The 56465-nt window shown below is 72.3% G+C and carries 57 protein-coding genes, 3 tRNA genes and 1 pseudogene (1 of these 61 running past the window's edge); 40 read left to right on the top strand and 21 right to left on the bottom strand.

The annotated features are described in order from the left end of the window. Positions 1–302: 302 nt before the first annotated feature. Entirely contained in the window at positions 303–1334 is a 1032-nt protein-coding gene (locus ABZS42_RS20500; protein ID WP_355147520.1) for a 3-isopropylmalate dehydrogenase, read from the top strand. Between the two features lie 276 nt (positions 1335–1610). Continuing rightward, the gene (locus ABZS42_RS20505; protein ID WP_355147522.1) at positions 1611–2708 is read left to right on the top strand and encodes a branched-chain amino acid aminotransferase; all 1098 of its coding nucleotides are present in this window, start codon (positions 1611–1613) and stop codon (positions 2706–2708) included. A gap of 75 nt (positions 2709–2783) precedes the next feature. Here ABZS42_RS20505 and ABZS42_RS20510 read toward each other — a convergent pair whose 3' ends face one another. The 3 genes from ABZS42_RS20510 to ABZS42_RS20520 form a co-directional block, all read right to left on the bottom strand. Then, complete coding sequence (locus tag ABZS42_RS20510) at positions 2784–3524, bottom strand: tyrosine-protein phosphatase (RefSeq protein WP_355147524.1); 741 nt, start codon at positions 3522–3524, stop codon at positions 2784–2786. A gap of 61 nt (positions 3525–3585) precedes the next feature. Next, positions 3586–4044 (bottom strand): PRC-barrel domain containing protein, encoded by a 459-nt coding sequence (locus ABZS42_RS20515; RefSeq protein ID WP_355147526.1) that lies wholly within the window; start codon positions 4042–4044, stop codon positions 3586–3588. A gap of 123 nt (positions 4045–4167) precedes the next feature. Then, the gene (locus tag ABZS42_RS20520) at positions 4168–4698 is read right to left on the bottom strand and encodes a carboxymuconolactone decarboxylase family protein (RefSeq protein WP_355147528.1); all 531 of its coding nucleotides are present in this window, start codon (positions 4696–4698) and stop codon (positions 4168–4170) included. A gap of 493 nt (positions 4699–5191) precedes the next feature. On the opposite strand from ABZS42_RS20520, the gene cimA reads away from it, so the two are divergent. Further along, positions 5192–6775 (top strand): citramalate synthase, encoded by a 1584-nt coding sequence (gene cimA, locus ABZS42_RS20525; RefSeq protein ID WP_355147530.1) that lies wholly within the window; start codon positions 5192–5194, stop codon positions 6773–6775. Positions 6776–6846: 71 nt separating this feature from the next. Here cimA and ABZS42_RS20530 read toward each other — a convergent pair. Further along, positions 6847–7815, bottom strand: a pseudogene (locus ABZS42_RS20530) (endonuclease/exonuclease/phosphatase family protein); the annotation flags it as partial. 366 nt (positions 7816–8181) lie between these two features. Here ABZS42_RS20530 and ABZS42_RS20535 point away from each other — a divergent pair. From ABZS42_RS20535 to ABZS42_RS20575, 9 genes are all read left to right on the top strand, one after another. Continuing rightward, positions 8182–8679: a hypothetical protein gene (locus ABZS42_RS20535; RefSeq protein ID WP_355147532.1), complete on the top strand. Its 498-nt coding sequence runs from the start codon at positions 8182–8184 to the stop codon at positions 8677–8679. 194 nt (positions 8680–8873) lie between these two features. Continuing rightward, on the top strand, positions 8874–9920 hold the full coding sequence (locus tag ABZS42_RS20540; protein WP_355147534.1) for a MoxR family ATPase: 1047 nt from the start codon (positions 8874–8876) through the stop codon (positions 9918–9920). Continuing rightward, positions 9917–10927 (top strand): DUF58 domain-containing protein, encoded by a 1011-nt coding sequence (locus ABZS42_RS20545; protein ID WP_355147536.1) that lies wholly within the window; start codon positions 9917–9919, stop codon positions 10925–10927. The genes ABZS42_RS20540 and ABZS42_RS20545 overlap by 4 nt, the downstream gene beginning before the upstream one ends. Then, entirely contained in the window at positions 10924–11883 is a 960-nt protein-coding gene (locus ABZS42_RS20550) for a VWA domain-containing protein (RefSeq protein WP_355147538.1), read from the top strand. The genes ABZS42_RS20545 and ABZS42_RS20550 overlap by 4 nt, the downstream gene beginning before the upstream one ends. A 45-nt stretch (positions 11884–11928) precedes the next feature. Then, entirely contained in the window at positions 11929–12795 is an 867-nt protein-coding gene (locus ABZS42_RS20555; RefSeq protein ID WP_355147539.1) for a trypsin-like peptidase domain-containing protein, read from the top strand. Between the two features lie 136 nt (positions 12796–12931). Further along, entirely contained in the window at positions 12932–13231 is a 300-nt protein-coding gene (locus ABZS42_RS20560) for a hypothetical protein (RefSeq protein ID WP_355147541.1), read from the top strand. A gap of 9 nt (positions 13232–13240) precedes the next feature. Further along, positions 13241–13666, top strand: coding sequence for an alternative ribosome rescue aminoacyl-tRNA hydrolase ArfB (gene arfB / locus ABZS42_RS20565; protein WP_355147543.1), 426 nt, complete (start codon positions 13241–13243; stop codon positions 13664–13666). Positions 13667–13815: 149 nt separating this feature from the next. Further along, a complete protein-coding gene (locus ABZS42_RS20570) occupies positions 13816–14814 on the top strand; it encodes an aldo/keto reductase (RefSeq protein ID WP_355147545.1) in 999 nt (332 codons plus the stop codon). A 214-nt stretch (positions 14815–15028) separates the two neighbouring features. Next, on the top strand, positions 15029–15628 hold the full coding sequence (locus tag ABZS42_RS20575) for a TetR family transcriptional regulator (protein ID WP_355147547.1): 600 nt from the start codon (positions 15029–15031) through the stop codon (positions 15626–15628). 54 nt (positions 15629–15682) lie between these two features. On the opposite strand, the gene ABZS42_RS20580 is transcribed toward ABZS42_RS20575, so the two are convergent. Both ABZS42_RS20580 and ABZS42_RS20585 read right to left on the bottom strand, forming a co-directional pair. Then, on the bottom strand, positions 15683–16576 hold the full coding sequence (locus ABZS42_RS20580) for a 3-methyladenine DNA glycosylase (protein WP_355147549.1): 894 nt from the start codon (positions 16574–16576) through the stop codon (positions 15683–15685). A 34-nt stretch (positions 16577–16610) separates the two neighbouring features. Further along, the gene (locus ABZS42_RS20585) at positions 16611–17975 is read right to left on the bottom strand and encodes a hypothetical protein (RefSeq protein WP_355147551.1); all 1365 of its coding nucleotides are present in this window, start codon (positions 17973–17975) and stop codon (positions 16611–16613) included. Between the two features lie 225 nt (positions 17976–18200). Here ABZS42_RS20585 and ABZS42_RS20590 point away from each other — a divergent pair, with 225 nt between their 5' ends. The 4 genes from ABZS42_RS20590 to ABZS42_RS20605 all read left to right on the top strand — a co-directional run bounded on the left by ABZS42_RS20590 (position 18201) and on the right by ABZS42_RS20605 (position 19610). Further along, positions 18201–19004 (top strand): fumarylacetoacetate hydrolase family protein, encoded by an 804-nt coding sequence (locus tag ABZS42_RS20590; protein WP_355147553.1) that lies wholly within the window; start codon positions 18201–18203, stop codon positions 19002–19004. Between the two features lie 108 nt (positions 19005–19112). After that, a tRNA-Gln gene (locus ABZS42_RS20595) sits at positions 19113–19184 on the top strand. Between the two features lie 128 nt (positions 19185–19312). Beyond that, a tRNA-Glu gene (locus ABZS42_RS20600) sits at positions 19313–19385 on the top strand. Between the two features lie 152 nt (positions 19386–19537). Then, a tRNA-Glu gene (locus ABZS42_RS20605) sits at positions 19538–19610 on the top strand. Between the two features lie 77 nt (positions 19611–19687). Here ABZS42_RS20605 and ABZS42_RS20610 read toward each other — a convergent pair. Beyond that, entirely contained in the window at positions 19688–20374 is a 687-nt protein-coding gene (locus ABZS42_RS20610) for an IclR family transcriptional regulator (protein WP_355147555.1), read from the bottom strand. A gap of 49 nt (positions 20375–20423) precedes the next feature. Here ABZS42_RS20610 and leuC point away from each other — a divergent pair, with 49 nt between their 5' ends. From leuC to ABZS42_RS20625, 3 genes are all read left to right on the top strand, one after another. After that, a complete protein-coding gene (gene leuC, locus ABZS42_RS20615) occupies positions 20424–21869 on the top strand; it encodes a 3-isopropylmalate dehydratase large subunit (protein WP_355147557.1) in 1446 nt (481 codons plus the stop codon). Positions 21870–21882: 13 nt separating this feature from the next. Then, a complete protein-coding gene (gene leuD / locus ABZS42_RS20620; protein WP_355147559.1) occupies positions 21883–22476 on the top strand; it encodes a 3-isopropylmalate dehydratase small subunit in 594 nt (197 codons plus the stop codon). 166 nt (positions 22477–22642) lie between these two features. Beyond that, on the top strand, positions 22643–23284 hold the full coding sequence (locus ABZS42_RS20625; protein ID WP_355147561.1) for an HU family DNA-binding protein: 642 nt from the start codon (positions 22643–22645) through the stop codon (positions 23282–23284). Positions 23285–23477: 193 nt separating this feature from the next. On the opposite strand, the gene ABZS42_RS20630 is transcribed toward ABZS42_RS20625, so the two are convergent. The 4 genes from ABZS42_RS20630 to cofC all read right to left on the bottom strand — a co-directional run bounded on the left by ABZS42_RS20630 (position 23478) and on the right by cofC (position 27728). Continuing rightward, a complete protein-coding gene (locus ABZS42_RS20630; RefSeq protein WP_355147562.1) occupies positions 23478–24347 on the bottom strand; it encodes an NUDIX hydrolase in 870 nt (289 codons plus the stop codon). 141 nt (positions 24348–24488) lie between these two features. Beyond that, positions 24489–26810 carry an RNA degradosome polyphosphate kinase gene (locus tag ABZS42_RS20635; RefSeq protein WP_355147563.1) on the bottom strand — a complete coding sequence of 774 codons (2322 nt, stop codon included), beginning with the start codon at positions 26808–26810 and terminating at the stop codon, positions 24489–24491. A gap of 54 nt (positions 26811–26864) precedes the next feature. Beyond that, positions 26865–27062 (bottom strand): cold-shock protein, encoded by a 198-nt coding sequence (locus ABZS42_RS20640; RefSeq protein ID WP_355147565.1) that lies wholly within the window; start codon positions 27060–27062, stop codon positions 26865–26867. Between the two features lie 27 nt (positions 27063–27089). Next, a complete protein-coding gene (gene cofC, locus ABZS42_RS20645) occupies positions 27090–27728 on the bottom strand; it encodes a 2-phospho-L-lactate guanylyltransferase (protein WP_355147567.1) in 639 nt (212 codons plus the stop codon). A gap of 127 nt (positions 27729–27855) precedes the next feature. Between cofC and ABZS42_RS20650 the strand changes: the two genes are divergently transcribed. The 5 genes from ABZS42_RS20650 to ABZS42_RS20670 all read left to right on the top strand — a co-directional run bounded on the left by ABZS42_RS20650 (position 27856) and on the right by ABZS42_RS20670 (position 32932). Further along, positions 27856–28587, top strand: a complete 732-nt coding sequence (locus tag ABZS42_RS20650) for a lysophospholipid acyltransferase family protein (RefSeq protein WP_355147569.1) — start codon at positions 27856–27858, stop codon at positions 28585–28587. A 76-nt stretch (positions 28588–28663) separates the two neighbouring features. Further along, positions 28664–29680: an NAD(P)H-dependent glycerol-3-phosphate dehydrogenase gene (locus tag ABZS42_RS20655; RefSeq protein ID WP_355147571.1), complete on the top strand. Its 1017-nt coding sequence runs from the start codon at positions 28664–28666 to the stop codon at positions 29678–29680. A 7-nt stretch (positions 29681–29687) separates the two neighbouring features. After that, on the top strand, positions 29688–30809 hold the full coding sequence (locus tag ABZS42_RS20660; RefSeq protein ID WP_355147573.1) for a cystathionine gamma-lyase: 1122 nt from the start codon (positions 29688–29690) through the stop codon (positions 30807–30809). A 162-nt stretch (positions 30810–30971) separates the two neighbouring features. After that, a complete protein-coding gene (locus tag ABZS42_RS20665; protein WP_355147575.1) occupies positions 30972–31760 on the top strand; it encodes a putative protein N(5)-glutamine methyltransferase in 789 nt (262 codons plus the stop codon). A 122-nt stretch (positions 31761–31882) separates the two neighbouring features. Continuing rightward, entirely contained in the window at positions 31883–32932 is a 1050-nt protein-coding gene (locus tag ABZS42_RS20670) for an ROK family protein (RefSeq protein WP_355147577.1), read from the top strand. Between the two features lie 85 nt (positions 32933–33017). Here the strand turns inward: ABZS42_RS20670 and ABZS42_RS20675 are convergent, their stop codons facing one another. Together ABZS42_RS20675 and ABZS42_RS20680 are read right to left on the bottom strand one after the other, a co-directional pair. Next, positions 33018–33218 carry a DUF397 domain-containing protein gene (locus tag ABZS42_RS20675; RefSeq protein WP_355147579.1) on the bottom strand — a complete coding sequence of 67 codons (201 nt, stop codon included), beginning with the start codon at positions 33216–33218 and terminating at the stop codon, positions 33018–33020. A 5-nt stretch (positions 33219–33223) separates the two neighbouring features. After that, positions 33224–34069, bottom strand: a complete 846-nt coding sequence (locus ABZS42_RS20680) for a helix-turn-helix transcriptional regulator (RefSeq protein ID WP_355147581.1) — start codon at positions 34067–34069, stop codon at positions 33224–33226. Positions 34070–34345: 276 nt separating this feature from the next. Between ABZS42_RS20680 and ABZS42_RS20685 the strand changes: the two genes are divergently transcribed. Beyond that, entirely contained in the window at positions 34346–34564 is a 219-nt protein-coding gene (locus ABZS42_RS20685; protein ID WP_355147583.1) for a hypothetical protein, read from the top strand. Positions 34565–34629: 65 nt separating this feature from the next. Here ABZS42_RS20685 and ABZS42_RS20690 read toward each other — a convergent pair whose 3' ends face one another. Beyond that, complete coding sequence (locus tag ABZS42_RS20690; RefSeq protein ID WP_355147585.1) at positions 34630–35919, bottom strand: ATP-binding protein; 1290 nt, start codon at positions 35917–35919, stop codon at positions 34630–34632. 209 nt (positions 35920–36128) lie between these two features. Between ABZS42_RS20690 and ABZS42_RS20695 the strand changes: the two genes are divergently transcribed. Continuing rightward, positions 36129–37235 carry a D-alanine--D-alanine ligase family protein gene (locus tag ABZS42_RS20695; protein WP_355147587.1) on the top strand — a complete coding sequence of 369 codons (1107 nt, stop codon included), beginning with the start codon at positions 36129–36131 and terminating at the stop codon, positions 37233–37235. 65 nt (positions 37236–37300) lie between these two features. On the opposite strand, the gene ABZS42_RS20700 is transcribed toward ABZS42_RS20695, so the two are convergent. Further along, positions 37301–37900 carry a DUF3515 family protein gene (locus tag ABZS42_RS20700; RefSeq protein WP_355147638.1) on the bottom strand — a complete coding sequence of 200 codons (600 nt, stop codon included), beginning with the start codon at positions 37898–37900 and terminating at the stop codon, positions 37301–37303. A gap of 45 nt (positions 37901–37945) precedes the next feature. Next, on the bottom strand, positions 37946–38179 hold the full coding sequence (locus ABZS42_RS20705) for an Lrp/AsnC ligand binding domain-containing protein (protein WP_076470483.1): 234 nt from the start codon (positions 38177–38179) through the stop codon (positions 37946–37948). Between the two features lie 146 nt (positions 38180–38325). On the opposite strand from ABZS42_RS20705, the gene ABZS42_RS20710 reads away from it, so the two are divergent. Together ABZS42_RS20710 and ABZS42_RS20715 are read left to right on the top strand one after the other, a co-directional pair. Then, a complete protein-coding gene (locus ABZS42_RS20710) occupies positions 38326–39264 on the top strand; it encodes a thiamine-phosphate kinase (RefSeq protein ID WP_355147640.1) in 939 nt (312 codons plus the stop codon). 42 nt (positions 39265–39306) lie between these two features. Beyond that, entirely contained in the window at positions 39307–39750 is a 444-nt protein-coding gene (locus ABZS42_RS20715) for a GNAT family N-acetyltransferase (protein ID WP_355147642.1), read from the top strand. A 24-nt stretch (positions 39751–39774) separates the two neighbouring features. Here the strand turns inward: ABZS42_RS20715 and ABZS42_RS20720 are convergent, their stop codons facing one another. Together ABZS42_RS20720 and rpmB are read right to left on the bottom strand one after the other, a co-directional pair. Further along, positions 39775–41028: an ATP-grasp domain-containing protein gene (locus tag ABZS42_RS20720; protein ID WP_355147589.1), complete on the bottom strand. Its 1254-nt coding sequence runs from the start codon at positions 41026–41028 to the stop codon at positions 39775–39777. A gap of 184 nt (positions 41029–41212) precedes the next feature. After that, complete coding sequence (gene rpmB, locus ABZS42_RS20725; RefSeq protein WP_013284551.1) at positions 41213–41404, bottom strand: 50S ribosomal protein L28; 192 nt, start codon at positions 41402–41404, stop codon at positions 41213–41215. Between the two features lie 218 nt (positions 41405–41622). On the opposite strand from rpmB, the gene ABZS42_RS20730 reads away from it, so the two are divergent. Further along, positions 41623–43233, top strand: a complete 1611-nt coding sequence (locus tag ABZS42_RS20730; RefSeq protein ID WP_355147591.1) for a DAK2 domain-containing protein — start codon at positions 41623–41625, stop codon at positions 43231–43233. A gap of 37 nt (positions 43234–43270) precedes the next feature. Then, positions 43271–45469, top strand: a complete 2199-nt coding sequence (gene recG, locus ABZS42_RS20735; protein ID WP_355147593.1) for an ATP-dependent DNA helicase RecG — start codon at positions 43271–43273, stop codon at positions 45467–45469. Between the two features lie 108 nt (positions 45470–45577). On the opposite strand, the gene ABZS42_RS20740 is transcribed toward recG, so the two are convergent. Beyond that, entirely contained in the window at positions 45578–46726 is a 1149-nt protein-coding gene (locus tag ABZS42_RS20740; RefSeq protein ID WP_355147595.1) for an LPXTG cell wall anchor domain-containing protein, read from the bottom strand. Between the two features lie 292 nt (positions 46727–47018). Here ABZS42_RS20740 and rsmD point away from each other — a divergent pair, with 292 nt between their 5' ends. The 8 genes from rsmD (at position 47019) to mutM (ending at position 52391) form a co-directional block, all read left to right on the top strand. Continuing rightward, complete coding sequence (rsmD, locus tag ABZS42_RS20745; RefSeq protein ID WP_355147597.1) at positions 47019–47582, top strand: 16S rRNA (guanine(966)-N(2))-methyltransferase RsmD; 564 nt, start codon at positions 47019–47021, stop codon at positions 47580–47582. Then, positions 47579–48067: a pantetheine-phosphate adenylyltransferase gene (gene coaD / locus ABZS42_RS20750; protein ID WP_355147599.1), complete on the top strand. Its 489-nt coding sequence runs from the start codon at positions 47579–47581 to the stop codon at positions 48065–48067. The genes rsmD and coaD overlap by 4 nt, the downstream gene beginning before the upstream one ends. Before the next feature lie 213 nt (positions 48068–48280). Then, a complete protein-coding gene (locus tag ABZS42_RS20755; RefSeq protein WP_076470488.1) occupies positions 48281–48778 on the top strand; it encodes a hypothetical protein in 498 nt (165 codons plus the stop codon). 110 nt (positions 48779–48888) lie between these two features. Next, positions 48889–49452: a YceD family protein gene (locus tag ABZS42_RS20760; protein WP_355147601.1), complete on the top strand. Its 564-nt coding sequence runs from the start codon at positions 48889–48891 to the stop codon at positions 49450–49452. A gap of 5 nt (positions 49453–49457) precedes the next feature. Next, positions 49458–49631 (top strand): 50S ribosomal protein L32, encoded by a 174-nt coding sequence (gene rpmF, locus ABZS42_RS20765; protein ID WP_076470490.1) that lies wholly within the window; start codon positions 49458–49460, stop codon positions 49629–49631. Positions 49632–49745: 114 nt separating this feature from the next. Further along, complete coding sequence (locus tag ABZS42_RS20770) at positions 49746–50729, top strand: phosphate acyltransferase PlsX (protein WP_355147603.1); 984 nt, start codon at positions 49746–49748, stop codon at positions 50727–50729. Further along, positions 50726–51541, top strand: coding sequence for a ribonuclease III (rnc, locus tag ABZS42_RS20775; RefSeq protein ID WP_355147605.1), 816 nt, complete (start codon positions 50726–50728; stop codon positions 51539–51541). The genes ABZS42_RS20770 and rnc overlap by 4 nt, the downstream gene beginning before the upstream one ends. Further along, positions 51534–52391, top strand: a complete 858-nt coding sequence (gene mutM, locus ABZS42_RS20780) for a bifunctional DNA-formamidopyrimidine glycosylase/DNA-(apurinic or apyrimidinic site) lyase (RefSeq protein ID WP_355147607.1) — start codon at positions 51534–51536, stop codon at positions 52389–52391. Before rnc ends, mutM begins: the two co-directional genes overlap by 8 nt. A gap of 42 nt (positions 52392–52433) precedes the next feature. Here the strand turns inward: mutM and ABZS42_RS20785 are convergent, their stop codons facing one another. Continuing rightward, positions 52434–53270, bottom strand: coding sequence for an endo alpha-1,4 polygalactosaminidase (locus tag ABZS42_RS20785; protein WP_355147609.1), 837 nt, complete (start codon positions 53268–53270; stop codon positions 52434–52436). Between the two features lie 168 nt (positions 53271–53438). Further along, positions 53439–54845 carry a CAP domain-containing protein gene (locus ABZS42_RS20790; protein ID WP_355147644.1) on the bottom strand — a complete coding sequence of 469 codons (1407 nt, stop codon included), beginning with the start codon at positions 54843–54845 and terminating at the stop codon, positions 53439–53441. A gap of 357 nt (positions 54846–55202) precedes the next feature. On the opposite strand from ABZS42_RS20790, the gene ABZS42_RS20795 reads away from it, so the two are divergent. After that, positions 55203–55397, top strand: coding sequence for a hypothetical protein (locus tag ABZS42_RS20795; protein ID WP_076470495.1), 195 nt, complete (start codon positions 55203–55205; stop codon positions 55395–55397). 378 nt (positions 55398–55775) lie between these two features. After that, on the top strand, positions 55776–56465 hold the beginning of the coding sequence (gene smc, locus ABZS42_RS20800) for a chromosome segregation protein SMC (protein WP_355147612.1). Its footprint extends 2907 nt past the window's final position; 690 of the gene's 3597 nt are visible here — the first part of the coding sequence; its start codon is at positions 55776–55778; the stop codon falls past the right edge of the window.

A 56465-nucleotide genomic window follows, 5' to 3' on the forward strand; every position in this document is an offset into this window, starting at 1 on the left:
ATCCCCCTTCTGTTACGCTGGTGCCGTGTCTTCCCCGGACTGCTCCACCTCCCCGGGGGCGGCGCCGGGGCGGCCCCCCCCGGGGGGGGGGGGGGCCCCCCCCCCCCCCCCCCGGCGCGGGCCCCCCTTGACCCACTCAGAGACAGGCTAGGCAGCCAAGATGACCGCTTCATGAAACTCAGCTGGGAGGGTCCTGTGGGTCGGTGTCGTCCCAGAAAGTGGACACTCTGTACCGGGTGGCGGGACGGCCGCGTACCGTTGCCGCAAACAGCGAGCAGAACAGCGAGCAGAGGAGCGCAGGCGTGGCACGGATCGCGGTGGTGGCCGGGGACGGAATCGGTCCCGAGGTGGTCGCACAGGCCCGCAAGGTCCTCGACGCGGTGCTCCCCGGTGTGCAGGCCACCGAGTACGACCTCGGCGCCGCCCGCTGGCACCGCACCGGCGAGGTGCTGCCGGACTCGGTCCTGGCCGAGCTGGCGCAGCACGACGCGATTCTGCTCGGCGCGGTCGGCGACCCGACCGTGCCCCCCGGTGTGCTGGAGCGTGGCCTGCTGCTCAAGCTCCGGTTCGCCTTCGACCAGTACGTGAACCTTCGCCCGTCCCGGCTCTGGCCGGGCGTGCCCGGCCCGCTGGCCGGCGTGAAACCCGGCGAGGTCGACCTCGTCGTGGTGCGTGAGGGCACCGAGGGGCTGTACGCCGGGGCCGGCGGGACGCTGCACCGCGACACCCCCGCCGAGGTCGCCACCGAGGAGAGCCTGAACACCCGGCACGGCGTGGAGCGGGTGATCCGCGACGCGTTCGCCCGGGCCGGCCGCCGCGAGCGGCGCAAGGTCACCCTCGTGCACAAGACCAACGTGCTCACCCATGCCGGCTCGCTCTGGTCGCGCACCTTCGCGGCGGTCGCCGCCGAGCACCCCGACGTCGCCACCGAATACCAGCACGTCGACGCCGCGGCGATGTTCCTGGTCACCCAGCCGCAACGCTACGACGTGGTCGTCACCGACAACCTCTTCGGCGACATCCTCACCGACATCGCGGCCGCCGTCACCGGCGGCATCGGGTTGGCCGCCAGCGGATGCATCAACCCGGAGGGGCGGTACCCGTCGATGTTCGAACCGGTGCACGGTTCCGCGCCGGACATCGCGGGCCAGGGGGTGGCCGACCCGGTCGCCGCCGTTCTCTCCGCGGCCCTCCTGCTCGACCAGCTCGGCCACACCGACGCCGCGAGCCGGGTCACCGCCGCCGTCGCCACCGAGCTGGCCAGCCGTGCACCGGGCGTACCGGTGGGCACGGCGGAGGTGGGTGACCGGCTCGCGAGCCTCGCCGCGGGCTGACCCCGCGGCGGCGGGACCGTCGGTCGACTGCGGGATCAGCCGACGGTGACCGACCGTGTGCCGCGCGCGAGTACGGCGATCCCGGCCATGGCGGCACCGGGCCCCGATGTGGAGCGCGCGTGCAACGTCTCCGCCGGTCCCCGGTACCGTTCTTTCGGCGCTGCCAGGCGAGCCGGGCGGCGCTTCCCCCTGAACGAACGTTCGGGGTAAGTTTCTGGACACCAGTTCGTCGGCATGCGATCGCGTATGTCGTTGTCCGGTAGGGAGGTCAGCGCGATGAGCGGTGGTGACAAGCTCGACTTCGAGATCCGTCCGAATCCCGCACCGGTATCCGCCGCGGATCGGGCCGCCCTGCTGGTCAATCCGGGCTTCGGTCGGATCTTCACCGACCACATGGTGACCATCCGGTACGCCGACGGCAAGGGCTGGTACGACGCCCGGGTCGAGGCGCGCGCGCCGATCCCGATGGACCCGGCCGCCGCGGTGCTGCACTACGCGCAGGAGATCTTCGAGGGGATGAAGGCGTACCGCACCGCCGACGGTGGGGTGACCCTGTTCCGTCCGGAGGCGAACGCGGCCCGCTTCGGAGTCTCCGCGCAGCGGATGGCGATGCCTGTGCTGCCGCCGGAGACGTTCGTCGACTCGCTGCGCCGGCTCGTCGAGATCGACCGGGACTGGATCCCGACCGACCCGGACGGCAGCCTCTACCTGCGGCCGTTCATGTTCGCGAGCGAGGTCTTCCTCGGCGTCCGCCCGGCCACCGAGTACCTCTACGTGGCGATCGCCTCCCCCGTCGGGGCGTACTTCAGCGGCGGGGTGAAGCCTGTCTCGGTCTGGGCCACCCCGGAGTACACCCGCGCCGCCCCGGGCGGCACCGGCGCGGCGAAGTGCGGCGGCAACTACGCCGCCTCGCTGGTCGCCCAGGCGGAGGCGATCGAGCACGGCTGTGACCAGGTGGTCTTCCTCGACGCGGTGGAGCGCCGCTACGTCGACGAGCTGGGCGGCATGAACGTCTTCTTCGTCTACGACGACGGCAGCGTGGTGACACCGCCGCTGACCGGCACGATCCTGCCCGGCATCATCCGGGAGTCGGTGCTCACGCTCGCCGCCGAGGCGGGACACCGGGTGGAGGAGCGTCCGGTCAGCTTCGAGGACTGGCAGGCGGACGCGGAGAGCGGCCGGTTGCGGGAGGTCTTCGCCTGCGGCACGGCCGCGGTCGTCACCCCGATCGGGCAGGTGAAGTCGCCGGCCGGGGAGTTCCTGATCGGCGGCGGTGGGCCGGGCCAGGTCACCATGGCGCTGCGTCAACAGCTGGTCGACATCCAGCGTGGCGACGCCCCCGACCCGCACGGCTGGGTCACCCGTCTGTTCTGAGAAGAGGCCCCTTCTCGACGCCTTCGGCGCGGAAGGGGCCTCTTCGACGTCGGCCTCGGCACGTGGACCGGCACGTCACTCCAGCAGGTGTCCGCGGAGCGCGGCGAGCTGGGCGTCGGTCACCCCGGCGTGCCGCAGGTAGCCCTCGATCGAGCCGTACCCTTCCCGCAGCTCGGCGAGGAAGAGCAGCATCGCGTCCGACGGCGAGGCCAGGAACGGCGCGGGCAGCTCCTCGGCGTCCGGCGTCGTGGCGGCCACCCAGGCGCTGAACCGTTCCGACGCCGCGCTGCTCAGGGCGTAGTCCGCGGCGATCTCGTCGTCGGCGACGCCGAGCACGGCCAGGGTCAGCCCGCAGACGACGCCGGTACGGTCCTTGCCGGCCACGCAATGGACCACGGCGGGCGCGTTGGTGGCGTCGGCGATCAGCCCGAGCGCCTCGGCCAGCCCGGTCGTGCCGGTCTGGGCCAGGTCGGCATAACGGTCGGCCAGGTAGCGCGCCAGGCTCGTGCCCGGCTCCTGCGGCACGTTCCCCCACTCTGCGTGCTCCGGGTGGATGTGCTGGTAGGCGAGGCCCGGCCAGTCCGGCACCCGGCCGTCACGCTCCACCTCGTACGGACGGCGCAGGTCGATCACCGTCCGGATGCCGAGGGCGGTGAAGGCGTCCTGGTCGTTCTCGTCGAGCCGGTGCAGGGAGTCCGAGCGGTAGAGCCGCCGCCGGCGTACGGTGCGTCCGTCGTGGCCGGCGTAGCCGCCGACATCGCGGAAGTTGAAGATCGTGCCGAAGGGTATGTGTCGATCGACCTCGGTGGCGTCCACGCCTGACACGGTACCGGCCGGCGGGGTGCAACCCCACCGGCCGGTAGAACAGGAACAACCGTCAGCGAGCGGTACCCGGCGGAATCGCCGAGTACGTGTCGTTGTAGTACCCACCGAGCTTGTCCCGGTAGGCCGGGTCGGTGTCGGCGGTCTCGTCGAACTCGGGCGCGGCCTTGATCTGGTCCTTGCTCCGGTCGACGTAGACCTTCCGCTCGTCGTGGTCGACGTGGTTGACGGTCCCGGCAGGGATCATGACCTTCTTGCCGAAGATCCACGGACCGGTGTCGACCACGAGGTAGCTGGAACTCACCTCGTGGCTGGATCGGTCCACCTTGCCGATGCCGCCGTCCTGCGCCTCCACCTTGTAGTCCACCAGGTCGACGCCGGTCACCCTGGCATCGTCCCGGTACCGCCAGGGGTCGAAGGTGCCACCGGGTGTGCCACCCGGGACGGCGCCGCCGCCACCGGGTACGAGCGGGTCCGGCGTCCCATGGGTCGTTCGAGGGTCGAGCCGCTCCATGGCGTTTCACTCCTCTACTCGACTGATCGGGGGGTGGTGCCCTGTCAGTCCCATGTCCTACCCGCTGTCGAGATCGCTACACCGGAGGTGGCACGCAAACCTCTCGAGGAGCGCCGGCGGTGCTCAGGCCAGCGCGGACTCCGCGTCGTACGCGACAGCGGTGGCGTACACCACGGAGGCGATCCGGAGCGCTTCGTTCACCTGGTCGGCTCCGACGCCGGCGGCGCGCAGCTTCCTCTCGTGCGACTGAAGGCAGACCTCGCAGCCGTTGACCGCCGAGACGGCGAGGCACCAGAGCTCGAAGTCCACCTTCGCCACACCCGGTCGGGCGACGATCTGCATCCGGAGCCGGGCGGGGATCGTCAGGTACGCCTCGTCGCCGAGCATGTGCTTGGACCGGTAGTAGACGTTGGTCATCGCCATGATGGTGGCCGCGCCCTTGGCCGCGTCGACCGCCTCCGGTGTGAGGTGTCCGGCCGCCTCGGCGGCGATCTGCCTCAGCACCACCGGGTTCCGGGCCGCCACCGCGCACGCCAACGCCGCGCCCCACGACTGCGCCGGGGTGAGCAGGGAGTTCTCGACGGTCGAGCCGAGGTTGAGCGCGATGTCCCTGGCGTACCCGGGCAGCCCTGCCCTGATCCCGTCGACTCCCACGTCAGGCCCCGGTCGATGCATACCGCGCGGTGGTGTCGTCCCCGCCGATCGAGCGGGACTGCTCGGTCCGGTGGCCCGTGGACACGACGCGCGCGGTGAGGTCGTGGATGCGATCACCGACAGTGAGCAAGGGTCCTCCCGGGTAGGCGTCGAGCAGCCGTCGAGCCGGCCAGACCGATCCTCCCCCCGAGCGCCCGGTGAAGGCGTGTGAAGCAGGTCACGAGATGGGCCTCGACCTCGTGAAGGCCGGTCGGAGCGACGCCGTGGCCGCCTCGCTCCGTCCCGACATGTGGGTTGCGCTTCCCAAAATCAACGACCGGGTGCAAGAGTACTCAACGTGACCAGCAACGCCCTGATTCTTAGCAACTAGCGCGCCGGCCCGCCCGCCGAGCGCGCAGACCTCCCGCATCGGCGGGGGGTCTTTTTGTTGCTCTCGCGGCCCAGGCCTGCCGTGCCCCCGCTCGCTCGTTCCCCGTACCCAGAAAGGCACGCCATGACGTTCCAGGTCTACGACACGACGTTGCGTGATGGCGCGCAGCGCGAGGGGCTGAGCTACTCGGTGGTCGACAAGCTGGCCGTGGCCCGGCTGCTCGACGAGTTCGGCGTCGGGTTCATCGAGGGCGGCTGGCCCGGTGCGGTGCCGAAGGACACCGAGTTCTTCCGGCGCGCGCGTACCGAACTCGACCTGCGGCACGCGGTGCTCGTCGCGTTCGGCGCGACCCGCCGGGCCGGTGTCGCGGTCACCGAGGACCCGCAGGTACGCGCCCTGCTCGACGCGGAGACGCCGGCGGTGACGCTGGTCGCCAAGGCCGACCTGCGGCACGTCGAACGGGCGCTGCGCACCACCGGGGCCGAGAACCTCGCGATGATCCAGGACACGGTCGCTCACCTGGTCGCCGAGGGTCGCCGGGTCTTCGTCGACGGCGAGCACTTCTTCGACGGCTACCGGCAGGATCCCGGGTACGCCGCCGCGGTGGTGGAGACCGCGCTGGCCGCCGGCGCCGAGGCGATGGTGCTCTGCGACACCAACGGCGGGATGCTCCCGTCCCAGGTCACGGCCGCGATCACCGACCTGACCGCCCGGCTCGGCGTCGGCCCCGAGCGGCTCGGCATCCACTGCCAGAACGACACCGCGTGCGCGGTGGCGAACACCGTCGCCGCCGTCGAGGCCGGGATCCGGCACTTCCAGGGCACCGCGAACGGCTACGGCGAACGGCCGGGCAACGCCGACATCTTCGCGGTGGTCGCCAACCTCCAACTCAAGCTCGGGCTGCCCGTCCTACCAGCGGGCTGCCTGGAACAGATGGTGCGGGTCTCGCACGCCATCGCTGAGATCGCCAACATCGCTCCCGACACCCATCAGGCGTACGTCGGGGCCGCCGCCTTCGCCCACAAGGCCGGGCTGCACGCGAGCGCGATCAAGGTCGACCCGTTGCTCTACAACCACGTGGACCCGTCCGTAGTGGGCAACGACATGCGGATCCTGGTAACCGAGATGGCCGGCCGGGCCAGCGTCGAGCTCAAGAGCCGCGAGCTCGGGCTGGACCTGGCCGGTCATCCGGAGACCCTGTCCCGGGTGACCAGACGGGTCAAGGAGTTGGAGGCGGGCGGCTGGTCGTTCGAGGCGGCGGACGCCTCGTTCGAGTTGCTGGTCCGCTCCGAGCTGCCGGAGGGCGCCCCGGCCCGGCCGTTCGCCCTCGAGTCGTACCGTGTCCTCGTCGAGCATCGGGAGGACGGCTCGGTGATGTCCGAGGCCACCGTCAAGATCCGCGTACGCGGTGAGCGGGTGATCGCCACCGCCGAGGGGAACGGCCCGGTCAACGCCCTGGACGAGGCGCTGCGGGTCGGTCTGGTGCGGCACTACCCGGAGCTGCGCGAGTTCGAGCTGGCCGATTACAAGGTGCGCATCCTGGATGGCAGCAGCGGCACGGACGCGGTGACCCGTGTGCTGCTGGAGACGGCCGACGGCGCGGGCCGGGACTGGACCACGGTCGGCGTGCACCCGAACGTGGTCGAGGCGAGCTGGCACGCCCTCGTCGACGCGATGACCTACGGCCTGGCGCGCGCCCGGGTCTGACCTGTCGTTGCGCGGGCCGTCCCGGTCGGGGCGCTCGTCCCCGCCCGGGCCGGGAGGGTCAGGGTGGCCAGGACCGCGCGGTGGTCGCTGCCGGGCAGGCGGAACACGTCGACCGACCGGGCGGCGATCCGGCGGTCGGCCAGGACGTGGTCGATGGTCACGGCAGGGGTCAGGTCGCCGTCGTACGGGCCCCACGTGCCGGTCAGCCCCCGGCCGGTGGCGTCGGCCGCGTCCACGTAGCCGGTGCGCAGCAGGGCACGAAGCGGACCGTGGTCGAGCGTCGCGTTGAAGTCCCCGGCGAGGATCCGCAGCATCCCGTCGGGGGTGGCCGGTGGCTGCGCCACCAGGTCGGTGCGCCAGAAGCCCACCTGGTCGACGGCGTACGGTGCGGCGGGATGCGCGGACTCCACCCGCACCGGCGGCGCACCCGGAACGGCGATCGTGCCGAATGCCTGGGTGAAGCCCCAGGCGCCGCGGTTGTGGCGTACCCCCGCGTTGCCGATCGGGAAGCGCGAGTAGAGACCGGACCCGGGCGTGCCGTCAAGGGCGTTGAGCTGCCGGTGTGGCAGCAGCCGATCGAGCCCGAGCCGGTCCAGGTCGGCCCGGGCCGCGGGGGTGAACTCCTGCACGGCCAGCACGTCGACCTGGTGGGTGCGGACCAGTTCGACCAGGGTGTGCGGATCCGCGGCTCCGGCGAGCAGGTTGGCGGTGAGCAGTCGTACGGTCGGGCCGGTGGCCGTGGGCTGCGCCGAGGGCAGTGCCCGGGGCGCCACCACCGCCAGGAGCGCGACCGTGGCCACGGCCGCGACCAGCGCGGGCCGGCGGCGCCTCAGGACGAGCGCCAGCACCAGGGGTAGCGGGCTCCAGGCCGCGACGTACGGAGTGAAGGCCAGCGCCTGCACGAGTGGCCCCCGGTCCAGCCCGACGAGCCGGAGGGCGGCCCAGGCGGCACCGGGCACCACGGCGAGCCAGCACAGCGCGCCAACCGTCAGCCGCCGCCGGCGGCTGACGGTCTGTCGCTCCCGCAAATCGACGATCATGGGGGCAACCTATCCCACCGTGGTCGCCCGGGTGGGGATCGTACGGTCCCGGAGTGCATTTTCGTGAATGCTCTTAAGTTCGTCTTTCACAATTCTCGTGACGGCTGTCGGACAATTTTGCGGGGTGGTTCAGCTATTGACCCACCGCTTTTTACGATGCTACGTTTCCACCTGGTCGGAGCATCGCCACGGTGAGTAGTAACACCAGCTCAGGGTGGATGTCGATCATCGGGAAACGGATATTGAAGGTGCGCTGGATCTTATTTCCCGGTGATTTGTCTCGGGGGTGCCCGACGGTAACAGGGCACTGACCGTCCCGCCCTGCGGGTCGGCCGAATTTGTACGGTCACACAAGGGGGACCTGTCATGACCAAACCATTCCGACGTAAGGCGATCGCGGTCGCGTTCGCAGTCCTCGGGCTCACCCTCGCCGGGGGCGGCATCGCCATCGCTCAGCCCTCCGCGCACGCGCCCGGCCAGCCGGCGCCCCGCGCGAGCAGCACCCAGCCGGCGGTGACGGCGGAGTCGGCCCGCTCGGCGCGGGCCACGCTCAAGGCCAGCGTGGGCACACTCGCGGCCAGCAACGTCGGCACCGTCGTCAACGCCAACGGCACCAAGGCGCGCGGCACCGGCGTTGTGATCAAGTACGGCGTCGGCCAGTACGAGGTCCAGTACGGCTACGTCGTCAGCTCCGGGGTCTACCAGGCCACCATCGGCCGCCCGGACGCCTGCTGCATCCCGCCAGGCGGGGAGATCGTGGTGGCCCCGCGGCTCAGTACACCGAACGCGGTCTTCATCCAGACTCGCAACTCCGCCGGTACCCCGGTCGACCTGCCGTTCCACCTGGTCGTTCACACCTACTGACGGCATCCGACGCCGGCCCCCGCGCAGACGTGCGCGGGGGCCGGTTCGTGCCTGCTCTGTCCGGTCTGTAACAGCCCGTACCGCTCCGGCCGTCCGTCCACCGTTCGGGCGGATCATTCCGTTCGGTCACCAAAGGCCCGGCCAGGGGCCCACAATCCGACGTTTGTCGCGCGACCGCCCGGGAAGCAAGCACCGTGACGGACATCTCGGACACCCTGGCCAGCGTGGCCACCCCGGTCGAAGACGAACCGACAGCCGCCGAGCTGGAACAGACCCTCGCCGAGGTCAAGCGAGTGATCGTCGGGCAGGACCGGCTCGTCGAGCGTCTGCTCGTCGCCCTCCTCGCCGACGGGCACTGCCTTCTCGAGGGGGTGCCCGGCGTGGCGAAGACGCTGGCCGCGCAGACCCTCGCAACCGTGGTCGGCGGCGCCTTCTCCCGGATCCAGTTCACCCCCGACCTCGTACCGTCGGACATCGTCGGCACCCGGATCTACCGGGCGTCGCGGGAGACCTTCGACATCGAGTTGGGCCCGGTGATGGCCAACCTGGTGCTCGCCGACGAGATCAACCGCGCCCCCGCGAAGGTGCAGTCGGCGCTGCTGGAGGCGATGGCCGAGCGCCAGGTATCCATCGGCGGGCGCAGCCATCCCGTGCCGTCGCCGTTCCTGGTGCTGGCCACCCAGAACCCGATCGAGTCGGAGGGGGTCTACCAGCTGCCGGAGGCGCAGCGGGACCGCTTCCTGCTCAAGATCCTGGTCGACTACCCGAGCGACGCGGACGAGCTGGCGATTCTCTACCGGATGAGCACCGACCGTCCCAAACCTCGGCGGGTGCTCGACCCCGAACGGTTGCGACGCATGCAGCGTCACGCCGAACGGGTCTTCGTCCACCACGCCGTCGCCGAGTACGTGGTCCGGCTCATCCTGGCCACCCGTGACCCGGGACGGTTCGGGCTGGCCGAGATCGAACCGATGCTGGCGTACGGGGCGAGCCCCCGGGCCACTCTCGGCCTGGTGGCCGCCGCCCGGGCGCAAGCGCTGCTGCGCGGCCGCGAATACGTGCTCCCCGACGACGTCCGCGAACTCGCCGGTGACGTGCTGGCCCACCGGCTGGTGCTCAGCTTCGACGCGATCGCCGACGGCGTCACCGCCGAGTCGGTGGTACGCCGGCTGGTCGAGGTGGTGCCTCCGCCACGCCTCGCGCCCCAGCCGGAGCAGGCGTCGGACCTGGCGGCGGCATGAGGCGCACGGGCCGGGAGCCTGCTGCCGCCGTGTCCGCCGGTCCGCGCCTGGCCGACCTCGCCCCCGATCAACGACTGCGCCGGCTGGAGCTGACCGTCATCCGGCGGTTGGACGGGCTGCTGCACGGGCAGTACCGCGGCCTGCTGCCCGGCCCCGGCAGTGAGCCGGCCGGCAGCCGCGAGTACCGGCCCGGCGAGGACGAGGTACGCCGGATGGACTGGGCGGTCACCGCCCGGACCACGGTGCCGCACGTCCGCGAGGTCGACGCCGACCGGGAACTGACCACGTGGCTGCTGGTCGACGCCAGCGCCAGCATGGAGTTCGGCACCGCGGAGCTGGACAAACGGGAACTCTCCGTGGCGGCGGTGGCCGCGGTCGGGTTCCTCACCGCAGGAGTCGGCAACCGGCTGGGCGCCCTGCTGGTCGCGTCGACGGGGTTGCGCCGGTTCCCGGCGCACAGCGGGCGTACCCATCTGCTCGGCCTGCTCCGGGCCCTGCTGGCCGCCCCACGAACCGGCGACCGGGGCGCACCACTCGAACCCCCGGAACTCGCCGACGCGCTGGCCTCGGTGCAACGGGTCGCCACCCGGCGCGGGCTCGTGGTGGTGGTCTCCGACTTCCTCGACGGCCTGTCCGACGACCCCGACCGGCCGCCACCATGGGAGCGGAGTCTGCGCCGGCTGACCGCGCGGCATCAGGTGCTTGCCGTGGAGGTGACCGACCCGCGTGAGCTCGAGCTGCCCGACGTAGGAATGATCACGCTGGTCGATCCGGAGACCGGCCGCCGCCGCGAGGTCTGCACCTCCGACCGCCGGCTGCGGGAACGGTACGCGGCCGCCGCGGCCGCCCAGCGGGAACAGGTACGCCTCGCGCTGCGCCGCAGCGGGGCCACCCACCTGTCGCTGCGTACCGATCGGGACTGGTGCGCCGACATCGCGCGGCACGTGCAGTCGCAGCGCCGGCTGGCGGCGGTGCCGGCCGCAGCGGCACGGGGAGGCGCGAGGTGATCTGGCTGTCGCCCGCCCGGCTCTGGCTGCTGCTCGGTGTGCTCGCCCTCGCGGTGGGTTACCTGCTCATGCAGCGGCGGCGCAGCCGGTACGCCGTCCGCTTCACCAACCTGCGGCTGCTCGACCGGATCGCGCCGGAGCGTCCCGCGTGGCGCCGGCATGTGCCCGCCGGTCTCTTCCTGGTCATGCTGGCGCTGCTGGTGGTCGGCTTCGCCCGGCCCACCGCCGAGGTGCGGGTGCCCCGGGAACGGGCGACCGTCATGGTGGCGGTGGACGTCTCCACCTCGATGCTCGCCACCGACGTGGACCCGGACCGACTCGCCGCGGCCAAGGACGCGGCGAAGCGCTTCGTGGACGGGCTGCCCGACGAGTTCAACGTGGGCCTGGTCGCGTTCGCCGGCAGCGCGGCGGTCGTCGTGCCGCCGGGCACCGACCGCGAGGCGCTGCACGACGGGATCGGCCGGCTCGCCGAGGGGATCACCGGCGTGCAGGGCACCGCGATCGGCGAGGCGATCAACACCTCGCTCGGCGCGGTGAAGGGTCTGGACAGCCAGGCGGCGAAGGACCCGCCACCGGCCCGGATCGTGCTCCTGTCCGACGGAGCGAACACCTCCGGGCTGGACCCGATGGAGGCAGCCGTCGAGGCGGTGGCCGCGAAGGTGCCCGTGCACACCATCTCCTTCGGCACTCCGGGCGGCTTCGTCGACCAGGGCGGCCGCCCGATACAGGTGCCGGTGGACGGGCAGACCCTCGAGGCGGTGGCGCAGGAGACCGGCGGGATGTTCCACGAGGCCGGCACCAGCGACGAACTGCGTGCGGTCTACGACGACATCGGTACCTCGGTCGGCTACCGCACCGAAAGGCAGGACGTCTCGGCCCGCTTCATCGGTCTCGGGCTGGTACTGGCGATGGGCGCGGCGGCCGGTTCGATTCGCTGGTTCTCCCGCCTGCCCTGACGGGGCGCCGGCCCCACCTCGCAGGACATCACGTGAGGAGTACGCATGGCAGTACAGACCGGACTCGGTGAGCCTCGTGGCCCGTGGTTCGTATCGCCGGAGCTGGACCCGGACGGGCGGTCCCGGCGGGACGGGGACGGATCGGGACGCGACCGTGGCGGCCGGCACTGGCGTGGCCGGGTGCTGGCCGCGCTCGCGGTGATCGCCCTCTCCACCGTCTCCGGTGCCGCGGCAGGTGGCTGGGTGGCCGGCCGCGGCGGTGCCCCGGGGGAGACGGCGGCGTCCGCCGCCCCGGTGCCGGCGGAACTGGTCACCGCCGCCGAGCGGACGGTGCCGGGCGTGGTCTCCGTGCTGGCCGGTGGGGCGGGGAGCGGCGGCGGGGCCAGTGGCTCCGGCTTCGCCATCGACGACCAGCAGCACATCATCACCAACGACCACATCCTGGCCAAGGGGGGCGGTGGTCCGGTGACCGTCGAGTTGCCGGACGGCCGCCGCTACACCGCAGAGGTGGTGGGCCGGGAGCCGAGCAGCGACCTGGCGGTGCTGCGGGTGCCGCCGTCCGCGGGGCTGGCGCCGCTGCCGTTGGCGAAGCCGGGCACCACGCGCGTCGGTGAACCGGTGCTCGCGGTCGGTTCTCCGCTCGGTCTGGCCGGTACCGTCACGGCCGGCATCGTGAGCGCCGTCGACCGGCAGGTACGGCTGGGTACGAACCGGCACACGGCGGTGCAGACCGACGCGTCGATCAATCCGGGCAACTCCGGTGGGCCGCTCGTCAATGCGCGAGGCGAGGTGGTCGGGGTGAACACCGCGATCGCCACCATCGACGGCAACGGCTCGATCGGCATCGGTTTCGCCATTCCGATCGAGCAGGTGCAGCAGACCGCCGACACCATCATCGGCAAGGGCGGCTGATCCGCCGGCCGACTCGTCGGGCGGTTGCCGGCGGACTCTGCGCGTTGCCGCTGGTGGGAAGGCGTCCACTGTCGGATATCCGGCGCGGGAGCATCGGCCGATGGAAATATTACGCGGGGTATGGATACTAACGTGGGTGGAAGGTCCTCTCATCGCGGTCCTCCTGCTGGTGGGCCTGCTCATCGGAAGTGGTGTGGGGTCGGCGTACACCCGCGCGCGGCGTGGCTGGGCCGACTACCAGACGGTCAAGAAAACTGTGCCTACCGCGCGTAAGACGGCCTGGCTGCTGATTCGGGGCGTCACCACGAAGGTCGGTGTGGTCGCCCTGCTGTTGATCGGCGCCGTCGCGTACGCCGCGGTCGCCCCCGACGACGATGAGGCGGCCGGGCCGACGCCCGGTCCGTCCGCGACCTCGAGCGGGCGGCCGGGACGTTAGCCTCAGGGTGTGGACGGCGATGTGCGGGTGACCGACAGGTGGACAGTCCCCGCCGCGGAGTTGCGGGAGCGATTCTCCCGTTCGTCCGGCCCGGGCGGGCAGGGCGTCAACACCGCCGACACAAGGGTCGAACTGAGCTTCGACCTGGCCAATTCGCCCAGCTTGCCCGAGTCGTTGCGGACCCGGGCGCTGGAGCGGCTCGCCGGTCGGCTCGTCGACGGCGTGCTCACCATCACGGCCAGCGAGCACCGGGCCCAGTTGGCCAACCGTGAGGCGGCGCGGGAGCGGCTCGCCGCGCTGCTGCGGGAGGCGATCTCCCCGCCGCCGCCGCCCCGCCGCCCGACGCGTCCGTCCCGGGGCGCCAAGGAGCGGCGGCTGGCCGACAAGAAGCGCCAGTCCCAGCGCAAGCGGGACCGCCGCGTGGACGGCGAGTAGCAGTCCGGCCTGTCCGGCGGGCCCCTGAGCGGGCACGCCGATGTCTCGTGTGCTGCGCCGGGAGGACGCATGTGTTCGGGTGACAGAGTTTGGAATCTGTTACCACGACGATGTAATCTCAACTCATCACCACGATGAGGAGAACAATCATGGACACCCGCACGCTCGGGACGACCGGCCCGACCGTTTCCGCGCTCGGACTCGGCCTGATGGGAATGTCGGACCTCTACACCGGCGCCGACGACACCGAGAGCATCGCCACGATCCACGCCGCCCTCGACGCCGGCGTGACCCTGCTCGACACCGGCGACTTCTACGGGCAGGGACACAACGAGATGCTGCTCCGTGAGGCCCTGCGCGGACGCGACCGGGAAAACGCCGTGATCAGCGTCAAGTTCGGCTCCATGCGCGACCCCCAGGGCGGTTGGGTCGGCAACGACATCCGCCCGAACGCGATCAAGAACTTCCTCGGATACACCCTGCGCCGGCTCGGCACCGACTACGTGGACGTCTACCGGCCGTCCCGGATCAGCCCCGACGTGCCCGTCGAGGACGTGGTCGGGACCCTGAGCGAGCTGGTTACCGCCGGTCACATCCGCAACATCGGACTCTCCGAGGTGAACGCGGACACGCTGCGCCGGGCGCACAAGGTGCACCCGATCACCGACCTGCAGATCGAGTACTCGCTGATCTCCCGAGGCATCGAGCAGGACATCCTGCCGACCGCCCGGGAACTGGGGGTGGGTGTCACGGCGTACGGGGTGCTCTCCCGCGGCCTGATCAGCGGGCACTGGTCGGCGCAGCGGACCCCCGCCCCCGACGACTACCGGGCCTACCTGCCGCGCTTCAGCGGGGAGAACCTGGACCGCAACCTGGCCCTCGTCGAGCAACTGCGGACGATCGCGCAGGCACGCGGCGTAACCGTCGCCCAGGTCGCCATCGCCTGGGTGCTGGGCCGCGGCAACGACATCGTGCCGCTGGTGGGCGCGCGCCGCCGGGACCGCCTCGCCGAGGCACTCGGTGCTACCGAGCTCACGCTGACCGACGCCGACCTGGCGGCGATCGAGGCCGTGGTCCCCGCCGACGCCGCCGCCGGCACCCGCTACGACGCAGATCACATGGCTTTCCTGGACAGCGAGCGGGCATGACCCGCACGACGGGGCACGGACGTCCGCCGGTTCTCCGGCCGGAAGCCCGTGCCCCGGCTCGCCGCCGCGCCCACCGCCGAGGGCGGACCGCCCGCAGCGGGGGAGCGCCTCACCCCGGTCCGGCGGACGCTGTCGCCGACCCGCCCGGTGGTGGCCCCGCGCGGACGGTGGGGGTGACGACGACCACCGACGCCGGATCAGGGAGGCTTGAGTGATGAGCACCGACCCGGGCACCCTCTCCGCCGAGCGCATCCTCGACGCCGCCGAGGAGGTGCTGCGCCGCTTCGGCCCGGCGAAGGCGACGGTGCTGGACGTGGCCCGGGCACTCGGCGTCAGCCACGGGAGTGTCTACCGCCATTTTCCCAGCAAGGCAGCGCTGCGTTCCGCCGTCACGGAACGCTGGCTCGCCCGGATGTCCACCCCCCTGGCCGAGGTCGCGACCGCCGGCGAGCCGGCCGCGGAGCGGCTGCGCCGGTGGCTGTTCGAGCTGAACCGCTCCAAGCGCCGGATCGCCCGTGAGGACCCGGAGCTGTTCGACACCTTCAACCTGTTGGCCACCCAGCTGGAGGACGTGGTCGCGGCCCACCTGGAGGTGCTCGCCGGGCAGCTCGCGGTGATCGTCGCCGACGGGGTGGCCGCCGGGGAGTTCGACGTGGCGGATCCGGCACTCGCCGGGCGGGCGGTGTTACAGGCGACCACCCGGTTCCACCACCCGGCGCACCTCACCGAGTGGGCCGAGCCGGTTCTGGAAGACGATCTGGCCGCTGTGCTGTCGCTGCTCCTCGACGGTCTGCGCGTCCGCCCGGCTAACTGAGCGGGCGGCGAAGTTCAGGTAGCTCTCACCGTCGCCCACTGCCGCGACACGCGTTCACCCCGGCATCGCGGGAGCGAGCCGGTCGCACTCCGCGATCAGGCGTGCCCGCAGCGGCGCGGCGCGCTCCGCGAACGAGCGCTGCGCCCGCACGTACTCGTGCCGGCCCTCGACGGTCTCGACCCGCACGGGCGGGTAGCCCAGGTCGGCGAGGTCGTACGGCGAAGCCCGCATGTCCAGCGTGCGGATGTCCCGGGCCAGCGCGAAGGCGTCGGCGACCAGTTCGCTCGGCACCAGCGGGGAGAGCTTGTACGCCCACTTGTAAAGATCCATGTTGGCGTGCAGGCAGCCCGGCTGCTCGAGCGCGTGCTGGGTCTCCCGGCTCGGGGCGAGCAGGTTCAGCGGCCGGGCCGGTGCGGTGAAGAACCGGAACGCGTCGAAGTGGCTGCACCGGATCCGGTTCGCCTCCACCGTCCGCGCGGTCTCCTCCGGGCTCAGCCGCAGCGGCCAGCTGTTGTGCCGTACCTCCGCCTGGGTCTGCCGGTAGACCATCGCCCACTCGTGCATCCCGAAGCAGCCGAGGTGCGGCTGGCGGCCGGCGGTCGCGGCGAGGAGCGTACGGATCCAGGCGATCGACTCGGCGCGCCGCGCGAGGGCCCCGGCGGTGTCGAGGGTCACGCCGCCAGCGGTCGTACGGTAGTCGCTGCCGAACTCGGCCGGGTCCGCGTCACGCAGCTCCACGCCCGGACCGGGATGCCAGCGGCGCAGCTGCGCCGGACGGTACGAGTAGTAGGTGAAGAGGAAGTCCTCCACCGGATGCTTCTCGCCTCGACGCCGTCGGTCCAGGTGCGGGGCCAGCCAGGCGTCGACCCGTTCCTGGTGGGCTTGCCGCCTCGGCTGCCAGTCGGCCGCGGCGAGCACCGTCGACGGGGTGAGGGCGGCGGCGGTCACCGCACCAGCGTACGACCGCCGCCGACTCGGCTGATCAGGGCACGTCCACCCGCACGCCGGGGGAGAACACCCCGCTGCGCAGCTCGAGCTGCTTCGGCGGCTCCCGGCCGTCGACGGTGAAGACCAGCGGCAGCACCACCCGGCTACCCGCCGCCAACGGCTGGGCGAAGATGTCCCGGCCGAGGTTGGCCAGCCGGGTGGCAGCCTCGTCGGTGGTCACGAATCGGCCACCCGGCAGGTACACCCGTTGCAGCTCCCCGTGCCAGGCCTGGTGCTCCGGGGTCATGTTGCGAATTCCGACGGTGGCCTGACACTGCCGACGAGCGGCGGCGCCCGGTGCGACGCAGGCGATCCGGTACACGGTGAACTCGAAGGCCGACTCGCGCAGCGGCACCCCCATCGGGCCGGCGACACCCTTGCCGTGCCAGGCGCCGCTCGTCGGCCGGCTGTCGGTGTCGATCGAGGTGACCTGGCGGGTGGCCGTCCAACCGGCCACACCGACCACCCCGGCGAGCACCGCCACGGCCGAGGTGACCAACAGCCAGACGGGCGGTTTGCGACGTCGGGTCGTGACCTGGGGTGCCGACGGTCGGGGGTAGATGGTGCCGCGGCCGTGCCGCGGATCGGCGGCCGCTCCTCGGCCGGCGGATCCGTCACCGGTGGCGAGGGCGGACGCGACCGTCCGGCGCCGCCGTCGCCACAGCCACCACCCCGCCGTCCCGCCCAGCAGCACCGCCGCCGCCGGCACGCCGACCAGGAACGGCGTCCGTTGCCACGCCGGGGACGCCGGGTCCTTCGTGGTCGCACCCGCCGCCGCGTTCCAGGTGGCGGTGGCGCAGTCGTACGGCCGTTTGCCGTCGCTGGTGAAGGCGCAGGCGGGTGCCGTCACCGGCTGCCCCGTGGGAGCCTGCGCCAGCGACGTGTTCAGCGTGGTGACACTGTTCGCCGGCAGTTTCAGCCGCCAGGTCACCTCGCTCGCCGACTGGCCCACGATCCGGCCGGCCTGGCCGCCGGCAGTGATGATCGAGGGCGTCGAGCCGGCCGGCAGCTCCTGCCGGACGGTGGTGTCAACCGGCGTGCCGCCGGTGTTGCGCACGTGGATCCGGTACGCCGGGGCCGGTGTCGGTGCCGGTGCCACCGCGACGGTGACCGGCGGCTTCGGTGGCGGTGGCAACGCCCGGGTGGGCGTGGGAACCGCCGGTGGGGCGGCGGGCATACCGGGCAGCTGGGATGGCGACGGAGAGGACCCCGAGGACGAGGGTTCCGGCGCCACCGCCGGTCGCGGCCGCGCAGCGGCCGGGTCGGGCGCCAGCGCGGGCAGGGCCGGCACGGCGGCGAGGATGCCGAGGCAGTGTACGAACACCGCGAGGGCCTTGTGGTGTCGTGTCGATGCAGGCATGCGAACGAACCTCCGGAGCCGACGCTATGGGCGCCGGCACGTCGTGCGGGTACGACTTGGCGAAACTCGCCCCGGGTGAGGCCGGTGCGCGTACGCTGCCTCGTCGCGTCCGTTGGATGGTCTCGGCGGCGGCTGTGCCGCGCGGCGGGCCCCGGCGCGGAGATCGCCGGGGTCCCGTCCGCCCGGCGGGGATGGTCGCGGCGGCGACCGGGCTAGATTTGCCGGGTGCGTATCGTTCGTTTCCTTCATGCCAAGGGGTTGTCGTTCGGGGTCGCCGAGGGTGAGGCGTCGGCCGGACTGGAGGGCCTGACCGTCGCCGAGATCGAGGGCCACCCCTTCGGCGAGATCAAGTTCACGGGGGCCCGCTGGGCCCTCTCCGATGTGCGGCTGCTCTCGCCGATCCTGCCGAGCAAGGTCATCGGCGTCGGCCGCAACTACGCGGAGCACGCCGCCGAGCACGGCAGCGAGGTGCCGAAGGAGCCGTTGCTCTTCCTCAAGCCGTCCACGTCCGTGATCGGTCCGCGCGACGCGATCCGGCTGCCGATCTTCTCCAAGCAGGTCGAGCACGAGGCGGAGCTCGCCGTGGTGATCGGGGCGACGGGTGCCCGCCGCGCCGACCGGGCCGCCGCCGAACGGGCCATCTTCGGCTACACCTGCGCCAACGACGTGACCGCCCGGGACCTGCAGCGCTCCGACGGCCAGTGGACCCGGGCGAAGGGCTTCGACTCGTTCTGCCCGATCGGACCCTGGATCACCACCGGGCTGGACGTCTCCGATCTGGAGATCCGGTGCGAGGTCGGTCCGGACCCGAACGCGCTGGAGGTGCGCCAGTTGGGCCGCACCCGGGACATGGTCTTCGACGTGCCGGCGCTCGTGTCGTACATCTCGCACGTGATGACGCTGCTGCCCGGCGACGTCATTCTGACCGGCACGCCGGCGGGGGTTAGCCCGCTCACCGACGGGGATACGGTCACGGTGCGGATCGAGGGGATCGGCGAGCTCACCAACCCGGTGCTGCCGGTCGCCTGATCCGGCTCCGACGCCCTGAAACCACAGGTCAAGCTGGGTTTGGGGGGTTGGATTTGGCCTGCTGGCGGCGGGAGGGTAAAGTTCATTCCCGGCACCGCAAGGGGCCAATGGGGTATGGGGTAATTGGCAGCCCGACTGATTCTGGTTCAGTTAGTCTAGGTTCGAGTCCTGGTACCCCAGCAACCGACGTTCGCGAGAGCGTCGGTCGCTGGATTCTGAGGTGCGTGATCCGGCCCGTGAGGGCCGATCGAGCGTCTGGTAGAGTTCAGCGGCGCCGCTCGCAGGAGCGGTGAGGGAAAGAAGGTTCTGGCCCCGTCGTCTAGCGGCCCAGGACGCCGCCCTCTCAAGGCGGTAGCGCCGGTTCGAATCCGGTCGGGGCTACATCGGGTTGCGGTCCGTCTCGTTTCGGCGAGGCGGGCCGTTTCGCTTTTGCGGGCTTTACCCGCGTGGACCCGGTTCACACCCGCCGAACGGGCGCCGCTAAACTACGACGGCAACCGCCCAACGGGGCGGTTGCCGCACAACATGTGCCTGGCCCCGTCGTCTAGCGGCCCAGGACGCCGCCCTCTCAAGGCGGTAGCGCCGGTTCGAATCCGGTCGGGGCTACATCCGAAAGGCCCGTCTCGCCCCGCGAGACGGGCCTTTTTCTCTCCCCTCCCTCCCGCCCCGGGGTGGGGGTGGGGTTAGAGGCCGGAGAGGCGTTGGCCCGCACGGACGACGGCCATGGCGTGGCGCTCGCCCGGACGGCGGCCGAGGCGTTCGATCGGGCCGGAGATGCTGATCGCGGCGATCACCCGCCCGGTGCGGTCGCGGATCGGCGCCGAGACGCTCGCCACGCCGGCCTCCCGTTCGGCGACGCTCTGCGCCCAGCCGCGCCGGCGTACCTCGGCCAGGGTGCGCCCGGTGAACTTGGCCCGGGGCAGCAGCGGCATCACTGCCTCCGGTGGCTCCCAGGCGAGCAGGATCTGCGCGGCCGAACCCGCCGTCATGGGCAGCACCGACCCGACCGGGACGGTGTCACGCAGTCCGCTGGCCCGCTCGGCGGCGGCCACACAGATCCGCTCGTCCGCCCGGCGCAGGTAGAGCTGTGCGCTCTCACCGGTGGCGTCGCGTAGCGCGGACAGCAGTGGCTCCGCCGCGGTCAGCAGTACGTCGGGAGCGGCGTTGGCCAACTCGCCGAGCCGGGGCCCCGGCCGCCAGCGGCCCTGGGTGTCCCGGACCAGAATCCGGTGGATCTCGAGTGCTTGTGCCAGCCGGTGCGCGGTGGCCCGGGGGAGCTTCGTGCGTTCGACGAGTTCGGCCAGGCTGGCGCCGTCCACGCAGGCGGCCAGGATGACCACCGCCTTGTCGAGAACGCCGACACCGCTCATACTGTGTCCCACAAGCCGAAATTTACCTCCCAGAATTTAGGATGTCCAGATGGTGGGAGTCACTCCTGAGCCGAGGACCCTGGCCGAGAAGGTCTGGGACGCGCACGTTGTGAGAGCCGCCGCCGGTGAGCCGGATCTGCTCTACATCGACCTGCACCTCCTGCACGAGGTGACGAGCCCGCAGGCGTTCGACGGGCTACGGCTCGCCGGCCGCCGGGTGCGCCGTACCGACCTGACGATCGCGACCGAGGACCACAACACACCCACCGGGTACGCCGATCCGGCGTTCCGTCAGCGGCGCGGCGACCTGCTCACCGTGGCCGACCCGACCTCGCGTACCCAGTTGGAGACGCTGCGCGCCAACTGCGCCGAGTTCGGTGTCCGGTTGCACCCGCTCGGCGACGAGAACCAGGGCATCGTGCACGTCATCGGTCCGCAGCTCGGGCTCACCCAGCCCGGCACGACCATCGTCTGCGGCGACTCGCACACCGCCACCCACGGCGCCTTCGGTGCGCTCGCCTTCGGCATCGGCACCAGCGAGGTCGAGCATGTGCTGGCCACCCAGACGCTGCCGCAGAGTCGGCCCAGGACGATGGCCGTGAACGTGACCGGCCGGCTCGCCCCCGGGGTCACCGCGAAGGACCTGGTGCTCGCACTGATCGCGCAGGTGGGCACCGGTGGCGGCCGCGGACACGTCGTCGAGTACCGCGGCGAGGCCATCCGCGCCCTCTCCATGGAGGGGCGGATGACCGTGGCCAACATGTCCATCGAGTGGGGTGCCAAGGCCGGCATGATCGCGCCGGACGAGACGACGTTCGCGTACCTCAAGGGGCGGCCCAACGCGCCGCGGGGCGCCGACTGGGACGCGGCGGTCGCGTACTGGCGGACGCTGCCCACCGACGAGGGGGCGACCTTCGACGCCGAGGTGACCCTGGACGCCGGCCAGGTCACTCCGTTCGTCACCTGGGGCACCAACCCGGGCCAGGGCGCCCCGCTGAGCGAACGGGTTCCGGACCCGGAGCAGTTCGTCACGGAGTCCGAGCGGGCCGCCGCCCGGCGGGCGCTGGAGTACATGGACCTGCGCTCCGGCACCCCGCTGCGGGACCTGCCGATCGACGTGGTGTTCGTCGGCTCCTGCACCAACGGCCGGCTCGAGGACCTGCGCGCCGCCGCCGAGGTGCTGCGCGGGCGGAAGGTCGCCGACCGTGTACGCATGCTCGTGGTGCCCGGTTCCGCGGCCGTCCGGGAGGCGGCCGAGACGGAGGGGCTCGACAAGGTCTTCGCCGACGCCGGCGCCGAGTGGCGGTTCGCCGGCTGCTCCATGTGCCTCGGCATGAACCCGGACACCCTCAAGCCGGGCGAGCGCTCCGCCTCCACCTCCAACCGCAACTTCGAGGGCCGCCAGGGTCGGGGCGGACGTACCCACCTGGTCTCCCCGCCGGTCGCCGCCGCTACCGCCGTGGTGGGTCGGCTGGCCGCACCCGCCGATCTGTAAGGGGACACCGCTGATGGAGAGCTTCACCACCCACACCGGCACCGCCGTTCCGCTACGCCGTTCCAATGTGGATACCGATCAGATCATTCCGGCCGTGTACCTCAAGCGGGTGACCCGGACCGGTTTCGCCGACGGGCTCTTCAGCGCGTGGCGGGAAGATCCCGCATTCGTGCTCAACGATCAAACATATTCGGGGGCGTCGATTCTTCTGGCCGGCCCTGAGTTCGGCACCGGGTCCTCTCGGGAGCACGCGGTCTGGGCGCTGCGCGACTGGGGGTTCCGTGCGGTGATCTCCCCGCGTTTCGGTGACATCTTCCGCGGCAACGCCCTCAAGGAGGGGCTCTTGCCGGTCGAGTTGGAATTGAAAGCGGTCGAGGAGCTGTGGGATCGCGTCGAGTCCGACCCGCGCACCCCGGTCACCGTCGACCTGACCACCCGCGAGGTCCGCGCCGGGGACGCCACCTGGTCGTTCCCGCTTGACGACTTCAGCCGCTGGCGATTGATGGAGGGCTTGGATGACATTGGACTCACCCTCCGGCACGAGGCCGAGATCGGTGCCTACGAGGCGGCCCGACCGCCGTTCCTGCCGTCCGTCGCGCGGCCGTAGATCTGAAGCGTAGAAGCGATTCGCCCCCACCGGCCCGGCCGGTGGGGGCGAATTCGTTGCGACACAAGGGCTTTTTTCGACCGAATGTTTGTGTCCCGGCAGCACAGGGCATACCGTGCGCGCAGAATGGCTCGCGTCGAGTCAGTTGCACAATCGGGAGGAAGTCGTGAACAAGGCCGAGCTCATCGAGGCGCTCGCCGTTCGCCTGGGAGACCGGAAGATGGCGACGGCCGCGCTCGACGCGGTCCTCGCTGAGGTCCAGGCGGCGGTCACCAAGGGCGAGAAGGTGGCGATCACCGGATTCGGAGCGTTCGAAAAGCGTGTACGGGGCGCGCGAACAGCCCGGAACCCTCGGACCGGTGAGGCGGTGAAGGTCAAGAAGACATCCGTCCCGACCTTCCGCGCGGGCGCCGGCTTCAAGGAGATGGTGGCCAGCGGCAAGGTGCCGAAGGCCACGGCTGCGGCGAAGAAGACCACCGCGGCCGCCAAGACCACCGGCGCCAAGGCCACTCGGGCCAAGGCGACCGGCACCAAGGCCACGGCGACCGCGCAGAAGACCACGGCGGCGAAGAAGGCCGCGACCAAGGCGACCAAGGCGACCAAGACCACTGCGGCGACCAAGGCGGCGGCGACCAAGAAGGCGGCGCCGGCGCGGAAGACCGCGGCGGCCGGCCGGACGGCCGCAGCGAAGAAGACCACCGCGGCGGCCAAGACGACGGCGGCGAAGAAGGCGCCGGCGAAGAAGACGGCGGCCAAGAAGGCTCCCGCCAAGAAGGCCCCGGCCAAGAAGGCAGCGACCCGGCGCTGACCGGTCGGCTCGAAGGGCGTCCACCCGGTGGGTGGGCGCCCTTCGACGTGTACGGGCTACGACCTGGTCGCTCGACCCCGCTGCCTCGACCTCGGGCGCCCGGGTGGGCGACGCCGCGCCTCGACGGACCCGAGTCGGCCGGCCGCCGAACGGACCGGCCGGCGCACCGCCGTGACGACCGGGCCCCGGGATGTCAGAGGCGCTCGGCGCTGAGCAGGGTGTCGCCGGCGAACGCCAGCAGCCAACCTCCGCCCTTCGGGGTGCTGAAGTCCTCCCCGACACGGCCGGTGAGCTGTTCCAACGCCCTCGGAATCACCTTGCCCTGGCTGCACACCGCCGCGGTGACGCCGGCGCCGGCCAGGCCCAGCAGGCAGGCGGCGAGGGCGAGTGCCCGCTCGTCGGGCTGCTGCCCCGCGCGCGGCTCGTCCAGGTCGCTACAGACCTCGATCGGCAGGTCCAGGCGGGCGGCGGCCGGGTCCAGGGTCTGCACGCATCGCCGCGGCGAGGCCGACAGCAGCCGCTGCGGGCGGATCAGCGCCACCAGTTCGGCCAACGCGTACGCCTGCGCCCAGCCCTCGGAGTCCAGCGGCCGCGCGGTGTCCGGGCCGGTTCCGGTGCCCCGGACTCCGGCGTGGCCATGCCGGAGCACCAGCAGGGTCGCGGTCACCGGGGGAAGAGCCGCGAACGCGGCCAGCACCTCGGCGTCGTGCGGATAGCTGACCAACCGGGCCGCGTCGTCCACGGAAAGCCAGCGCACCTCGTCGACCTCGGTGTCGGGCTGGAAGCCGCCGCTGGCCACCGCTCGCATCGACCAGTAGTCGACGACCTTCGGGTGCCCCTCACTGCGATAGCGCGCGGACGGCAGCCGGACCTGCGGTACTCCCCGCACGTCGGACTCCTCGGCCACCTCGCGGACGGCGGCGACCAGCGGGTGCTCGGCCGGTTCCAGCTTGCCCTTCGGCAGCGTCCAGTCTCCGTAGCGGGGCCGGTGGACGACGCACACCTCGGTTCCGTCGGCAACAGGTCGCCACGGGACCCCGCCGGCCGCGCGGATCTCGGTCATCGCGGCAGTCCGGCTCGCGTGGACCCGGGCAGGGGTCGTACCCGCGAAGCGACAGCCGGGGGTACGGACGGCGTACGGCGCTCGTCCGTCGCCTCCCCGCGTCGCTCCCGCCTCACCCCGTCAGCCTATGCCCCGCGACCGTCAGCCCGGGGTGCCACCGGCGCGGGTCAGCAGCAGTTCCTGAAGATGGGCCAACGGTTCCTCCGCCGTACCGGTCCGGCGGGTCCAGGTGCCGTCGCCGGCCAGCTCGAACGCCTCCACGTCGGGGCTCATCGCGGCGGTCAGCACGTGGTCCAGTTCGGCCCGGGCGACCGGGTCGGTGACCTTCACCAGGGCCTCGACCCGCCGGTCCAGGTTCCGGTGCATCAGGTCGGCCGAACCGATCCAGAACTCGGCGTCGCCGTTGTTGCCGAACCGGAAGATCCGGGAGTGCTCCAGGAAACGGCCGAGGATCGAACGAACCCGGATGTTCTCCGACAGCCCCGGCACCCCCGGCCGCAGCGTGCACATCCCGCGGATCAGCAGGTCGACGTGGACGCCGGCTTGCGAGGCGCGGTACAGCGCGTCCGTGACGGCCTCGTCCACCAACGAGTTCACCTTGAACTGGACCAGCCCGGGCATGCCCAGCCGGACGTGGGCGATCTCCCGTTCGATCCGCTCGACGAGGCCACTGCGGATGCCCTGCGGCGCCACCAACAGCCGGCGGTACGCGGTCTGCCGGCTGTAGCCGGTGAGGACGTTGAAAAGGTCGGTCAGGTCGGCGCCGATCTCCGGGTCGGCGGTGAGCATCCCGAAGTCCTCGTAGAGCCGGGCCGTTTTCGGGTGGTAGTTGCCGGTGCCGATGTGGCAGTAGCGGCGGATCTGATTACCCTCCTGCCGCACCACCAACGCGGTCTTGCAGTGCGTCTTCAACCCCACCAGGCCGTACACGACGTGACAGCCGGCCCGTTCCAGCGTCCGGGCCCAGCCGATGTTGGCCACCTCGTCGAAGCGGGCCTTCACCTCCACCAGCACCACCACCTGCTTGCCCGCCGCAGCGGCGTCGACCAGGGCGTCGACGATGGGGGAGTCGCCACTGGTGCGGTAGAGGGTCTGCTTGATGGCCAGCACGTTCGGGTCGGCGGCGGCCTGCTCGATGAAGCGCTGCACGCTGGTGGCGAACGAGTGGTACGGGTGATGAACCAGGATGTCCCCGTCGCGCACCGTGGCGAACACGCTGCGCGGCACCTCGCCCTCGGTGAGCCGTGGGTGGGTGGCCGGCACGAACGGTTTGTCCTTCAGGTCCGGCCGGTCCGCCTCCTCGTATACCTGCCAGAGCGCGGAAAGGTCGAGCAGGCCGGGCACCCGCAGCACGTCCTGGTCGTCCATGTCGAGTTCGCGGACGAGCAGGTCGAGCATGTAGTCGGTGATCGAGGCGGCCACCTCCAGCCGTACCGGCGGGCCGAACCGCCGCCGGGCCAACTCCCGCTCCAGCGCCTGGAGCAGATCCTCGTCCCGGTCCTCGTCGACCTCCACCTCGGCGTTGCGGGTGACCCGGAACAGGTGGCACTCGACCACCTGCATGCCCGAGAAGAGCTGGCCGAGATGCACCGAGATCAGGTCCTCCACCGGCAGCATCCGCACGCCGGGCCGGTCGCGCCGCACCCGGACGAAGCGGGGCACGTTGTTGGGCACCTTCACCCGGGCGAAGAGCTCCGACCCGCCGTCGGGGTCGCGTACCGCCACGGCCAGGTTGAGTGACCGCCCCGAGATGTACGGGAACGGGTGCGCCGGGTCGACGGCCAGCGGCGTGAGCACCGGGAAGATCTGCTCACGGAAGTACGCGCGCAGCCGGTCCCGCTCCACGTCGTCCAGTTCGCCCCAGCGCATGATGCGGATGTCCTCGTCCGCGAGCTGCGGGAGCACGTCCTCGACGAAGGTCGCGGCGTGCCGGGCCGCCAGGGCGGCGCTCTTCTCGGCGATCAGACCCAGCTGGGTGCGCAGCGGCATCCGATCGCCGCCACGGACCGGCAGCCCGGCCTGGAGGCGGCGCTTCAGTCCGGCGACCCGGACCATGTAGAACTCGTCCAGGTTGCTGGCGAAGATGGCCAGGAACTTGGCGCGTTCCAGCAGCGGGGTGCGCGGGTCCTCGGCGAGGGCGAGCACCCGGGCGTTGAAGTCGAGCCAGGAGAGTTCCCGGTTGAGGAACCGGTCCTCGGGCAGCGGCGCCGCCTCCGGCGGGTCCTCCCCGGCAGTGGCCGCCGCGGGGCGCAGGTTCACCGGTCCGGCCTCGGCGACCGGGTCGAGCACCTCCTCCAACCCGCTGGAGGCGGCCGCCGCGTCAGCCTCGGGAGTTTCGGCGCGGGCGTGTTCGGCCGGACGGTCGGCGCGGAACCGGCCGTCGGTGCCGCGTCGCCGGTTGCCGTTACGGGCCGCTGACTCTTCGGTGGCGGGCTGGGCGGGATCCTCGCGAGGGGTGCTCACCCGCTCATAATCACCCGATACGGGTGAACGCAAAATGAACTTCGAGCCGACTGGTCAGATCATCGTCGGCAACGTCACCCGCAGCACCTCGCCGGCCGCGTCGGTCTCCACCCGTACCCGCTGGCCCAGACGGAGCAGGCGCAGCCCGGAGGCGTCGAAGGCGCGGGCCGGGAAGGGCACCTCGGTGCCGTCGTCGAGGAGCAGCACGCCGCTGCGGGTCGCCGCGTCGTAGGTGGCCACCGTGCCCTGCATGCGAGCACCGTACACCGGCGGGCCGGCTCAGCCCGGTGCGGCGGCGCGATCGACGGTGAGCGCGGCAGTGTACGGCCCCAACCCGAGCCGAGCGGCGGCGGCCAGGTCGGCGGCCGTGTCCACGTCGCGCCGCAGACTCGGCCATTCGCCGGTCAACGGCAGCGCGCCGCTCGCGGCGTGCGCCGACGCCGAGCGCCCCCCGAAGTGGGGTCGCAGCGCCACCCCCGGCGGCCTGGTGAGCAGCACCGTCCCGTCGCCCGGTGCGTCGGCGACGTACCGCCGTACCGTCGGGCCGTCCTCGGCGGCACGTAGCGCGTCGGCGAGGTCGGCGGGGCGCAACGCCGGCAGGTCCGCGGTGAGGCCGGCCACCCAGCCGGCGCCCGCGGCGTCCGCGCCGTGCCGGAAGGCCGCGTTCAGCCCGGCGGCCGGCAGATCCGGCAGCACCCGGGCCCCGAGTTCCCGGCCCACGGCGCCGATCCGGGCGTCGTCGGTGACGAGGAGCACGTCGGCGACGGCCGGGCAGACCCGCACCGCGCGCACCGTGTCGGCCGCCAACGCCAACGCCAACTCCTCGTGGGGTACGCCCGGCAGCGCTCCACGCAGGCGACTTTTCGCCGCCGTCAGGCGCTTCGCCGGCACCACCACGGCCCACCTCGGCTGACTCACGTCACAATCCTGCCAGCTGGTCGTCGGTACCCTCGCTGGCCCGCACCATGGGCGAGCAGGCATGATTTCCGCTGCGGGGAGCGCCGGCGGTCCGGTGCGCGGACCCCGAGCGGCACGAGGAGGCGCGGTGGCACGGCGGAGACTGGGATTCTGGCCACGGTTGGCCGTGATGCTGGTGAAGCCGATCATGTCGGTGTGGACCCGGCGGACCTGGCAGGGCATGGAACACCTGCCGCAGGACGGCGGTGTGATCATCGTGGCGAATCACCTGTCGCACGCCGACCCGCTGGTCTCCGCGCACTTCATCTTCGACGCCGGCCGTTGGCCGCAGTACCTGGCGAAGGCGAGCCTGTTCCGGGTGCCGGTGCTGGGGTGGATCCTGCACCGTTGCCGCCAGATACCGGTGGAGCGGGGCACCGTCGACGCGGCCCGGTCGCTCGCGACGCTGGTGAAGGCGGTCCAGGCCGGCGACGCCGTGGTGATCTACCCGGAGGGCACCACCAGCCGGGAACCGGACCTCTGGCCGATGCGGGGCAAGACCGGCGCCGCGCGGCTCGCGCTGGCCACCGGCGCTCCGGTCGTCCCGGTCGCGATGTGGGGTCCGGAGCGGATCTTCGATCCGCGGACCAGCCGGCTCAGCCTGCGCCCGCGGATCCCGGTGACCGTGGTGGCGGGGCCGCCGATCGACCTGAGCCGGTGGGCGGGCGCGGCCCCCGGGCGGGTCGTCCTCGAGGAGGTCAGCGACACGATCATGTTGCGACTCCGGGACATGCTCGCCGAGATCCGTGGCGGCACACCCCCGCCGCTCTGGCAGCGATCGAACCGTTCGCAGCGCCAGCAACAGGGCGAGTCGGCGTGAACGAGCGACGCGAGCGAACCATCAGGCACAGCAGCGAGGCGCCTCGCGGCGCCGCGGAGCGGGGCGGAGCGGCGGCGTGAGCGAGCGGAGCGGACACGTCGCGGTGCTCGGGGCCGGCTCCTGGGGCACCGCGTTCGCCAAGATCCTCGCCGACGCCGGCCGGGAGGTGACCATCTGGGCGCGGCGGCAACCGGTCGCCGACACCCTGCGGGCCGAGCGGCGCAATCCGGAGTACCTGCCGCACCTGGTCCTGCCGGAACACGTGACCGCGACCACCGACGCCGCCGAGGCGATCACCGGCGCCGAGCTGGTGGTGCTGGCCGTGCCGTCGCAGACGTTGCGAGCCAACCTCGCCGAGTGGGCCGGGCACGTACACCCGGACGCCACGCTGGTGTCGTTGATGAAGGGCATCGAACTCGGCACCACCAAGCGGATGAGCGAGGTGATCGTCGAGGCCGCCGGGGTGGCGGCGCAGCGGGTCGTGGTCGTCTCCGGTCCGAACCTGGCTCCGGAGATCGCCGCCGAGCAGCCGGCCGCGACCGTGGTGGCCGGTACGGACAGCCGGCGGACAGCGCTCGTGCAGTCGTCGATCCGGACGCCGTACCTCCGCCCGTACACGAACGACGACGTGATCGGCTGCGAGCTGGGCGGGGCGGTCAAGAACGTGATCGCCCTGGCGTACGGCATCGCCACCGCGATGGGCTTCGGCGACAACACCCGGGCGATGCTGATGACCCGGGGGCTGGCCGAGACCGCCCGGCTGGGCGTGGCGCTCGGCGCGGACCCGATCACCTTCGCCGGCCTCGCCGGCATGGGCGACCTGGTCGCCTCCTGCTCCTCGCCGTTGGCCCGCAACCGCACCTTCGGTGAGCATCTGGGGCGGGGCGAGACGATGGAGCAGGCGCAGACCGCCACCCGGCAGACCGCCGAGGGTGTGAAGAGCTGCCTCTCGATCCGTGACCTGGCCCGGGCGCACGGCGTGGAAATGCCGATCACCGAGCAGGTCGAGCGGATCTGTCACGAGGGGATGGACCCCCGGATCGCGGTCGACACGTTGATGAGCCGTACCGCCAAGCCCGAGTCGTACGAGTGAGGACCGAATGAGCGAGCTGGGGGACGGCACCCGCTGTGTGCACGCGGGCCTGCCCGAGCCGGCGCCGGGGCAGCCCTTCCTGCCCGGCCCGGTCTTCGCCGCGCCGTACCACCTCGACCCGTGGCAGGGGCCGGCGGGCGCGGCGAACGGTTACGGCCGCCCCGACAACCCGACCCGGCGGCTGCTGGAGGCCGCGGTCGGGGAGTTGGAGGGCGGTGACTGCCGGGTCTTCGCCAGCGGGCAGGCGGCGATCACCGGTCTGCTGCTGACCGTGCTGCGTCCGGGTGACACGGTGCTGCTTCCCGCCGACGGGTACTTCCCGGTCCGGGCCTTCGCCACCGACACACTGGAGCCGATGGGCGTACGGGTGGTCTTCGTGCCGACGGTCGGGCCGTACCCGCCGTTGGAGGGGGTCCGGCTCGTGCTGGTGGAGACTCCCGCGAACCCGGGGCTGGACGTGGTCGACGTGGCCGCGCTGGCCGAGCTGGCGCACGCGGCGGGCGCGCTGCTCGCGGTGGACAACACCACCGCCACCCCGCTCGGACAGCGGCCCTTGGACCTCGGCGCGGATCTGGTGGTCGCCTCGGGCACCAAGGCGCTCACCGGCCACTCCGACCTGCTGCTCGGCTACGTCGCCAGCCGGTCGACGGAGCTGATCGAGGCGGTCACGCTCTGGCGCAACGCCACCGGTGCGGTTCCGGGCCCGTTCGACGCGTGGCTGGCGCACCGGTCGCTGGCGACCATGGACCTGCGGCTGGGCCGGCAGTCCGCCAACGCCGAGGCTGTCGCCGCGCTGCTCGCCGGCCGTCCGGACGTGACCGGCCTGCGCTGGCCGGGCCGGCCGGAGGATCCGGCGTACCCGGTGGCGTCGAGGCAGATGCGCCGCATGCCGGGGGTGCTCTCCTTCGACCTCGGCGACGCCGACCGGGTCGCCCGGTTCATCGACGCCGCCCGGTTCGTCGTCGCGGCCACCTCCTTCGGCGGTCTGCACACCACCGCGGACCGGCGGGCCCAGTGGGGGGACGACACCTCCGCGGGCTTCGTCCGCCTCTCCTGCGGCGTGGAGGACACCGCCGATCTGGTGGCCGACATCGCCGCCGCGCTGGACGCCGCCGGCCCGATCAACTGATCGCCGTCGCGGCAGGTTATCGTTCCGGTGGCCCGGTGCCGGGCCCCGATCCGAGGAGGTGAGTCCGATCCGTCCGACAGCAGGACCGGCGCTCCCCTCCGAGTCAACGCCGCGCCGATAGCGGCCATCGGGGGCGCCGACGAGCATCCCCGGAGGTTTGCCATGACCGTGCCGTCCCACCTCGATCGTTCCGCCCTGGTGCGGCAGCTACGTGCCGCCGGTTGCGTCTTCGCCGAGGACGAGGCGGAGCTGCTGCTCGACGCCGCCGAGTCCCCGGACGCCCTGGCCGGCCTCGTCGAACGCCGGATCGCCGGTGAACCGTTGGAGTACCTGCTCGGCTGGGCCGAGTTCTGTGGGCTGCGGATAGCCGTCGACCCGGGGGTGTTCGTGCCCCGCCGGCGTACCGCGCTGTTGGTGGAGGTCGCGGCGGAGCTCGCCGGCCCGTCCCCGGCCGTGGCGGACCTCTGCTGCGGCTCGGGTGCGACCACGCTCGCTCTGGCGCGGCGGCTCGCACCGCGCTGGCTGGCCGCCGTCGACATCGACCCGGCGTCGGTGGCCTGCGCCGGGCGTAACCTCGCGGGCCTGGCCGTCCCGGTGTTCGCGGGGGATCTGTTCGCGCCGCTGCCGCAGCAGTGGCGGGGCCGGTTGGACCTGGTCGTCGCCAACGCCCCGTACGTGCCGACGACGGCGGTGGCGCTGATGCCGCCGGAAGCGCGTCTGCACGAGGTCCCGGTGGCGCTCGATGGTGGTCCGGACGGGCTGTCCGTGTTGCGCCGGGTGGCCGCCGGTGCGGCCCACTGGCTCGCGCCCGGTGGACACCTGGTCGTGGAGGCGTCCGATCGGCAGGCCGACGCGCTGAGCGCGGCGTTCACCGCGGCCGGGCTGGTGCCCCGGGTACGGCACGACGAGGAACGGGACGCCACCGCGGTCACCGGTCGCCGCCCGGCCTGAGCCCGCGCTCGTTCGGGTCGGGGTGTTCCCGTCACCCGATCCGACCACGGGCCGTCCGGAGCCTGGTGGGCCGATGGAGATCGAACTAGCCTCTGATCAGGTTCGCTGGGGGAGGGGTGGGCGTGGGCAGCGCAGGGGTACCGGTGGTGGTCGGGCTGGACAACGGTGGGAGCAGCAACAACGCCACAATCCTGACGGTGGACGGTCGGTTCCTGGTGGACGAGTTGGTGGAGAGTCCGAGCGAGGTGCACGCCGGGCCGGAGGTGGCGATCGAGGCGCTGGCCCGCGCGCTGGACAGCGTCCTGGCCCGCACGGGTGTGCCACGTGAGCTGGTACGCGCGGTGGGGCTGGACACCCCGGGCCCGGCGAGCGCCACCGGGGTGATCTCCTCACGTGGTTCGACCAACTTCTCCGAACCGGCCTGGCGGGGCTTCGACGTGCGCGGTGCGCTCGAACGGAGACTCGATCTGCCGGTGACCTATCACAACGACGGCAACGCCGCCGCGCTCTACGCCCACCATGCCCATCTCGGAGCCGATGCGATGGTCCGGTCGTCGGTCTCCGCGATCGTCGGCACCGGTCTCGGTGGTGGCGTGGTGGAGAACGGGCGGGTGATCTCCGGGGCGGCCGGGATGGCGGGCGAACTAGGTCACGTGCACGTTCCGCTCACCGGCCTGCTCGCCCCGGACCAGCCCGTGCCGGACTGTGCCTGCGGGTTCGGCGGGGACGCGGAGAGCATCGCCTCGCTGACCGCCATCGAGCGCAACCTGCTGCCGTACTGGCTGGGCCGGTACCCGGACCACCCGTTGGCCGCCCAGCCGCCGGCCCGCGCGGCACGTCTGGTGCGCGACTACGGCGAGCGGGGCGACGAGCTGGCCCGCGCCATCTTCACCCAGCAGGCGGCGGCCATCGGCCGGCTGTTCACCATCGCCGCCAACTTCACCGACCCGCACGTGTACTTCGTCGGTGGCGGTGTGGTGGAGACGGCGCCGGAGTTCCGCGACTGGTTCCTGGCGACCGTCCGCGAGCACACCACGCTGCGCGAGGAGCAGGCCGCGGTGGCCACCTTCGCCCTGGTACCGGACCGGGACATGGCCGGCGCGCGTGGCGCGGCCATCGCCGCGTTGGAGGCGCTGCGCGGCGGTCCGGCGCCCCAGCCCGTGATGACCTGAGCGTGGCCCGGCCGGCCACCGCCCACCGGTGGCCGGTCGGGTCCACGCTTCCGGCCAACGCCCACCGGTGGCCGGACGCCGGAGGTCAGGGCTGCGGCGGTGCCTGGGCGAACGCGGCCCAGGCCGCCGGTGTGAAGAGGAGCGCCGGGCCGTGCGGATCCTTGGAGTCGCGTACGGCAACCAGGTCGGGGATCAAGGCCACCTCCACGCAGGCGCCTTCGTCGCCGCTGCGGCTGCTCTTGCGCCAGGCGGCCGCGGCCAGGGCCACGCTGATCGTCGGTGTCATCCGTCCTACCGTCCCTTCAGGAGGTCGAGAAGCTTGTCGCGGCTGTCCGCCGGGCTGAGCGCGACGGTCCGCAGGTGTTCCATGATCTTGGTGCAGGTGCGCAGGTCACCGGGACCGTCGAGGATCATCTGACCGGCCACCGTCTCCACCGAGGCGATGATCGGGTCCTCCGGGTCGGCGAACTCCAGGATGTGCAGCGACCCTCGGGTGCCCCGGTGGTATCCGGCGGCGAGTGGGATCACCTGGACGGTGATGTTCGGCAGTTCGGCCATCTTCACCAGATGTCGTAGCTGGCCCTCCATCGCCGGTCGGTCGCCGACCGGTCGCAGCAGCGCGCCTTCGTCGATGATGGCGTCGAGGATCGGCGGGGCGTCACCGGTGAGGCGTTGCTGACGGTCGAGGCGCAGCTTGACCCGCTGCTCCACCTGGTCGTCGCTGAGGGTGTGTGGGCCGCCTCGCATCACGCCGCGGATGTAGTCGGCGGTCTGGAGCAGGCCGGGCACCACCGAGGGCTCGAAGTTGGCGATGCCGGTCGCCTCGGCCTCCAGGGCGATGAAGTCGATGGTGCGGCGGTCCAGGAGGTACGAGTAGGACACCCACCAACCGGGCTTCCGGGCGTCCTTGGCGAGCTGCACTGCGGCGGCGATCTCCTCCGGAGCGACGCCGTAGAGGGTGAGCAGGGCGCGTACGGTGGCCGGCTTGACCGGTGACTGGGCGTTCTCGTAGCGCGAGAGCGTGCTACGGGTGCTGCTGATTTCGTCGGCCGCCGCTTCCAGGGTCAGGCCGGTGGCCTCCCGGTGGGTGCGCAGGGCGAGCCCGAGTCGGCGGGCGCGGGCGGTCTTCGGAGCCATACATCGATGGTTGCACATTTTTCTGGGAATCGGTACATGAGAGAACGCCGGTGAGAGTTGCATTCACGCCTGCACACCTGTCAATCTGTTACAGCGTCCTCACCGCCGGTTGTCGTGGCGACGGTGGTGGTGAGCGACCGGAGGGGATGGGGCGCGCGGCGGTCGGGTTTCTCCCCCGTACCCGATCGCCGCGTGCCACGCCGTTCCCACCAGGCGGAAGGGAGTGAGCGTGCGTACCGGTCCGCGAGTCCACCCCGACCACCCCGGGAGCCGGCGATGACCCGCTTCCTGGTGGTGCTCACCGACGTGCGTCCGTTCGAGGGGAACGGCCGCAACGAGCGGACCTCTCCGGAACGGCGCCGCCAGGTTGTCGGTGCCAACAACCGCGAGGCGGCCGAGCGGATCGCCGGCGCCTTCATGGCGCTGGGCATGGTGCGCGCCGGCCGGCAGCGGGTGAAGGTGATCGCCGTCGGACGACGACATTCCCGCGACTGACCACATCGGAGCAACCACGACCGGCGCCGGTCGGGCCGGCCGCCCTGGCCCGGCGGGTACGCCGTTCAGAGCAGCTTGCGCTTCTTCAGATACGCGACCAGATCGTCGTAGACGCCGCCCTCGTTGGCGAACATCGCGACGTTGCGCGCCGTGGCCATCCAGGGCCGGGTCGACGGGCGGACCTCCTTGAGCGCCCGGTCGAAGTCCCGCTGCTCGATCATGCGTACCTCGCCGCTGCGGACCGAATCCGCCATCGCGTACTCGGCCGCTGTCTCGCAGAGGTGCGCCAGGTCCGCCCCCGAGTAGTCCTCGGTCGCCGCCACGATCCGGCGTAGATCGATACCGGCGATCGGCCGCTCCCGCAGGTGGTACTCGAGCACGGAAGCGCGCGCCCCGGCGTCCGGTGGCAGCACCAGCACGACCCGGTCGAGCCGGCCGGGGCGGCGCAGCGCCGGGTCGACGTCCCAGGGGGTGTTGGTGGCGGCGAGCACGAAGACACCCTCGTTGTCGCCCTCCATGCCGTCCAGCTCGGCGAGCAGCTGGTTGCCGAGGGTACGCATCGAACTCGAGCTGACCTGCGAACGCTTGTGCCCGAGGGCGTCGATCTCGTCGAGGAACAACACGCACGGCGCGTTGCGGCGGGCCGCCTGGAACAGCTCGTGCAGGTTCCGTTCCGAATTGCCCAGCCACATGTCCAGCACATCCACGATGGACAGTGAGACGAACTTGGCGCCCATCTCGCCGGCCAGCGCCCGGGCCAGGAACGTCTTGCCGCAGCCGGGCGGCCCGTAGAGCATCAACCCGCCGCGCAGGCTCTTGCCGTACATCCTGCGCAGCTGCGGGTTGCGCAGCGGGCCGAGGAACGCCAGCTCCAGCCGCTCCTTGACCGCTGACATGCCGCCCACGTCGGCCAGCCGGACGGTCGAGGTCTCCACGTCGTACAGCCGGTCGTGCTCGCCGCCGACCGGCTCCGGCTCGTCGCCCGCGGCGGCGAAGCGCGGCGGGACGACGTCGGCCAGCTCCTGCTCGTAGGCGGAGAGCGGGTCGCCGCCGGCGCCGGTGGGCGTCGGGCGCGACGCGGGCGGGGTCGCCGTCGCCGCGGCGGATCCGGCCGCGGGCGCCGGGCCCGGGGCGGGCCTCGGCGGTGGTACGGACGCCCCGAGCGCGCGGTGCATCAGCGCCTGAGCCTCCCCGTCGCCCGGGTCACGGGCCAGCGCCTGACCGATCTGGGCGATCGCCTCCCCGCCGCGGCCGGCGTCCAACAGCAGCGTGGCGAGGTGCAGCCGTAGCGGGCGGTCGTCCGGGCGAGCGTCGAGGGCCGCCTGCAGGCTGTCGATGAGGGCGTCCGAGCTCACAGCGCAGCAGCGTAGTGGGGCGCCGGGCGAGCCCGCGTACCCGTGCGGTGACGTGGACCCGCACGCTCTGGGGGATTACTCACCGTAATCGCCTGCTGACCGATTCTTGAGGTGGCCGCCTCTCGACTGTTATCGCCCGCAGCCCTCCACCACGCACAGTAAGGTCACCGGTGAGGGACCAGCGCCCGTCGACCCGAGAGGTGACCGGAGTGAGCACCCCTGGCAAGACCCGCGTGGCCGTCGTCTTCGGCGGTCGCAGCCCGGAGCACGGCATCTCCTGTGTCAGCGCCGGCGGCGTCATCGGCGCGCTCGACCCGGACGAGTACGAGGTGGTGCCGGTGGGCATCACGCGGGCCGGGCAGTGGGTCCTCACCGGCGGCGAGCCGGAGCAACTCGTCATCCGGGCCCGGCAGCTGCCGGAGATCACGGCGGACTCCGGCGTGGACCTGGTGCTTCGCGCCGACCCCACCGGGCGCGGGCTGATGGTGCTCGACCAGGTCGAGGGTCCCCGTGCGCTCGCCGACGTGGACGTGGTCTTCCCCGTCCTGCACGGCGCGTACGGCGAGGACGGCACCATCCAGGGCATGTTGGAGATGGCGGGCATCCCGTACGTCGGGGCGAACGTGTTCGCCTCGGCCGCCGCCATGGACAAGGAGTTCACCAAGAAGCTCTGCGCCGCCGAGGGCATCCCGATCGGCCCGTACGCGGTGCTGCGCAACGGGATGACGTTGAGTGACGCCGACAAGGAACGGCTGGGCCTGCCGGTCTTCGTGAAGCCGTCCCGGGCCGGGTCGTCCGTCGGCGTGAGCAAGGTGAGCGACTGGACCGACCTGGACGCGGCGGTCGCCCTGGCCCGGCAGACCGACCCGAAGGTGCTCGTGGAGAGCGCCATCGTCGGCCGTGAGGTCGAGTGCGGCGTGCTGGAGGGGGAGGCCGGCGGCAGCCCCGAGGCGTCGGTGATCGCCGAGGTCCGGTTGGTCGCCGACCACGAGTTCTACGACTTCCAGGCGAAGTACATCGACTCGGCGACGTCCTGCGAGTACGACGTGCCGGCCGACCTGCCCGAGCGGGTCACCCGGGAGATCCAGGACTACGCGGTGCGTTCCTTCACCGCGCTCGACTGCGCCGGCCTGGCCCGGGCCGACTTCTTCGTCACGCCGGAACTGGACGTCTACCTCAACGAGGTCAACACCATGCCGGGCTTCACCCCGTCGTCGATGTTCCCGAAGATGTGGGCGATGTCGGGGCTGGAATATCCGAAGCTGGTCGACCGCCTGGTCCGCACCGCCCTCGCCCGGGGCGTCGGCCTGCGCTGACGCCCGGGCAGCCGGCGCGGGTGCCGGGCGACCGGAACCGGGCGGGCCCGCCCGGTGGGGCGAGGTCAGCCCCGGCAGCCGGCGGGAATGTCGTCGCCGGAGGGAACCGCGGCCACGATCGTGTCCGAGATCTGCGGCACCCACTGCAACGCCGCCCCGTACTCGCGGGGTACCCGCACCGTCACCGCGGTCTCCCGGTCGACGGTGGTGAGCACGGTGGCGTCCGGCTGTTCGTCGGCGTACCAGCAGACCTTGTTGACCGAGTAGACGTCGGACGTGGGCGGGAGCGACGGTTCGGCGCCGCCGCAGGCCAGGGTGAGGGCAGGGTCCCCGTACGCGGCGTTCTGCTCGGGCCCGGCGGTCACCGGACGCTGGTTCAGGTCGCGGACGGTCGGTGGCAGCTGGGAGAGCAGCGCACGGCACAGGACGGCCGGCCGGTCGGCGAGCGCTGGCGCGGCCATCTCGACCGGCGCGGTCGACTGCGGCCGGGCAGCGGTGGCCGACGGGCTCGGCTCGGGCTCCGGCGAGTCCGGCGCGAGCTGGATGAAGGCGAGCACGGCCACCAGCAGGGTGATCGGCAGTGCGACCAACGTCGCGATCAGGGCCGCGCGCCGGTTCGTGCCCTCCTGGCCACGCCGGGCACCCGGGGGCGCCTCGTCCGGCAGCTCGTCGGTCCGGTCGTCGGCGGGGGTCTCAGTGATCTTGTCCACTTACAGCCGCACCACGGAGCAGGTGAGGGTGCGGGTGATGCCGGGCACCATCTGCACGTTGCTGACGATGAGTTTGCCGAGCTCGTCGACGGTGTTCGCCTCGGTGAGGACGACCACGTCGTACGGGCCGGTGACGGCGTCGACGCGTACCACGCCGGCGAGATCGGCAATCCGCCCGGCCACGTCACGCGCGCGGCCGACCTCCGTCTGAATGAGGATGTACGCCTGTACCACGACTCGACCTCCCTCCGTCGCCGCGTCGAGCGGCCCGAAGGGTGAAACTACCTTACGGTGCAGGTCCGATCCCTATCGGTGGTCGAGGAGATGCGTTGAGCGAGCACGGCGGGGCCGGGCAGCAGGAGCGGAACGAGGGTGACCGAGTGAGCGTCGCAGCGGTCGGTGAGTTCGGGTTGATCGAGCGGGTGACCGCCCGCCTGTCGCACGGGCCGGCCACCCTGTTGGGGCCCGGTGACGACGCGGCGGTGATCGCCGCGCCGGACGGCCGGGTCGCCGCGTCGACCGACGTGCTGGTGGAGGGGCGGCACTTCCGGCGGGACTGGGGCAGCGCCCGGGACATCGGGCATCGGGCGGCGGCGGCGAACCTGGCCGACATCGCGGCCATGGGCGCCACTCCGACCGCACTGCTGGTCGCCCTCTGCATGCCGGCGGAGCTCGAACTGAGCTGGGCGGAGGAGCTGGCCGACGGGCTGGCGGCCGAGGCGGCCACCGTCGGCGCGAGCGTGGTCGGCGGCGACATGTCGGCCAGCCCCACGTTGACCATCGCCGTGACGGCGCTGGGCGACCTGGGTGGGCGTGCGCCGGTGGTGCGCTCCGGCGCACGTCCCGGCGACGTCGTCGCCCTCGCCGGTCGGACCGGTTACGCGGCCGCCGGGCTGACCGTGCTCTCCCGCGGGTTCCGCACGCCCCGGCTGCTCGTCGAGGCGTACCGCCGGCCGGAGGTGCCCTACCCGGCGGGGCCGCAGGCCGCCCAGCTCGGGGCCACCGCCATGATCGACGTCTCGGACGGGCTGCTGGCCGACCTGGGACACGTGGCGAAGGCCAGCGGGGTCGCTGTCGACGTGCGGCGGGACGCCTTCGAGGTGCCCCCGCAGATGCGCGACGCGGCGCAGGCGTTGGGCGCCGACCCGTACGCCTGGCTCCTCGGCGGCGGCGAGGACCACGCGCTGGCCGCCACCTTCCCGCCGGACGTGGCCCTGCCCGCGCCGTGGCGGCCGATCGGCGAGGTGACCGCGGGTTCCGGGGTGACGGTCGACGGGAGCCCGTACGCCGGATCGCCTGGTTGGGACCACTTCCGCTGAGCGTCGTACCCTTTGCCGGTGACTGAGATCGACATCCGTGTCATGCCGTTCGACTCGGCGGTGGCACAGCGGCTCGTCCGGGACGCGCTGGCCGACCTGGGCGCGCGGTACGGCGGCAGCGGCGACGAGACGCCGGTGGACGCGGCCGAGTTCGTCCCGCCGGACGGCACGTTCCTCGTCGCCTACCTCGACGGTGAGCCCGTCGGCTGCGGCGGTTGGCGCGGCCACGGTGCGGAGGGCGACACGGCCGAGCTGAAGCGGATGTACACCGCCCCGCAGGCCAGGGGGCGCGGCGTGGCCCGGACGGTGCTGGCGGCGATCGAGCGTTCGGCCCTCGCCCACGGGCGCAAGCGGATGATCCTGGAGTGCGGCGACCAGCAGCCCGAGGCGATCGCCATGTACGCCTCGGCCGGCTACGAGCGCATCCCGAACTTCGGTTACTACAAGGACTCGCCGGGCTGCATCTCGTTCGGCCGTACCCTCTGACTCCGCACTCCGGGCCGCCCGGCCCTACGCGGTGACGATCTGGATCTGCTCGGCGGCCTTGCCGGCTGTCGCGGTGGCCTCGGTCGGGTCGGCACCCCAGGCCAGCACGTGCCCGCTGCGGGCCAGCGAGTGCGTCACCTCGTCGACCGTCGAGCCGATGGCGACATCGAAGTGCACGTGCAGCACTCCGGCGACCCGGCGGGCCGCCCGTACGCCCTCGATGGCGGTGATGGTGCCGGGCGGGGCGACCAGGAACTCCGCCGCCGCCGCGCCGGTCGTCCTGGTGGGTAGGGTGGGCCGCTCGCCGCGCAACGTCCGCAGGTACGCCTCGACGAACCCGCACTCGTACGCGATCGAGATCAGCGCGGTGATCATGTCGCCGGGGAGCCGCGCGGCACACTCGATCAGGGTCGGGACGCCGTCGGCCATGATCCACTCGCTGTGCAGCACACCGGTGCCGAAGCCGGCGGCCCGGCCCAGCCGGGCGGCCGCGTCGAGCAGCGCCTGCCGGCCGTCGTCGGGCAGGATGGACGGCACGGTGTGCCCCGCCTCCACCGGGCGCCGTCCGAGCATCACCCGCTTGTCGGTGACGTTGTCGAAGATGACCTCACCGTCGACGACCAGCAGCTCGACGCTGTGCTCCCGACCGTCGAGCACCTGCTCGACGAGGACGGCGCTGGGCAGCCCGCGAGCGGCGACCTCCGGCGTGAGCATCGGGTCGGCGGTCTCCGCCCAGGCGTCGGCGATCAGCTCCGGATCGGTGAGGATCTGCACGCCGAGGCTGCCCGAGCGGCGGGTGGGCTTCAGCACGCACCGGCCGCCGTGCCGGCGGGCGAACGCGGTCGCCGCGGCCGGGTCGTCGACCAGCTCGAACGCCGGGTTGGCGAGGCCGGCCTCGGCCGCCAGCAGCCGCATCCGGTGCTTGTCGGTGAAGATCTCGGCGGCGGCGGTCCCGGCGCCGGGTAGCCCGAGCGCCTCGGCCAGGCGGGCGCTCGCGCCCACCGACCACTCGAATCCGGGCATCACCAGCCGGGCGTCGGTGAGCCCGGGCTCGCGCGCGATCAGCGCGTCGGCGTCGAGGCCCGTCTGGTACTCGGCGGGGACGACCCGGGAGATGAAGGGCAGCTCGGTGGTGAGGCGGCCGATGTCCCGGCGGCGGATCACGTCGGGTTCCTCGATCAGCACGACGCTCGCGGCGGGTAGGTCGTCGGCGAGCCAGCGCAGCATTCCCTGCGAGGCCCCCACGATGATCATCTGCTCCCGGCCCAGGTCCTGCACGGCCTGCCCCTCCCCGTGAGCGCCGCGCCGGACGATCCGGCGCTCGGCGCAGGGAGACCCTAACCGGACGTACGGCGATGGTCTATGCCTCGTCGGCTACCTGTCAGACCTCGCGTATACGACGAGGCCGGCGGACGTGAGTCCGCCGGCTGGTCGTGATCGGATGTGTTCGGCTACCGCCGGATCAGGCGCGGGTGACCTTGCCGGCCTTGATGCACGAGGTGCAGACCTGCAGCTTCTTGGTGGTGCCGCCACCGGCCGGGGTACGCACCGACTGGATGTTCGGGTTCCAGCGGCGGTTGGTCCGCCGGTGCGAGTGGGACACGTTGTGGCCGAAGCCCGGCCCCTTGCCACAGACGTCGCACACGCTAGCCACGGGATACTCCTGAGATTGAAACGTTCATGAGGTCGCCGGCCGCAGGTGCTGCCCGGGCAACCTGGCCAGGTTACCCGATGACCTGCCGGTCTGCCCAACCGGGCCGGGGCGGCGAGCACCGGTCAGAGTGCCGGAGCCACCGAGCAGGATAGCGGGCGGCCGCGGGACACGCCGGGCGAGCCCGGCGGGTGTCCGCCGCCGCCAGTAGGCTTCTCGCCGTGCTGGACACCCTCGACGCCGCCGCGGTCCGCCGTTGGTGCGCGGACGGGTTGGCCGCGCTCAAGCGGCACCAGACCGAGATCGACCAGTTGAACGTCTACCCCGTGCCCGACGGCGACACCGGCACGAACATGGTGCTCACGCTGACCTCGGCCCAGCAGGCGCTCGCCATGGACCTGGACACGCTCCCCGACGGCGAGGCCACGCCGCACGGGCACGCATTGCGGCTGATGGCCCGGGGTGCCCTGCTCGGCGCCCGGGGCAACTCCGGGGTGATCCTCTCGCAGATCCTGCGCGGTCTCGCCGACGCGACCGGCGCGGTGCCGGCGGTACGCGGGCGGGCGCTGGCTTCCGCGCTGGGTGACGCGACCGCCGCCGCCTACCTGGCGGTGACCCGACCGGTCGAGGGCACCCTGCTCAGCGTGGTCGCCGCGGCGGCCACCGCGGCCGAACAGGCGGACACCGACGACCTGGGCGCCGTGGCCGGGGCCGCGGCGCGGGAAGCCGCGCTGGCGCTGGCGCGTACCCCCGACCAGTTGCCCGCGCTGGCCCGGGCCGGTGTGGTCGACGCGGGCGGCCGGGGGCTGTGCCTGCTGCTGGACGCCCTGGTCGAGGTGGTGACCGGGGAGCGTCCGGCCCGGCCGGTGCCCGCGCCGCGAGCGGTCGTCCCGCCCGCCACCGCCGTCCGGGAGGCCGGCTCCGACCGGTACGCCTACGAGGTGCAGTTCCTGCTCGACGCCGACCGGGTGGCGGTCGACCAGATGCGCGGTGTGCTCGACGCGCTGGGCGACTCCGTCGTGATCGTCGGGGACGGGGCCGCCGACGTGGGCACCTGGAACGTGCACGTGCACGTCAACGACGTCGGCGCGGCGATCGAGGCGGGTGTGGTCGCCGGCCGGCCGCACCGGATCTCGGTGACCCGCTTCGCGGACCGGACCGCGCCGCCGACCCCCGCTACGGACGGCCGGGCGGCGGTGGTGGTGGCGCCCGGCGCCGGGATCGCCGAGCTCTTCCGTGGCGAGGGCGCCACAGTGGTTCCGGGCAACCCGTCCACCGGTGAGCTGCTGGACGCCATCCGGGCCACCGGCGCCGCGCGGGTGGTGGTGCTGCCCAACGACGGCAACACCGAAGCGGTGGCGAGCGCCGCCGCGAAGGAGGCGCACCGGCTGGGTGTCAAGGTCAGTGTGGTGCCCACCCGTTCCCCGGTGCAGGCGCTGGCCGCCCTGGCGGTCCGTGACCCGGGGCGACGCTTCGAGGACGACGTCATCGCCATGGCCGAGGCGGCGGGGGCCTGCCGCTACGCCGAGGTCTGCCACGCCGGTCGCGCGGCGCTCACCGTCGCCGGGCCCTGCGCGCCCGGCGACGTGCTGGCCCTGGTCGAGGGGGAGGTGCACCTGATCGGCGTCGATCTCGTCGGCACCTGCGTCGCGGTGGTCGACCGGATGCTCGGCGGCGGCGGCGAGCTGGTCACCCTGATCTCCGGAGCCGACGCACCGGCCGGGCTCGTCGAAGCGGTCCGCGCGCACGTGGGGAGCCGCTGGCCGTTCGTGGAGGTGCACGCGTACCCGGGCGGGCAACCGTACTATCCGCTCCTGGTGGGGGTCGAATGAGCGAGCGAATCATCGGGCTCGGCACGGGTGGTGCCGCATGAGCGAACCGGCCACCGTTGACACGCCGTTGAAGAAGCTGGTCGGGGAGAAGACCGCCAAGGCCCTGGCATCCCACCTCGACCTGCATACCGCCGGCGACCTGATCTACCACTTCCCGCGTCGCTACGACGAGCGCGGCGAGCACACCGACATCCGCTCACTGGACGTCGGCGAGCAGGTGACGGTGCTGGCCCAGGTGCAGCGCACCGCGGTGCGGCCGATGCGCCAGCGCCGGGGCAACCTGCTCGAGGTGACCGTGGGCGACGGCTCCGGCGGGGTGCTCACCCTCACCTTCTTCGGCAACCAGGCCTGGCGCGAGCGGGAGCTGCGTCCGGGGCGGTGGGGGCTCTTCGCCGGCAAGGTCACCGAGTTCCGGGGCAAGCGGCAGCTCAACGGCCCGGAGTACGTCCTGCTCGGTGAGGGGGGCGAGGGTGAGGCGGCGGCCAATGAGGAGGTCGAGGAGTTCGCCGGCGCGCTGATCCCGGTCTACCCGGCGGCCGCGGCGGTGCCGACCTGGGTGATCGCCCGGTGCGTCCGGGTGGTCCTGGACACCTTCACCCCGCCGGAGGATCCGCTACCGGCGGCGGTGCGGGGCAGCCGCAACCTGGTGGGCATCGGGCCCGCGCTGCGGGAGATCCACCGGCCCACCAGCAAGGAGGAGCTCTACCGCGCCCGGCGCCGGCTCAAGTGGGACGAGGCGTTCGCCGTGCAGCTGACGCTGGTGCAGCGCAAGCACCGGGCCGCCGACTGGCCGGCGAAGGCCCGGGAGCCGCGTGCGGGCGGCCTGCTGGACGCGTTCGACGCCCGGCTGCCGTACGAGCTGACCTCCGGGCAGCAGACCGTCGGTCGGGAGATCGCCGCCGATCTGGCCACCGCGCATCCGATGCACCGGCTGCTCCAGGGCGAGGTCGGTTCCGGCAAGACCGTGGTCGCGCTGCGCGCGATGCTCCAGGTCGTCGACGCCGGCGGGCAGGCCGCGCTGCTCGCGCCGACCGAGGTGCTGGCCGCCCAGCACTACCGGGGCATCCTCGACCTGCTCGGCCCGCTCGGTCGGGCCGGGGAGCTGGACGCCGCGCCCGACGCGACCCGGGTGGAGCTGGTCACCGGCTCGCTCGGCGCGGCGGCCCGACGGCGAGCGCTCGCCGAGGTGGCGCAGGGACGCGCCGGCGTCGTGATCGGCACGCACGCCCTGCTCTACGAAGGGGTCGACTTCGCCGACCTGGGGCTGGTGGTGGTCGACGAGCAGCACCGCTTCGGGGTGGAGCAGCGGGACGCGTTGCGGGCCAAGGCCGACCAGCCGCCGCACGTGCTGGTCATGACGGCAACTCCGATCCCACGCACCGTGGCGATGACGGTCTACGGCGACCTGGAGATCTCCACCCTCTCCCAGCTGCCGCAGGGGCGGTCGCCGATCGGCTCGCACGTGGTGCCGGCCGCCGAGAAGCCGGCCTTCCTCGACCGCGCCTGGCGTCGGCTGCGCGAGGAGGTCGCGGCCGGGCACCAGGCGTACGTGGTGTGCCCGCGAATCGGTGACGGGCCGGCCGCGGAGGAGGAGGCGCCCCGGGAGGACGACTCCGGGCGGCGTCCGCCGTTGGCGGTGACCGAGGTGGCGCCGCTGCTGGCCGAGGGGCCGCTGCACGGGCTCCGCATCGGCGTGCTGCACGGGCGGCTGCCCGCCGACGAGAAGGACGCGGTGATGCGGGCGTTCGCCGCCGGGGGACTCGACGTGCTGGTCGCCACCACCGTGGTCGAGGTCGGGGTCAACGTGCCGAACGCCACCGTGATGATCGTGCTGGACGCCGACCGGTTCGGTGTGTCCCAGCTGCACCAGCTGCGAGGCCGGGTCGGCCGGGGTTCGGCGGCCGGCCTGTGCCTGCTGGTCACCGAGGCGCTCGAAGGCACTTCCGCCCGGGAACGGCTCGACGCGGTGGCCTCCACCACCGACGGCTTCAAGCTCGCCGAGCTCGACCTGGAGCAGCGCCGTGAGGGCGACGTGCTCGGCGCGACCCAGTCCGGTCGTCGATCGCATCTGCGCTTGCTGTCCCTGCTGCGTGACGCGGATCTGATCCGGGACGCGCGGGCCGAGGCGATCACCCTGGTCGAGGAGGATCCGGAGTTGACCGCGCATCCGGCGCTGGCCGCCTCGGTGGCCGCCCTGGTCGACGAGGAACGGGCGGAGTATCTGGAGAAGGGCTGACGCGGGGCCCGACCGGGGTGCCCGGCGGGTCGCGGCGAGGGCCGGGCAGGTACGCCGAGGGCGCGCCGACCGGATGGTCGACGCGCCCTCGGTTCAGTTCAGTGGTGCTCAGGCGGTGAAGCGCACCTTGCGGCGACGCGCCACCAGGAACAGCACCACGCCGGCGGCCAGCAGCACAGCCGCACCGGCGATGATGGCGCTGGTGGCGGCACCGGTCAGCGGCAGCGTCGGCTCGTCCTCGCCGCCACCCTGGCCCGGAGCCGGGGTGGCGCACTCCTCGGGCTTCTCCCAGGCGATCGGCTCGGTCTCGTCGAGGCCCTCGCCGGTCGGGGTCACGGTCAGACCCTCTTCGGCCTTGAAGGCGACGGTGCCGGTCTTGCCGGGCTCGACGGTCAGCGTCTTCGCCTCACCCTTGTTCGGGGTGAAGGTGATGGTGACCGTCTTGCCGTCGTCCGGGTTGGAGATCTCGAAGATCAGCTCGTCGCAGGTCGACAGGTAGCCGCCCGACGGCTCACCGGGCTTGACGCAGTCCTCGGCCGCGGCGGGCTTGTCGTCGAAGAGCGGCTCCTGCTGCCCCTCCTCGGTGACGGTGATCTTGCCGGCGTTCTTGGCCGGGACCTCGACCGTCTTGTCCTCGCCCGGCTCGACGGTCGCCTTCTTGCTGAAGCCGTCGGCACCGGTGACGGTGAACGAGGCCGCCTTGGTCGCCTCCTCGCCGTTCTCCAGCTTGACCGCGACGTCACCCGTGCAGTCGGCGGTCACCGTGGCCTTGGGGCTGGCGGTGGCCGGCGGCGGGGTGACGACCTTGTCGCAGCTCTCGCTGAACTTGATCGAGGTGCTCTTCGCCTTGGTTTCCTTGAACCCGTTGTCCCACTTGGCGCGGACGGTGAGCGACGCCTCGGTGACGTCGTTCGCCAGCCGGGCCTGACCCACCACGGGCTCGCCCACCGCGTAGGGGTACTCCTTGCCCTGCACGGTGCCGGCCTGGATGCCGTCGATGGTGAACTGGCCGACCTCCTCGCCGCGGTTGCTCACGGCGTCGGCCTTGATCAGCTTGTAGTTCCGTACACCCTCGGGGGCAACCGTGCCGACCGTCCAGGTCGTGACCCACTCACCCGTGGCGCTGTCGCACTCGGCGGTGACCTTGAGCTCGCTGTGATGGGCGCTGGCCGGGGCGGCGAACGTGGCGACGCCGCCGAGGCCGAGCAGCGCGCCGGCGGCTACCGCCACGGCGCGTCGGAAGCTCAGACGATTCACGTCTACTCCATGACTGGGGGGTTGGAGGTAGGAGATCGTGTCGGGCGGGGCGGAGTTTTCACGCTGTGCCCGATACCCGGCAGACCATAGCGACCCGGCACGGCGCGTTACAGCGCTCAGCGATCCCTAAGGATGATGTTGTAAATTCGTGATCTTAGATATACGAGTAGTCATGCCGGGACTCCGTATCGATGTCGGCGGTGGTCCTCCGCACGAGTTCGTGGGCCGGACCCGCTGCGTCCGCCGCACGTCGGCCGTCGCGTAGCGTCGTGGGTATGGACAGGGGGAGACCGTGACCCGGATCGTGGCGGGGACGTTCGGCGGACGGCGGATCGCCGCGCCGCCCGGCGCGGGCACCCGGCCGACCTCCGACCGGGTGCGGGAGGCGCTGTTCAGCGCGGTGCAGACCGAGGTCGACCTGGGGGGCGCCCGCGTCGCCGATCTCTACGCCGGCTCCGGAGCCGTCGGGCTGGAGGCGCTCTCCCGGGGCGCCGAACACGTCCTGCTGGTGGAGGCGGACGCCCGGGCGGCCCGGGTGATCCGGGACAACGTCGCCGCCCTCGGCGCCGGCCCCGCCGCCCGCCTGGTCACCGGCCGGGTGGCCACGGTGCTGGCCGGCGGGCCGGCGGGCGAGCCGTACGACGTGGTCTTCGCGGACCCGCCGTACGCCGTGTCGGACGAGGAGATCACGGCGATGCTGACCGCCCTCGTGGAGCACGATTGGCTGGCGCCGGACGCTCTCGTGGTGGTGGAACGGTCCAGCCGGAGCGCCCCGTTGGGCTGGGTGCCGGGTGTCACCGGCGAGCGCAGTCGTCGTTACGGGGAGACCACTCTTTGGTACGGTCGCCGATCATGAGACGTGCGGTGTGCCCCGGCTCCTTCGACCCGGTCACGAACGGACACCTCGACATCATCGGCCGAGCGAGCCGGCTCTTCGACGAGGTGATCGTCGGGGTGCTGGTGAACCAGTCGAAGAGTGGTCTGTTCACCGTCGAGGAGCGGATCGACATGCTCCGCGAGGTGACCGCCTCGTACGACAACGTCCGAGTGGAGTCCTTCCGCGGGCTGCTCGTCGACTTCTGCCGCGCGCAGCACGCGAGCGTACTGGTCAAGGGCCTGCGGGCGGTCAGCGACTTCGACTACGAGCTCCAGATGTCGCAGATGAACATGGGGCTGGCCGGGGTCGAGACGCTCTTCATGCCTACCAACCCGCTCTACTCCTTCCTCTCCTCCAGCCTGGTGAAGGACGTGGCCAAGTGGGGCGGCGACGTCTCCGCGCACGTCCCCGACCGGGTCCGCGCCGAACTTCTCGCCCGTCTCTCCCCGCCCACCCGTCCCTGACCCGCCGGTTCGACGGTCGAGGCCGGTCGTCCGCCCTTCGCGGGCGATCGGTGGGGGAGTGTCGCGAGCCGGCCGGACCGCCGGGTGGCTCGACTCGCCGGGCCGTCGGGGGAAGCGGTCGAGCCGTACCGCGCGAGATGATGGGTGGAGCGGGAAACTGGCCGTAGCCCGCATCATGGAGATCGGCCGACGAACGACAGGAGTGAGGTACCGGTGGACCCGCTCGATCGCATCGACGAACTGATCGCCATGGTGGATACGGCGCGGTCCGTCCCGATGTCGCGGAACAACTGCATGGTCGACCGCGGCGAGATGATCGCCGCCCTCGACGAGTTGCGCGCCGAACTCCCTGCCGACCTGCGTCGGGCCGCCGCGCTGCTGGACGAGCGCGACAAGATCATGGAAGCCGGCAAGCGAGAGGCCGACCGGATCATCAGCGAGGGTGAGGCAGAACACGCCCGCCTGGTCTCGGTGAACGAGATCACGGTGTCCGCCGAACACGAGGGTGCGCGGATCATCGCCGAGGCACGGGCCGAGGCCCAGCGGCTGCGCGAGGAGGTCGACGACTACGTCGACACCGCCCTGGCCAACTTCGAGCAGTTCCTGACCAGGGCGCTCGCCTCGATCGAGCGTGGCCGTGACAAGATGCATGCGCTCCGTGAGATCGGAACCTTCGGCGGTGACGAGGCGGAGCGCCCGCTACCCTTCTGAGCGGCACCACAGCCAGCCGGTACGCGAGGTGGCCGTCGGCCCCCGGTTCGACGGTCCGGCGGTCGCCCAGGTAACCTCGCTTGTCGGCCTCGTACGGCCGGAGTCTAACTATGCCTAAACACACGCCGAACCCACTCGACCCCAGGTCGCCGCTGGTCCTCGACACGAGGGACCTGCCGCGTCGGCCTGGCGCGTTGCGTACGGTCAAGCAGGTGGTGCCGGCACCGGAGGACCTCGGCGTAGAGCTGATCGGCGTGCCGGAGGGCGCGGACCTCGACCTCGACCTGAGGTTGGAGTCGGTGTCCGAGGGTGTGCTCGTCTCGGGGACCGTCAGCGGTCCGGTCCGGGGCGAGTGCGGCCGCTGCCTGCGCGAGATCAACGACTCGGTGGTCGTGCGGATCCAGGAGCTGTACGCGTACGAGAACAGCACCACGGACACCACGACCGACGAGGACGAGGTGGGCCGGATGCAGGGCGATCTGATCGACCTGGAACCCGCGTTGCGGGACGCGGTGGTGCTCACACTGCCGACCAACCCGCTCTGCCGGGAGGACTGCCCAGGCCTGTGCCCCGAGTGCGGGGTGCATTGGGACGATCTGCCGGCCGACCACAGCCACCAGCAGATCGACCCGCGATGGGCAAGCCTGTCGCAACTGACCCGTAAAGAGGAGTAAGAACCGTGGCCGTCCCCAAGCGCAAGATGTCGCGCAGCAACACCCGGTCCCGCCGGGCGCAGTGGAAGACCGCGGCGGTCGCGACCGTGGCGTGCCCGCAGTGCAAGTCCCCGAAGCTGCCGCACGCCGCCTGCTCCGTCTGCGGCACGTACAACGGCCGTCAGGTCCTCGAGGTCTGACCTGGACGCCGAGTGACGCCCCCGACCCCTGGTCGGGCGGCGCGCGCGCCCTGGCAATCGCCCGGTGCCCCGGCTCCCTCCGACGCCGGCCGGTCCGTTCCGGCCGGCGTTCCGATGGAGCCGGGCACCGTGCGGATCGCCGTTGACCTCCTCGGCGGGGACGACGCTCCCGCCGTCGTGGTTGACGGCGCTCTGCGGGCCATACGCGCCGATCCGGACCTGAATCTGCTGCTCGTCGGCCCGTCCGAGGCCGCCGACGCGGTGATCGCTGCCCTGGATCCGGTGGACCGGGTCCGGATCACGGTGCGCCCGGTCCGCGCCGCGGTCCGGATGTCCGACCATCCCAGCGCCGCACGCGAGGCGAGCACCGTACGCGACGCCGTCACCGCGGTACGCGACGGCGCCGCCGACGCCATGGTGTCCGCCGGTTCGACCGGCGCCACCGTCACCGCCGCCGCGCTCGGACTCGGCCGCTGGCCGATGATCCGTCACCCCGCCCTCGTGGCGACCCTGCCGGCCGTCGACGGTCCGGTCGTGCTGCTCGACGTTGGCGGCTCCCTGGAGCCTCGCGCGGGCATCCTCGCCCGGCACGCCGTGCTCGGGGCCGCGTACGCCGCTGTGGCGCACGCGGTCGACGCACCCCGGGTCGGACTGCTCTCCGTCGGCACCGAGGCGGGCAAGGGTGACCGGGCCCGGCGCACCGCCGATCCCGTGCTCGCCGCCGAACCGCTGCCCTGCGGTGCCCGCTACGTCGGTCTCGTCGAGGGGTACGACGTCTCGTCCGGCGCGCGTGCCGACGTCGTGGTCACCGACGGGTTCACCGGTAACGTGCTGCTCAAGGCGGTCGAGGGCGCGTACGCGATGGCCGGCGGCCCCCCGGCGGGCGGCGGCGCTCCCCGGGCCGCGGCCCTACTCGGCGTCTCTGGCACGGTGGTGGTCTGCCACGGTGCCGCCGTTGCCGCCGATGTCGCGTCCGGCATCGCACTCGCCGCCCACCTGTGGCGGCACCGCGCCACCGACCAGATGGCCGCGTTGCTCGCCGGGCACGCCTGGAAGGGCCACGACCACATCATCGACACCGAGGTAACCACACCATGAGCAACGACAAGCGGCGACGGGCGTCCGTCGGGCACCTCGAGGCCGCGTTCGGCATCTCGTTGGACCCGGAGCTGCTGGAGCGCGCACTGACCCACCGCTCCTACGCGTACGAGAACGGCGGCCTGCCCACGAACGAGCGGCTGGAGTTCCTCGGTGACTCGGTCCTCGGCGTGGTGATCACCACGGCGCTCTTCCACAACCATCCCGACCTGCCCGAGGGCCAGCTGGCCAAGCTGCGGGCGAGCGTGGTCAACATGCGGGCCCTGGCCGACGTGGCCCGTGGTCTCGGTCCCGAGGGGCTGGGCGCCTACCTGCTGCTCGGCAAGGGCGAGGAGACCACCGGTGGCCGGGACAAGGCGAGCATCCTCGCCGACACGCTGGAGGCGCTGCTCGGCGCGATCTACCTCCAGCACGGCCTGGACAGCGCCGCCACCGTGATCCACAAGCTCTTCGACCCGCTCATGGCCGAGTCGGCCGGACGGGGTGCCGCGCTCGACTGGAAGACCAGCCTGCAGGAGCTCACGGCGGCCCTCGGGCTGGGCGTACCTGAATACCGGATCGAGGGCACCGGGCCGGATCACCTGAAGACGTTCACCGCCTGGGTGGTGGTCGCCGGCAACCGGTACGGCGGTGCCGAGGGGCGGAGCAAGAAGGAGGCCGAGCAGCGGGCCGCGGAAGCGGCCTGGCGGACCCTCACCGAGCAGGCGGAGCAGGACGGGCAGGTCGACTCCGAGGCCGGCGCGGCCGACCGATCGGATGGTGCCGACGGTACGCGCGGCGACGCCGCCGGAACGGACCCGATCCGTGCCTGAACTGCCTGAGGTCGAGACCATCCGGCAGGGGCTCGCCCAGTGGGTGACCGGACGCCGGATCAGCTCCGTCGAGGTACGCCACCCGCGGGCGGTACGCCGGCACCTCCTGGGTGCCGTGCACTTCGCCGACGTGCTGGCCGGGCGGACCGTGCTGGACGTACGGCGCCGCGGTAAGTACCTGTGGCTGCCGTTGGACAGCGGTGACGCGGTGGTGGGCCATCTCGGCATGTCCGGTCAGCTGCTGCTGCAGCCCGCCGACGCGCCCGACGAGACGCATCTGCGGGTCCGGTTCCGGTTCGCCGACGGTGGCCCGGAGCTGCGCTTCGTGGACCAGCGCACGTTCGGCGGGCTGGCGGTGAGCGAGGGTGGGGCGGAACTGCCCGCCGAGATCGCGCACATCGCCCGGGACCCGATGGATCCGCTCTTCTCCGACGCGGCGTTCGTGGCCGCGCTGCGCCGGCGGCGTACCGAGGTGAAGCGCGCGCTGCTCGACCAGACGCTGATCTCAGGTGTCGGCAACATCTACGCCGACGAGGCGCTCTGGCGTGCCCAGCTGCACGGCACCCGGCCCACCGACGCGCTGACCGGGCCGGCCGCGCAACGGCTGCTCGGGCACGTCCGCGACGTGCTGGGTGAGGCCATCTCCTCGGGCGGCACCAGCTTCGACGCCCTCTACGTCAACGTGAACGGTGAGGGCGGCTACTTCGACCGGTCGCTCAACGCCTACGGACGCGAGGGCGAGCCGTGCCGGCGCTGCGGCACCCCGATCCGCCGTGAACCGTTCATGAACCGGTCCTCGTACAGTTGTCCGCGTTGCCAGCCGCGGCCTCGGACGCCACTTCGCGGCTGACCACGGCGGTCGCCGGGAGCGGTGCGGGCGCGGCCGGGCGGGTCAAGGCAGCGCGCACGGCTCCCGCCAGGCGTCGAGGGCCCGCTGCTTGCGCATCGAGGCGAAGCCGTAGCCGACAGTGGTGACGCAGAACTCCTCCGTCGTGCCGGTGTACTCGACGTGGAAGACCGGCTTGCCGGCGTCGACGAACGGCAGCAGCTTCCCGCACTGGGCCAGCCGTACACACTCCTCGTTGACGGCGAAGTCGAAGTCCGGGGCGAGCGCGGCGAGTTGCGGCACGTCGTTCATCAGCCCGGGGGAGAGGTCCAGCGAGCGGGCCAGCCCGGCCACCCGGCGGTTGAATTGCAGCTGGTCGTCGAAGCCGAGGGGGAATCCCGAGCGGTACAGGTAGGCGTCCGCGTCGGCCAGCGCCACCGCGCCGAAACCCTTGCCGCGGCAGAGCCGGAACCGGTCGGCCAGCGCCGGTTCGAGTAGGTCCCACCGTCGTACGTCCAGCCAGCGGCTCTGTGCGCGGTGGCCGGTCGCGCCCTGGACGCCCGCCGGGAAGCGACTGGCGTCCGGATCGTCGGTGTCCACCGAGCCGACGTGGACCTGGCAGATGAGGCGGCGGTCACGCGTGCGCAGCTCGGCGGTCTCGGCCGAGGTGGTGTGCACCGCGTCGAGCAGGAAGACATCCGCGTCCACGTCCGGGTCGACCGGCCCGCTGAGCTGCCACTGCCACTGCCAGTGGCGGGCCGACGCGGCCGGCCAGGGGGTCGGTGACCCGGGCGGGGTCAGCTCGATCCGGCAGGCGCACACCGGGACCAGCAGGGCCAGCGCGGCGCCGGTGGACAGCACTCGGCGCAGTCGGACGGCGCCTCGTCGCAGCCGGATCCGCATCGGCAGCTCCCGGGTCCCGGACGGCGCCCTCGCCGCCCGCACCGGTACGCCGCCCCATGCCGGCGTACCTCACCCGGTGAACGAGCACGGACCCGAGGACGACTCGCCGGTTCGCGCGGCGACGCCCCACCCAGCCGAGCGGAGCGTCGCGCGCGGCCCCTGCGGCGCTCAGCGCGGCGCGGCGAAGACCTGCGTCCAGTACGGTCCGTTGCTGCTCGCGATCCCCACACCGATCTCGGTGAACGCGCAGTTCAGGATGTTGGCCCGGTGTCCGGGGCTGTTCATCCAGGCGTCCATCACGGCGGCCGGGGTCTTCTGGTTCCAGGCCACGTTCTCGCCATAGGTGCGCCACTGGTAGCCCACCCGTTCGATCCGGTCGCCGGGGTCGCTGCCGTCGCTGCCCGTGTGCGACATGTTCTTGTGGTCGGCCTGGTCCTGGCTGTGCCGCTGGGCCGCCGTCATCAGCTTGTCGTCGATGCTCAGCGCCTTGCAGCCCGCCTTGGCGCGCTCGGCGTTGACCAGGTCGACCACCTCGCGCGCCTGCGCGCTGACGTTGCCGCTCGGGGGGTTGGTGGCACCGCCGCCGCTCGGTGTGCTGCTGCGCTCGACGCTGCGCCGCGAGGGTGCCGTGGTCCGTGCCTGCGACGGGGTGGGCCGGGTCGTCCGGCTGGCCGAGGGAGTGGGCCGCACCGTGCTCGGCGAGGCGGTCGGGGAGGCGGAGGTGGTTGCCGGGGCCGACGCCGCGTCGGTGGGTACGACCGGCGCGGCGGCGACGGTGTCGTCCACCGCTGTCGCGTCGACCTCGCCACCTCCTCCACCGGGCAGCGTGATCGCGCCGACGCCGAGGCTGACCACCAGGGTGGCGGCGGCCGCGGCGCCACCGATGAGCAGTGGGCGGGGAATCCGACGCCGGGAACGGTGCCGCCCCTCGGGCGCCGTCTGGGCGGGGGCATTGCGCGGCCGGCCGTCGGGCTCGTCCGCGCTGACCGGGTGCAGCTGTGCGGTGTCGTCGACGGCGGGCCGCCGGGGGTCGGTCGGGTCGGCGTCCCACCGGTCCGGTCGTACGCCGTACGCCGGCTGCTCGGCGGCGTACCTCGGGGACCAGCCGTCGGTCGCCCCGTCGGAGCCGGGCCGCTCGGCGGAACGCCATCCGCCGGTCTGTTCCGTCGGCCGGTGACCGGGCTCCTGCGCCGACCAGCCGTGGTGCGGCGCGGACCAGGAAGCGTCCGCTGCGGACCAGCCGTCGGTGGGGAGGGCGCGGTGGGCGTCCGACGACTGTTCAACCGGTGGCACCGGCTCGCTCGCCCATCGGCCGGTCGGCTCGTCGCGCCATGCGCTCGTCGGCTGGTCATCACGCCAGGTGTCCGGCGGACGCTCGTCGTGCCGGGTGTCCGGCGGACGCTCGTCGTGCCGGGCGTCGGCCGGTGCCTCGGGGTCGTCGCCGAACAGGTATGCCGATCGGGGGGCGGGACGGTCGGTGAGCCAGGCCGGTCCGTCGGCGGGTGGCTCCGGGCGTCGCTTCGCGCCTTCCGGGTCGTTCGGGTCGGTCCAGCCGTACACGCCTGTCGCCTCCACGGGTCGGTTGCGGGCCGCGCTGACGCTACGGGTGCCCTGGACCTGCGGCAACGTGGCTAAGAAAGAGTTAAGGGGATAGCGGTCACCCGTGGGCGTACTTCCCGCCATCGCGGGCGTACTGTTAAGGCGTCCGGACAGAGCGTGTCCGTGCCTCGTGGCAGCCCCCCGACGAGTGGACAGGTCGACGTGGAGATGATCTACGGCCTGCGAAAACTTGACGACAAGGGGGTTTGCGGCTCAATATATAGGTGTCGCCAGTCGCGCCCGGCCATGCCCGGATACAGCCTGGAATGGTAGTCGCGAACACATGGGCGCGCGTTGGCCGGCCTTTCCGGCAGCGCATATCAAGGAGTCAACATGGCGAAGGCCCTCTACGGCCACGTAGGTGCAGCGCCCGACCGGCGTCTGCTCGACGAGGTCACCCGACTGCGTGCCAGGGTTCAGGCACTGGAGTTCGAGCTCACGCGTCTGCGTGCCGAGAATGATCGGCTCGCCGCCGCGGCGAACGAGGCAGACGATCTGCTCCGGCTCGCCGAGCCCGCGCTCACCTGATCATCGCGTCGGAAAACTGAATCGCACCACGCAAAAAGCGCGCCGACACATCTGTGCCGGCGCGCAGCTTTGTCTCCGCGTCTTTCCCGGCCGCCCATTGTTCGATCTTGTCGGCGTTCCGCTGAGTGGCTCGATCGTCACCGAGGGAAACGGTGCGTCGATTCCGCCCCGGCGCGAATAACGTTTGTGTTTGTCGACGGATACCGGGCGTCGGGCTACCGGAGGATCTCCGCGCCGGGGAGCCGACCCGGGTCCGCACGGCGACGTCGCTGGGGCGGGTCGCGTAGCAGGGCTCCGGGTCTGCCGGGTTAGTCTGCGAGTTCACCAGGTCCGCGCAGGCGGCGACGGTACGGCGGCCACCGGACGAGGATCGAGAAGGTGTATCTCAAGAGCCTGACGGTGAAGGGATTCAAGTCCTTCGCCTCCGCGACGACGCTCAAGCTGGAGCCGGGGATCACCTGCGTGGTCGGTCCGAACGGCTCCGGCAAGTCCAACGTCGTCGACGCCATCGCCTGGGTGCTCGGTGAGCAGGGCGCGAAGGCGCTCCGCGGCGGCAAGATGGAGGACGTCATCTTCGCCGGCACCGCGGGGCGGGCGCCGCTGGGCCGGGCCGAGGTCACGCTGACCATCGACAACACCGACGGCGCACTGCCGATCGAGTACACCGAGGTCTCCATCACCCGCCGGATGTTCCGCTCCGGCGAGAGCGAATACGAGATCAACGGCGACTCGTGCCGCCTGCTCGACATCCAGGAGCTACTCTCCGACTCCGGCATCGGCCGGGAGATGCACATCATCGTCGGTCAGGGCCGGCTCGACGGCATGCTGCACGCCAAACCGGAGGATCGGCGGGCCTTCATCGAGGAGGCGGCCGGCGTACTCAAGCACCGCAAGCGCAAGGAGAAGGCGCTGCGGAAGCTCGACGCGATGCAGACCAACCTCAACCGGCTCACCGACCTCACCACCGAGCTGCGCCGTCAGCTCAAGCCGTTGGGCCGGCAGGCCGAGGTGGCCCGGCGCGCCGCCGCCATCCAGGCCAACCTGCGCGACGCTCGGTTGCGGTTGCTC

It is taken from the genome of Micromonospora sp. NPDC005367, assembly GCF_040606825.1.
GTDB lineage: Bacteria > Actinomycetota > Actinomycetes > Mycobacteriales > Micromonosporaceae > Micromonospora.

Coding starts and splice junctions, on each gene's coding strand:
- ABZS42_RS20505 (WP_355147522.1), top strand. CDS start 1,611: ATGAGCGGTGGTGACAAGCTCGACTTCGAGATCCGTCCGAATCCCGCA.
- ABZS42_RS20515 (WP_355147526.1), bottom strand. CDS start 4,044: ATGGAGCGGCTCGACCCTCGAACGACCCATGGGACGCCGGACCCGCTC.
- cimA (WP_355147530.1), top strand. CDS start 5,192: ATGACGTTCCAGGTCTACGACACGACGTTGCGTGATGGCGCGCAGCGC.
- ABZS42_RS20535 (WP_355147532.1), top strand. CDS start 8,182: ATGACCAAACCATTCCGACGTAAGGCGATCGCGGTCGCGTTCGCAGTC.
- ABZS42_RS20545 (WP_355147536.1), top strand. CDS start 9,917: ATGAGGCGCACGGGCCGGGAGCCTGCTGCCGCCGTGTCCGCCGGTCCG.
- ABZS42_RS20555 (WP_355147539.1), top strand. CDS start 11,929: ATGGCAGTACAGACCGGACTCGGTGAGCCTCGTGGCCCGTGGTTCGTA.
- ABZS42_RS20570 (WP_355147545.1), top strand. CDS start 13,816: ATGGACACCCGCACGCTCGGGACGACCGGCCCGACCGTTTCCGCGCTC.
- ABZS42_RS20575 (WP_355147547.1), top strand. CDS start 15,029: ATGAGCACCGACCCGGGCACCCTCTCCGCCGAGCGCATCCTCGACGCC.
- ABZS42_RS20585 (WP_355147551.1), bottom strand. CDS start 17,975: ATGCCTGCATCGACACGACACCACAAGGCCCTCGCGGTGTTCGTACAC.
- ABZS42_RS20610 (WP_355147555.1), bottom strand. CDS start 20,374: ATGAGCGGTGTCGGCGTTCTCGACAAGGCGGTGGTCATCCTGGCCGCC.
- leuC (WP_355147557.1), top strand. CDS start 20,424: ATGGTGGGAGTCACTCCTGAGCCGAGGACCCTGGCCGAGAAGGTCTGG.
- leuD (WP_355147559.1), top strand. CDS start 21,883: ATGGAGAGCTTCACCACCCACACCGGCACCGCCGTTCCGCTACGCCGT.
- ABZS42_RS20630 (WP_355147562.1), bottom strand. CDS start 24,347: ATGACCGAGATCCGCGCGGCCGGCGGGGTCCCGTGGCGACCTGTTGCC.
- ABZS42_RS20640 (WP_355147565.1), bottom strand. CDS start 27,062: ATGCAGGGCACGGTGGCCACCTACGACGCGGCGACCCGCAGCGGCGTG.
- ABZS42_RS20660 (WP_355147573.1), top strand. CDS start 29,688: ATGAGCGAGCTGGGGGACGGCACCCGCTGTGTGCACGCGGGCCTGCCC.
- ABZS42_RS20665 (WP_355147575.1), top strand. CDS start 30,972: ATGACCGTGCCGTCCCACCTCGATCGTTCCGCCCTGGTGCGGCAGCTA.
- ABZS42_RS20675 (WP_355147579.1), bottom strand. CDS start 33,218: ATGACACCGACGATCAGCGTGGCCCTGGCCGCGGCCGCCTGGCGCAAG.
- ABZS42_RS20680 (WP_355147581.1), bottom strand. CDS start 34,069: ATGGCTCCGAAGACCGCCCGCGCCCGCCGACTCGGGCTCGCCCTGCGC.
- ABZS42_RS20685 (WP_355147583.1), top strand. CDS start 34,346: ATGACCCGCTTCCTGGTGGTGCTCACCGACGTGCGTCCGTTCGAGGGG.
- ABZS42_RS20715 (WP_355147642.1), top strand. CDS start 39,307: ATGCCGTTCGACTCGGCGGTGGCACAGCGGCTCGTCCGGGACGCGCTG.
- recG (WP_355147593.1), top strand. CDS start 43,271: ATGAGCGAACCGGCCACCGTTGACACGCCGTTGAAGAAGCTGGTCGGG.
- coaD (WP_355147599.1), top strand. CDS start 47,579: ATGAGACGTGCGGTGTGCCCCGGCTCCTTCGACCCGGTCACGAACGGA.
- ABZS42_RS20760 (WP_355147601.1), top strand. CDS start 48,889: ATGCCTAAACACACGCCGAACCCACTCGACCCCAGGTCGCCGCTGGTC.
- ABZS42_RS20770 (WP_355147603.1), top strand. CDS start 49,746: ATGGAGCCGGGCACCGTGCGGATCGCCGTTGACCTCCTCGGCGGGGAC.
- rnc (WP_355147605.1), top strand. CDS start 50,726: ATGAGCAACGACAAGCGGCGACGGGCGTCCGTCGGGCACCTCGAGGCC.
- ABZS42_RS20785 (WP_355147609.1), bottom strand. CDS start 53,270: ATGCGGATCCGGCTGCGACGAGGCGCCGTCCGACTGCGCCGAGTGCTG.
- ABZS42_RS20795 (WP_076470495.1), top strand. CDS start 55,203: ATGGCGAAGGCCCTCTACGGCCACGTAGGTGCAGCGCCCGACCGGCGT.